Origin of the sequence: Paenibacillus xylanivorans, from assembly GCF_001280595.1 — a bacterium.
GTDB classification, from domain to species: domain Bacteria; phylum Bacillota; class Bacilli; order Paenibacillales; family Paenibacillaceae; genus Paenibacillus; species Paenibacillus xylanivorans.
Genome location: NZ_LITU01000059.1, coordinates 256167 through 313837, shown reverse-complemented (window position 1 = coordinate 313837; position 57671 = coordinate 256167). Strand labels below are relative to the sequence as shown.

Here is a 57671-nt window from a genome sequence, read left to right as displayed (position 1 = left end):
GTGTGTACCACATATAGGAATCTATAGGGGTACCTTTATAGATAAGACAGACGGCAGGCTATTGAAACAGCTTCCGTGCTGGATTGCACACCTAATGTGTTGAAAATCACTTTTTTATGATGATTTACAGTACATGAGTATGAAAGGGGAATATCATGGTCTGCGAATGGATGGAGTGGAAAGTTGATTTTGCAAAATAGATATGTTACGCTTACATTACAAAAGAAAAACAACAGAATAAACAATAACATCTTTTGATGGATTGTAACTGTGAAGACAGGCAAAACCTAAACTGATGGTGAAATGAAGGCTCTTTTTTTGCGAGCTATTTTACCTTGAGTTTAGGTTTTTCTTGTTTTTTGGCCTGAAATACAGCCACTTTATCCCGGAAAAACCCAAATAAAATTCGAAAAGAGGTTGTTCGTTATGACCACGGCAAAAAAAGGATTCCCCGAAAACTTCCTGTGGGGAGGCGCTACAGCTGCCAACCAATTGGAAGGTGCATTCGATCAGGACGGCAAAGGTCTCTCTACTGCAGATATGATTGCGCATGTTCCCAAAGAGAAGCGTACAGGTGGACACGCCATGGAAATCTCCTCTACACGAATTGAAGAGATTCTCTCCGGCAAAATTGAAGAACGTTTCCCTAAACGTTTTGGAATTGATTTCTACCATCATTATAAAGAAGATATCGCGTTGTTTGCCGAAATGGGCTTCAAGGTATTCCGTTTGTCCATTCACTGGGCACGTATTTTCCCGAACGGTTACGATCAAGAGCCGAACGAAGCTGGCTTGAAATTCTATGATGACGTCTTCGACGAATTGTTGAAGTATGGCATTGAACCGTTGGTAACCTTGTCTCACTACGAAACTCCGCTGGGTCTGACACAGAAATACAATGGTTGGGCAGGTCGTGAAGTGATTGGGCACTATGTGAGATATGCAGAAACCGTGTTCAACCGTTATAAAAATAAAGTGAAATACTGGCTGACGTTTAATGAAATTAACGTGATGTTGTTTAGCCCATACACTGGCGGCGGTATCCTGATCGATAAAGTGGACAACCAATTGCTAACGACGTATCAAGCTCTGCATCACCAATTTGTAGCAAGTGCACTGGTAACCAAGCTTGCACATGAGATTATTCCTGGTTCCCAAGTGGGCTGTATGCTCGCTCGTATGGAAACGTACCCGGCGACTTGTAACCCGGTAGATGTTCGACTGGCGCAACATGAGAATCAGATTAACCTCTTCTTCACGGATATGCATGCTCGTGGTCAATACCCGAACTACATGGCTCGTTATTTTGAAGAAAACAACATCGTGATTCAGAAAGAAGCAGGCGATGATGAGATCTTGCTGAACAATACCGTTGATTTCATTTCTTTCAGTTACTACATGTCCGTAACCAAATCTGCATCGGCAGACAAAGAAGAAACAACAGGTAACCTGACTGGTGGCGTCAAAAACCCTTATCTCGAAGCTTCAGATTGGGGTTGGGAGATCGATCCAATTGGTCTGCGCGTAACGTTGAATAACTTCTGGGATCGTTACCAAAAACCATTGTTTATTGTTGAGAATGGTCTGGGTGCATATGATCGCGTGGAAGAGGATGGTTCCATTCATGACTCCTACCGCGTGGATTATCTGAAAAAACACATCGAACAAATGAAAGAAGCAATCAAAGACGGTGTGAATCTGATTGGATTTACAGCATGGGGCCCGATTGACCTCGTGAGCATGTCCACGTCAGAAATGTCCAAACGTTATGGATTCATCTATGTCGATCTGGACGACGAAGGTAACGGAACACTTAAACGTTCGAAGAAAGATTCGTTTGACTGGTACAAAAACGTAATCGCCAGCAATGGTGAGCAGCTGTAATTTGGTCTGATTCCTGTATCTTGAAACCGGATCTCTTCAAATAACTGGGCTATTCGGGATTGTTACCGTATAAAGCGGGCAAAACCCAACATAAAGCTGGGCCATTCCGTGATCATCTGATCTAAAGCCCTTTATGTTGGCGAGTTGTCCGCTTTTTGATGTGCTCACGGGCATAGGGTCAACTGTTTTAACAAAGAATGAACATAACGTAATCAGAGAGGAATGACAGAGATGACAACACCATTTCCGAAGGATTTTCTATGGGGCGGCGCAGTTGCAGCCAATCAGCTCGAAGGAGCCTACAATACGGATGGCAAAGGCCTGTCTGTTCAGGATGTAATGCCGCATGGGATTACGACGCCAAGAACGGAAGGACCGACAGAGGATAACCTGAAATTGATTGGTATCGATTTCTACAACCGCTACAAAGAGGATGTTAAGCTGTTTGCTGAGATGGGCTTCAAAGTGTTCCGTACCTCCATCGCCTGGTCCCGTATTTTTCCTAAAGGTGATGAAATGGAGCCAAACGAAAAAGGTCTGCAGTTCTATGATGACCTGTTTGACGAGTGCCACAAATACGGGATTGAACCGCTCGTAACGATCTCTCATTATGAGACACCACTGCATTTGTCCAAAACGTATGACGGCTGGGTTAACCGTAAAATGATTGAGTTCTACGAGCGTTATGTAACCGTTTTGTTTAACCGTTTCAAAGGCAAAGTGAAGTACTGGCTGACATTCAACGAAATTAACTCCATTCTGGAAGAACCATTCATGAGCGGCGGCATCTTCACGCCAAAAGCGGAACTGTCCAAGCAGGAACTGTACCAGGCGATCCACCATGAGCTGGTGGCAAGTGCGCTGGCGGTCAAACTGGGTCATGAGATTATGCCTGAAGCCAAAATTGGCTGTATGGTACTCAGCATGCCAACCTATCCACTGACACCGAATCCGGATGATGTGGTTGCTGCAATGCATGCAGAACAGCGTAATGACATCTTTGCCGATATTCATGCACGTGGCTATTATCCGAAATACATCAATCGTTACTTCAAAGCGAATAATATCAACATCAAGTTTGAAGATGGCGATGCTGAAATCCTGAAACATACGGTGGACTTCATCTCGTTCAGTTACTATGTAAGTATTTGTGAGACAGGTGACCCACAGAAGCGTGTTGAAGGCAAAGGAAATCTGTTTGCAGGTGTACAGAACCCTTATCTCAAAGCAAGTGAATGGGGCTGGCAGATTGATCCGCAAGGCCTGCGCGTGACGCTGAATAAATACTGGGATCGTTATCAAAAACCGCTGTTTATTGTCGAAAATGGTTTGGGTGCAGCAGATGAGCTGATCACAGACGAAAATGGAAATAAAACGGTGAATGATGATTACCGGATTCAATATCTGAATGATCACTTGGTACAAGTGGGTGAAGCGATTGAAGACGGCGTTGAAGTTATGGGTTATACCTCATGGGGCTGCATCGATCTGGTGAGTGCATCAACAGCAGAGATGAAGAAACGTTACGGCTTCATATATGTGGATCGCAACAACGATGGATCGGGTACATTGAATCGTTACAAGAAAAAATCATTCCATTGGTACAAAGAAGTTATTGGTTCAAACGGCGCAAGTCTAAAATCCGATAACCATTAATTTCTGGTTCCAAAGACATATGTGGGAAGTATCTTCTTGTGTCATATTCAAGCATATTAACCGCTTTCACAAAAACATTGTCAGATGGATAATTATATGGTAAGATGGGCCTAGGGCTAATGAATACTGGATTGTTACTGTTCAATCAGGCAAAACCAGAAGCGGGGCATGTGTTTTATGACCTGTTTTGGTTTTGCCTTTTACTACTTTGACGGTGCAAGGTGATGTGAAGAAATGAAAATTGAGAAGGTGCTGAACAACAACGTAGTTACTGTGATTGATCCGGGAGGAAACGAACTGGTCGTCATGGGACGAGGCATAGCCTTCAAAAAGCATACTGGTGAAACGATAGACGACAGTCTGGTCGAAAAAATATTCTCATTGGAAAGCAAGGAAGTATCGCAGAAACTGAAAACGCTTCTGTCTGATATTCCAGTTGAATATGTTGAATGCTCGGATGAGATTATCCGTTACGCCGAGACCGTATTGGGTGAGAAGCTTCATGAGAGCATCTACATTTCACTTACGGATCATATTCATTTTGCCATTGACCGGCATCGTCAAGGCTTGCAGATTCGTAACGCATTATTCTGGGAGATCAAGCGCATGTACCGCAAGGAATATGCCATTGGGCTCAAGGCGCTTCAGATTATTGAAGAAACATTGGGTGTCCTGCTTCCTGAAGACGAATGCGCATTCATCGCTATGCATCTGGTTAATGCCCAGATGAACGGTGAGATGAGGGAAACCATCAGTATTACGAATATCGTTAAAGATATACTCAACATCGTACGACGCAGCTTTGTCATTGAGCTGGATGAGGATTCGCTGAGTTATTATCGATTCCTGACACATTTGAAGTTCTTTGCTCAGCGTGTACTACACGGTACAGCGATTGAAGATAAGGAAGCAGATAATCCGCTTCATGATCTGGTGAGCAAACAATATCCTGAGGCACATGCTTGTGCTTGTAAGATTAACGACTATACTCGCAAGATCTATAGCCGGGTCTTATCCAAGGAAGAAATCTTATATCTGACGATTCATATTGAACGAGTTGTCAGAACTGAACAAACAATCGAATAAATTGGGATTGTTACTGCAAAAAAGGCAAAACCTAAACGTTGAATAATGATAAGCTGAAACTGCTTTGTCATTATTCAGTGTTTAGGTTTTTTTTTAACCTTCATTACACATAAAAGGAGCAAAACACAATGGATAAACAGCAATTGTCCAAGGATATTCTGAAGCTTGTTGGTGGCGAAGAGAACATCGATCAAGTCACACACTGTATGACAAGACTCCGGTTTAACCTGAATGACAACAAAAAAGCGGACAAAGCGACGCTGAAAAATACACCTGGCGTTATGGGCGTTATGGAGAATGGCGGTCAGTTCCAGGTCATTATCGGGAACGATGTGCCTGTTGTGTATAATGCACTTGTAGGCAACATGTCCAAATCACCGAATGCAGACGCTGGATCAGCCGGTGCTTCGACTGGGGAGAAGAAAAAGAGAAATCCAGTAAGTGCATTGTTCGACTTTATTTCCGGAATATTTACGCCGATTCTGCCAGCGATTACGGGTGCCGGTATGATCAAAGGGATCGTGGCGATTCTGGTAGCTCTAAAGTGGTTGTCCGATACAAGCTCAACCTATATCATTTTGTCCGCTATTGGAGATGGTGCATTCTACTTCCTGCCGATCATTCTGGCGATCAGTGCCGCACGTAAGCTGGGTAGCAATATGTATATTGCTGCAGCGCTTGCAGCGGGGATTATGCACCCGACGATTACGGCGTTGCTGCTCAATGGTGACACTACATTTGTGGGCATTAAGGTTATAGCAGCAACCTATTCTTCTACGGTTATTCCGATTATTCTCGCAATCTGGATTGCATCCTATGTGGAGAGAGCGGTTGATCGTGTTACACATGCTTCGCTTAAGCTTTTAATTGTTCCAACAGTTACCCTGTTGATTATGGTTCCTCTGACTTTGATGACGGTTGGACCATTGGGTACGGTGCTTGGTAACGGCTTGTCAGGTGGTATTTCCTGGTTGTTCGACAACATGTCTATCTTCGCAAGTATCTTGATTGGTGGTACGATGTCACTGCTAATCATTACAGGAATGCACTATGCACTGTTGCCGATCATTGTTGGTTCGATGACTTCATTGGGTTACGATTTTATTATTCCTCTGATGTTTGCAGCTAACCTGGCACAAGGTGGTGCAGCATTTGGTGTTGGTCTTAGATCGAAAAATGGTAAAACTAAATCTCTCGCTTATTCCACAGGTCTTACGGCTATTATGGGGATTACGGAACCAGCAATGTACGGGATCAATATGAAGTTCAAAAAACCATTTATTGCAGCCCTGATCGGTGGAGCTGTTGCAGGTGGATTCATGGGGATCGTCAATGTTAAAGCTTATGTACTTACAGGTCTAGTGGGTCTGCCAAGTATCGCAGCATTTATCAGTCCAGCAATTAGCACGCTCATCTATGCTCTGGTTGGTGGTGTGATTGCAATCATCGCTGCAGCAGTACTGACGTACATCCTTGGTTTCCAAGAAGATAGTGCTCCACAATCGACTGAAATGGCACCATCTGCTGAGCCTGCAACACCAGCAGCAACGACTTCTGCTTCCGCAGTAACGGCTATTGAAGAAACCAAAGCATTGGATCAAGACGTATTTAGCCCAATTACTGGTGAAGTTAAATCGCTGAGCGAAGTTCCAGACCCTGCATTCTCGGAAGAGATTATGGGTAGAGGTTTTGCAATTCAGCCGTCCGAAGGTCGTGTGGTTTCTCCAATCAACGGAACGGTATTCTCGCTGTCGAAGAGTGGACACGCTATCGGTTTGGTCAGTGAGAATGGCGCTGAGATGCTGATTCACATTGGGATTGATACCGTGAAACTGAAAGGTCAATTCTTCTCCCCTAAAGTTCAAGCTGGAGCGAAGGTTGCCGTTGGTGATGTACTCATGGAATTCGATCGGGAAGAAATTGAAAAAGCTGGCTATACCACGATCACTCCGGTAATCGTTACGAACATGCATCAATACAATTCAATTGAGTCTGCCGGACGTACAGCGATTAAAGAACAAGAATTGTTGTTCACGGCAAAAGCTTAACGAATATCCAAAAGCAGCAGTCTATCCGGAAGGAATTCCGGTAAGGCTGCTGCTTTGTTATTGGTATAGGCGATATCTCCCATGGATAATATCTGCTATATCCTAAACCAAGCGGGAAGGCAGAAGCTCCTGAACCAATTGCACAAAGTGCTGCGCAGGTTTGGACAGATGACGATTGCGATGCCACACAAGCGCAGAATCTACGGTGGATTGCGCATCCTGGATACGATAAACATGGAACGGATGCTCATGATAGAGCTGCAATACCGTATGGGGTACGATAGAGCTTGCAAAACCGAGTCTTACCAGTTCCAGCAACATGTTAATATCCGAGCATTCGCCTGCAATGGAAGGATTTACGTGATGCTCACGAAATTTCTGCAGTATCAGTTCGAACATCCCGAGTCCTTCGGTACTGGGAAGCAGGAGAGGGATGTCAGCCAGCTTTTGAAAATAAATTCCGCTCTCATCCGCTGATTTCAGTGGTGTGGAGGAAATATAAAAGAGAGCTTCCTGCGGTAGATGCAGCACTTCATATTGCTCTGTGTGGACAGGCATTCGTACACAAGCGAGCTCAATTTTACCTTCGCCCAAGAGCTGGCAGAGCTGTGCAGATTCATTTTGCTGAATTTTATAGGTCACCTGGGGGTGTGTTGTCCGAAATTGCTGGAGCGCTTGCGGAATCAAACGATCTGAAATGGTATTAATGCCAAGTGATAGCTTACCGCGAATGCCATAGCGGAAGCTCTGCATCTCCATGACAGCTTCCTCCATGTATTTGGTCATCGTCACCGCATAATCATAGAAGCTTCGGCCGGCCTGCGTCAGCTCCATACTGCGCCCTTTGCGTTCAAACAAAGCCACGCCAAGCTCATCTTCCATCAGCTTGAGCTGCTGGCTTAGAGGAGGCTGGGCCATGTGTAATCTGCGCGCTGCCGCCGTGATCTGTCTCTCCTCGGCAATCGCGATGAAATAGCGACATTGTTTGATATCCACGTGTGTTCTCCTTATGTGCAGCGATATGTTTTTCGTATGGGAAACCAACAAAACATGTATTTTTATTATACTTCCATCCTATGTTACCATACATAAGATTTAAACACTTCAAATCACACATATGGATTATGTCATATCGAATATATGCCGTGAGGATGACGACGAATTGGGGGTCAAGGTGCGATGCTGAAAACAATACATGCAGCTGCTGAAGCTGGACATACAGATGATGTGCTGCGATTTATCGCACAAGGAGCCGGATTGAATGACCGGGATACGCGCGGACGGACGCCTCTGATGGCGGCGGTACATGGCAACAAACCAGTGGCCGCAAGGTTGCTTATTGAAGCTGGAGCAGATGTCAACATCCAGGATCAACGACTGGACAACATGTTACTATATGCCAGTGCGGAAGGTTTGCGTGAAATGGTCAAACTGGCTATAAAAGCAGGTGCAGATACCCGGCTTACGAATCGTTTTGGAGGTACGGCACTGATTCCTGCTGCAGATCGAGGCCATGTCGATATTGTGGGGATTCTCTTGACATGCACGGATGTGGATGTGAATCATATCAACAATCTGGGCTGGACAGCCTTGCTGGAAGCAGTCATTCTGGGGGATGGCGGCACTCGTCATCAGCAGATCGTAGCATTGCTTTTGCAATATGGTGCTGATCCTTTCATTGCTGACCGGGATGGAGTTACAGCCCTTGCGCATGCCCGCAGGAATCATTATAAAGAAATGGAGCGAATGTTAACCCAATCATGAACAGACATCAAGAGCAATCTTTGCTAAATCATATAAAGGGCGCGTCATCGCTTGCATTGGCAGGCATTCAGTGGTTCTTCTTCCTGTTTACCAACACGGTGGTGGTGCCGTTATCCATCGGACATAATTTTCAGCTCTCACCGGAGGCCATTGCTGCGTCGATGCAGCATTCCTTTTTGCTTACCGGGGCTGTGTGTATCTTACAAGCGTTCTTTGGACATCGTTATGCCGTGATGGATGGTCCTTCGGGGTTATGGTGGGGACTGACGCTAAGCTTAACGGTCTCGGCTTCATCGGCAGGTATGAGTTTGGAGCGTATTGGAGGAGGGCTGGCTGCTGGTTTTCTATTAGCTGGTTTGACGATGATGATCCTTGGCTGGCTTGGAGCGGCGCATGTGCTTCAGAAGCTGTTCACACCTATGGTCAAGAGTGCGATGTTATTCCTGATGACGATTCAATTGACCATGAATTTCTTCAAAGGCATGATTGGATATACTGAGTTTGGCACATTCAACCTGCCTGTAGCGGCGTTGTCCGTTGCGATTGCGTTTCTTGTAGCCTTGATTCAGCTTAAGGGAAGAGGCAAGCTCGGGAACTACTCTATCCTGATTGGTATCGTGACGGGGTGGATTGCCTACAGTCTTGTGTTCCCTGGGCAGCATACAGGCGTATCCGGACATCATGATGTAAGCCTGTTTTCCTGGTTTCCTTGGGGGACGCCAAAGTGGGAGCCGGGCATTGTCATCACGGCTTTTTTTGTCGGGCTGGTGAACATGACGAACTCCATCACCACATTAAGCTCCGTCGAAAAGATATATGGAGTGCAAACGACCAGCCAACAATATAAACGATCATACATGTTCACGGGATTGTTCACGATGTTATCTTCGTGTGTAGGTGTGCTGCCGTTCGGTCTATTCGCTTCTTCGATTGGTTTTCTGGAGAGCACCCGTATTCTGAAACGGGCTGCGTTTGTTGTTGGAGCAGGCATGTTATGTATGTTGGGACTGACACCTTCAGTGACGGCCTTTTTCGCACAAATTCCGCCCAGTGTAGGGAGTGCCGTGCTATTTGTAGCCTATTTGCAAATGTTCGGGACGGCCCTGAGAACACTTGAAGGCACCAAATTTAATTCCAAAACAATCTATCGTGTGGCGCTGCCGGTTCTTACAGGTGTTGCTGTAATGAATATCCCTGCTGAAGCCTTTCAGTCTTTGCCTATGTATCTCATTCCGATCATTAGTAACGGACTCGTTATCGGGGTAGTGGTGTCACTTTTGCTCGAAACCACGGTAGATTGGTCCAAGATGGACAATACAACTCCTGCTTCCAAAGCAGCCTGAATACCTGAAGTATTGAAACAGTCCGGTTCATCGGGCTGTTTTTTGTTTAGGTTGGTGCTTCCCCGGTTACTTCACCATAATTTTGCCTTGCCCCGCCAGCATTCTCATTTCTCTGGATAAACGCTCATGATTACCTTGCTGGATCTCCAGCTGTACACCGTAGTGCCATCGGTTATTCTCTTCATTGCCCCAACGCAGCGTTCCTTCCAAATACAAGGGGTCTTCAAAAAGCAGCAAATTCATACCGATTCGGATGGTATTGGACTCCACATGCAGATTTAACGGAAATGAAAGCTGACAGCCGGATCGGCTGATATCGCATAATTCAGCTTGAATGGGTTTGGGTGGTGCAGAGGCGCCATTAATGCTGAGAATGAAAATTTCAAACATTATCGGTTCCTTTAAAGTATAGCGAAAGGGTTCTCTTCTAAGGTTAATTGCCATGGTTTCCTCCACAAAATCACAAAAAGTCAGTTATGATTATATCGTCATTTTTGCTAAAAAAATGAAGAGATTAACCCTGTTGTTAACGTCTTAATTATCTACAAGTGCAGCAGGATCACACATAGCCCTGAAGTTCCTTTAACCCATGTGTATGGCTTGATATAATGGTTGGATATGGTTCTGATTTCTTGCCTGGATCAGAAGGGAAAGGGTGCGGCGTTTATTTTAAATAAGAAAGGGAGACGGAAAAATGAACGGAAGACTTCAGGTGTTCACGGATACGGCAGCATTATGCCTGTATGATCTGGCGGCACTAAAACATCGGGTTGAAGATACACCGGACTGGTGGTGTATTGCAGAGGATGAACTGGCGGAAGTAAATGCAGGCAACTGTTTGTTTCTGAACTTGGGTGAAGATGGGCAGTATGAGGTGCAATGGAGTTTGGATGATTCGGGTAAGGAAGTTGAGACGGCACTGGTATACCAGATACATGTTCCTTCCGGTACCGTTTATCTGGGGGCTGCTGATGATGTCACCGGTGGTGAGCTGGAGCCGGATGAGTCATGCGGGGGTGTGCTGCTCCAGTTGGAACCGGGAAATTATGCTTGCATAGTATTGAGGGAAAACAAACAAATATGGATTACCATCAAGCCCAGTCTGCAAAGCGAAAATAGTTTGAGTGGCTTGATCCGAATTTAGCGTTATAGATAAGCGAATGAAGGAGGCTTAGGGACATGTACAAGGCCCAGTTGGAACGCATACAGGAAAAGCTGGACAAGCTCCAAGCTCTGGACCCGGAAAAGAATCTGTTTGGGGCGGAAAATCATCAATATGAAATGGCTCCGATATGTACATTGGATGAGATTAAGGCGTTTGAACGAAAATGGAAGATAGAGCTGCCCGAAGAATATCAAGCTTTTCTGCTAGTGATTGGAAGTGGCGGTACAGGTCCTTATTATGGGCTGGAAAAGCCTGAGGACGGTATATATCTGGTGATAGATTATGGTGATGAGTTGAATGCCATTTCCGAGCCGTTCCCACATGTGGAATCCTGGAATTGGGATGTTGACTGGTACGACGACAGCAAAGAAGAGGAAGAGTGGGCAGCGCTTGAACATGAGTATTATGATCCGAAATGGTCGGCAGGGATGCTGCGAATCAGCGATTTTGGCTGCGGCGTGAAGGGATTGTCCTACGGAGAGATCTGGACCGATGATCGAGCGAACAGTAATGGAATTTATCCGGATCATTATATGGGCAACACGGAGCGGCTGGGTTTTCTGGATTGGTATGAATTGTGGCTGGACCGCTCGATCAATGAATTGAATGAGGTATTATGATGGGCTGGGAATATGGCATTAGAACAACAAATCCTGTCATTTTACCTCGGATTGTGAAGCGACTGGCGGATTCCTTAACCTTCTCCGACTTGTATAGGCTGGAGCATTATGAACATGGGTTTGCGTTGCTTCAGGAGGGGTCGTCCTGGCCTGAAGCTCTACAAGTCTCGATTGAAGTGGCATCGGGAATGGATGAGATTGTGGAGGGAGAGTTGTACATCTATTGTCTGTTTCATACGGGGGGTGACTTCGCAGCAGATTGGCTGAGACAGATGGGAGCAGCTATGAATCAGGATGACACTGAGCTGGAATGGTTTGAACTTTAAATAATGATGCGAAAAATCAATACAAGAGCTTCCTCCTCAGGATTAGGCGGGGCTTTTTTGCGATGGAAAATAAATAAAAAACGGTTTGGCTTGTTCGCCCGTCTTATACCACAGAAAGAGAGAGAAGGAGGGGATTGCGGGATGGAAACCAAAGCCGAGATGAAGAAGATACTGTTCATACAAAGCGAAGATGAGACGGCATTTGTCCAGTCCATCATGGAACATCAGGACACGCTGATTTCCATTGCCTACAGTTATCTTCGCAATCGTCATGATGCACTTGAAGCGGTGCAAGAGATGACATGCCGAGCCTGGATCAAGCGTCGCTCTCTGAAAAATGAGAAGGCGTTCAAATCGTGGATTATTCGTATTTTGATCTATGTGTGCATTGATGAACAAAGACGTCGCAAACGGGCCACACCACTGCCCAATGAAGGGTTGGAGGAGGCGATAGCCGAGTCTGCTATTGCAGGATTCAATGATAACAAACTTGCGATGTGGTCCATGCTTGAGAAAATTAAACCGAAATACCGCCATGTATTACTGCTGAAATACTATAACGACATGACGTTGATTGAGATTGCCTCCATTCTCGGCAAACCGGAGGGTACCATCAAGACCTGGCAGCATAAAGGGTTGGAACTGTTACGGAAGCAGATGAAGAACAGGGGGGATTGGCATGAGAACTAGTCCGGAGGAACAGGCACTTTTGGCAGATGCTTCCCAGACTAAGTTGGAGAGACAGCAATTGAATCCGGCGGACACGGCATTTGCCATTCAGCGAGGTCTGGCAAAGGCGAGAACCCGGCGAATGGCAGGTCATATGCAATTAAAGTGGATTACTGCGGTGCTCGTAACAGCTCTGGCAGCCGGTTGGCTGCTGATGGGTCCACTTGGCGGTTCTACACCACAACAGGCAATGTACAGCCCGCCCGCACAGAATTGGGGAGTTCTTGAACCTTTTCGGGATTTGGTTGAAACCGATATTGACGGCAACACGATTGCATCCGCAATTAACAATGGTTATGTGCAGCTCGTGGATCGTTCTGTGAAATCAGGAATATATCGGTTAACCGTCAATGCAGTGATGGCGGATGAAAACAAGATGATCGTATTGTATACAGCCCAGACGGATGCTTCCCAGGAAATCTATTCGGTGAACCGTTCCAGGGCAACTGACATGCTGACCAATCATAAATTTGATGATAGTAATGCGGGGGGAGTCCAAGTACCAAAAGGGAACCATATCATATATGGCCGAACTGCGATTAACCTAAAACGAACTGATGCATTTCCTGAAAAGTTAATGCTCGACTTTCAAATCGTCTCCCTTGATCCAGGGAAGCTTGCAGACCCAAAAACAGGGACAAAGCGACCTGAAATGCGATATTCAGAGCTGATGAAGATTTCTTTTGACTTAGACCCCAAATTTTCGGTTCCCAAGACGGAAATTACAAAAATTAATCAGTTATTTACGATTGACGGCCATGAGGTGATGTTATCTCAAGTAGAGATGTCTCCACTTATTATACGAGCCAAACTTGTCTATGAACCCAATAAAAAGATTGATTTCCAAACCAAACAATCTATAAGTGAATCATTACATCCTTACGAGATTGTTTCTATAACCCAAAATGGTAAGCAGACCAAGCTTCTAATGTATCGAGGTAGCGGAACAGAAGACGGGATGATTGTATACTACAGCAGCAATATGTTGGACGATCCTCAATCGCTTGTATTGAAAATACCAACTGAAACGGGCAAAGTTTACGATGATTTGCAGGAAGCTGAGAAACACAAGCTGGAACTGAAAATCAAATAGGATTCAGAGGAAGGGCGATACAAAGTCTTCAGATGACTTTGTGTCGTCTTTTCATTTTTCTTATACGGAGATTGCTGTTGCAGAAAAAGGTTGAATTTGCAATCTGAACGATCAGGATCCAACAAAACGTTGGTAGGCAAGCGGCCGGGTTTTTACTATGGTGAAGGACCAAATAAAATATCTGAAGTATAAGTACATATTATATTCCTTCATATATTAAAAATTTATAATAAAAATCCGATATACATTAAGTGTGTTTTCATGTTTATGAAGACCTAATGTACTATAACAAAGCCCTAGGATTTTGCGATTTATTCATAAGTAAGGACCATAGACTGATAAAAGATAGTACAGAAATTGTTTCACCATCGTATTTATTTGATAAAAAGGGCGGGAATTTCATGAATCGTTACGACGAAATTATCTGGAAAAGGAACAAGCTGATCTGTATCATCATGTGGGTTAATGTAGCTATAGGTTTTGGTATGTCCTTTTTGGTTCCAAAGTTGCTTGTCTCCAATGGTGTAGCTGTATTGTTCACTGTTTGGGTGACATACGCCAATGCCAAAAAGAAGCATATTCATTTAATCCCATGGCTGTGCACGATCCTGATTACTATATGTGGAGTCTATGCAGGCTGGGGAAGTGTTAACATCACTTTAAGTCTGGTCATCACTTCGGTGTTATTGCTCTATCCTGACAAGAAACTGTTCACAACCGGATTTCTTGTGCTGCTTGTCATTAGTATTCTTCAGGTTGTTCTGGTGGAGACAAAGAGCTCCGAGGAGTTTATTGGCCATATTGTTGATGTAGGATTGTTTGCACTTACCGGAGCCATTCTGATGATGGTTTCCCAGTTGAATCAAAGACTCTTTTGGGATAGCGAAGCACGTTGGCAAGAGGTGGAGCACTCCAAAATGAGAATGGAAACGATGCTTATAAGGGTCAAAGAATCCGTGGAGGGCCTATCTCGTTATACGGATCAATTAAAGCAAAAAGTAACCGATACCGGATCCATTACCCATGAAGTGACGCTTGGATTCAGCGAAGTGGCCAAAGGTGTTGAATTCCAGGCTACCAGTGTGGCTGATATCTCAGAGTCCTTGTCCATGTCGGATCAACATATCCGTGATGTTGCTAGCTACTCGCAGCAGATGAAAGAACTGTCTGCCAGCATGGCAGCGAGCACGGAAACAGGCAGCACACAGATGGATCATCTGAATGTTCAGATGCAGGAACTGTATGAAACGATTGATACCACAGCTAATGACATGAAAAAGTTTAACGAGGAAAGTGAGTCCATGTCGCTGATGCTGAACAGCATCTCGGATATTGCGAACCAGACAAATCTGCTTGCGCTCAATGCAGCTATTGAAGCAGCGCGCGCAGGTGAACATGGACGTGGTTTCGCGGTGGTGTCGGAGGAAGTTCGCAAACTGGCAGAACACTCGGGTCAATCGGCTAATGATATTGCAACCATTTTGTTCCGTTTGAAAGGACAGACACAGGCGTTGACGGATCGGTTCGAACGTATTCGCCTCGCTTTGCAAGCAGGGAAAGATAGTGTGCAAACGGCAGAAGAGGTCTTCCATACGATCAACAGCAATTCACAGCAAGTGTTGAATCAGGCAGCAGATATCGAGAGCAGTTCAGTTACCATGAGGGAATCTTCTACAAAAGTGGTTAATGAGGTTTCGGAGATTTCAAGTGTGACCCAGCAATCGAGTGCCGCTACGGAAGAGATTCTTGCCAGTATGGAAGAACAGCGCAATCTTACCCAGAAGATGGTGGACAGCTTCGGAGAACTGGAGCAATTGATTTTGGATCTGAATGAGTTGGTGTCGAGCGAAAACGAAGTACGTTCTACAACCGATACTCTGTAGAGTAAAGCAGGGCTAAGGCAGGCCTGCGACATCTGAGTCACCTGATTACCCTATTATTCATTCGAAGTTCATTCTACTAAGCCTGTCTCCAAGAATTATGCGGAGGCAGGCTTAGTTGTTTTGTGGATGGACTGATCTCTCTGGCCGTTTACAACGAAACAATTGTGTATGTGAATCCAGGCCCACTATAATGGAAAGAAGAATTTGTGGAAAATGATTACTGGCAGGAAGTTTGGGTAATTGGGGGAACAGAACGTGAAGAATGCAGTAATGGAACAAAGGCAGGCGAGCTGCGACCAGACAGATGAAGCGATGAATGAAAATGGCGATATTCGCGTTCGTTTCTATGATCGGAATTCGCTAGAAGACATGGACTGGCCCAACACGGAAGATGGCAGATATGCAAGAGCATATTTGGAACCCATGATGCTACAAGGGACGCGGGACTTCATTATCAATGTAAGCACAACCTTGCTTATTGCCCGGATTGACGATCTTGTTCTTCCGTTGACGGTAAATGATGCGGAGTACGATAATGCTTACGTTTGTTCGCCTTATACGCATTATGTGCGGTATGCCAAGCAGGAGTTGACGCTGCTTCGGAAACCGTTGTTGGAAAAAGGTTTATCAGCGCTGCTCACTGTGGTGGGGTGGGGAATGCAGCAATCACAGATAAATAAGGTTGTACATATAAACAATTGGCTGTTGTCAACGAACCTGTATCCGGCCATGTCCGGTGAGCAGGCGGTTTGTCTGCTTGCAGCGGTAAGGGAGCGCTATCCTGAGCATGCCGTCGTATTTCGCTCCTTGTGCCCAGGGCTTCACCCGGATCTGACGGGCAAGCTGAAGCAAGCAGGCTGTCAACTGATTCCAAGCCGGCAAATCTATCTGTACCGGGCAAATGATCCGAATTTCGGCAATGCGAAGTCGCGCTGGCTGCTGAAGCGGGATTACGAATTGTTGACCAAGCACGGCTATGAAATCGTTTCACAAGCGAATCTGAAGGATACGGATATTTTGCGAATCGCGGAACTGTACAAGCTGCTGTACCTTGAAAAATACTCTTATGATAATCCGCAATTCAGTGAACATTTCATTGCTACAGCAAAAGCTTCAGGAGCGCTGACCCTGTATGGTCTGCGGAAGGAAGGGCGTATCGATGCGGTTATGGGATACTTCTGCCGAAATGGGGTGATGACAACGCCGCTGTTCGGTTACGATACGGCGTTGCCCCAGTCCATCGGGCTGTACCGCATGCTGTCAGCTTGCCTGATTGGACAGGCTCGTGAGAACGGCCATCTGCTGCATGAGAGTGCTGGTGCTGCGCAGTTCAAGCGCAACCGTGGCGCTGTGTCGGATTTCGAATATTCCGCCGTGTATGAGCGCCATCTGCCATTGGGCAGACGCTGGTGCTGGCTACTGCTTGAACGGCTTTTGAATCGCGTGGGTGTGCCGCTGATGCGTCGAATGAAGCTATAAAAATGCATAATCAGTGCTCTGCACTCGCACCCCCCATACATGATCGAGCCTTAATTATGTATGTTCGGCCAGCTGCACTTCGAAGCCATCTGGGTCAGTAATGTAAATAAACCTCAGATGCGGATTGGGTTGGACGGGGCCACGTGCAATCGGGATGCCTAATGCGGCGAGCTGCTCCATGGCTTCGTCCAGTGACCTTACCTCATAGCCGATGGACACACCGGCCTCTGGCTTGAGGAGAGGCTCGCTGCCTTCGATTAGCTCCAGCTTTGTTTCATTTTCCGAACCTAGCATGGCAATCTGCCGTCCCCGGCTTTCGAATCTGCGCTGAATCGGCAGCCCGAGCATGCTGTGGTAGAAACGGAGCGATGCTTCCAGATCGCGTACCCGCAGTGTGATCCAGTTTAGTCTGATCAACATAGGTGAATCTCTCCTTTTTGTGTCATATTTATAAACGTACGCTTATTATACGATAAGCTTGTGTATGGGCCTAATAAAGCAATGATAGGTTTGAGAAGTGACAAGTACAGCTAGCTAATGTAGCTCTCTAAAGAATCAGAAATTCCCGAGAGAAGTTGCATTTCAAAAGTGAATTCGAAAAAAGCTGCCCAAGATTATTCTCGGGCAGCTTAACTGAGAGTGCCGTTCAATGACCGGCACTTTTTTTATTGAATCAGGTCAATCGCATCCTGTGGCACAAAGACTTCTACGCCATTGTAGACAATAACGCCATCCAGGGTAGTCTTTTTGCCATTAACGAGCGCGATATTTTTGTAGATTTGCAGTTCAAGCTTGGTGTTGCCCTTGGTTACGAGGATTTTCGGATTTTTGGCATCCGTCAGATCCAGCTTGTACGTTGCACCTTTGGCAGTAAAAGCCTGCTTCGCGGGCACAAACAATTGTTTGCTTACGCTGTCGAGGTCAAGGTCCAGCACACGTGCCATGTATTTGGCTACATCCGTGTTGTCGATGACACCGAAAGGTCGATCATTATTTGGAGCGTACGTATACAGCACAACATCTCCACCTGTGTGACCGCCAGTGGTCCAGCCAATTCCGGAACGTTTGCTGATCATCGGTCCAACCGTATAATTGAGACTGCCCGGGCTGGCCGCTTTAATGGCAGCGATTTCCTCGGAAGTCAGGTCGGTAATGCCGTAGTATTGCTTCATCACGGCTTTGATGTTGGTGCGTTTGGCATTCAGCTTGGATTCCACACCTTCGCCTGTCAGCTTAGCCTTTTTCAGAGGTCCGATAAATGTGGACAACGGTTCTTTATCATAGGTGCCTGTAGTTGAGGCGTTACCAATAGTCAATCCACCGTTTTGGTGGTCCGTGACAGCGACAACGACGGTTTCTTTATCTTTTTTGGCAAAATCCATGGCTACTTTAACAGCATCGTCAAATGCCAGCACATCACTGATAATGCCGATGGGATCGTTGGCATGCGCTGCCCAGTCCACTTTGCTGCCTTCAACCATGAGGAAGAAGCCGTCTTCGTCTTTGGAGAGGACTTCAATGGCTTTGGAAGTCATCTCGGCGAGGCTTGGTTGCTTCGCTGGATCGCGATCCATGTTATAGGCCATGCCTGCCGGGGCAAACATGCCCCACAGCTTGCCTGAAGTCGAAGCTTCCATCGCTGCCGGAGTCGTTACATAATCATACCCCAGTGCTTTGATGGATGAGACCAGATTTTCGCCATCTTTGCGTCCCGCAGGCTCTAAATAACTGCTTCCTCCACCAAGAACAACATCCATACCGTTATAAACCTGTTGTTTGCTCAGTGCATCATAGTTTTTGCGATCCGGATAGTGGGCGGAGAAGTCTGCTGGTGTAGCGTGCATAATTTCGGATGTCGCAATAATACCTGTTGCTTTGCCTGCCAGTCTGGATGCTTCCAGGATGGAAGCGACCGGCTTCTTGGCATCTCCTGGGGCGATAGCTTTTTGTCCAGGCATCGTCGCTTTATCCGGCAGCACTCCGACATATCCTGTATGTGACTTGTGACCTGTAGCAAAGGCTGTTCCCGCAGGGGCCGAGTCCGCAATCGGCGCATCCGCAGAGTGTGTACGAACCATGCCACTAGCCATGGAATCCAGTGTAAGAGAGGAACCCTTGTACCAGCGAGCCAAAGCTGTTGCGTCGTTCGCCATACCGTCCGGGATCAGGATGATGACATTTTTGATCGGTGAAGCAGATGAGGTGTTTTCTTCCACAGCCCATGCTGCACTACTGCCTCCCAGCGTAGCTGTAACAATGGTCGTAACCGCGAGCATCATTTTGGCGGCACGGGTATTGAATCGATTTAACATGAACACATCCTCCTAATGATATGTATAGTTTGGTATCCATGACCAGTGTATACAACGAATGCTAAACGAGCGTATGTATTGGATTAACTAAATGTAAATTTTACGATTAGAGAAGGGTAAAGGGGAAGCGAATATGTAGCGAGAAGCTTTCTCTCGTATGGGCGTGAAGCATGTTTGTGGAAGTATCGCGAAACAGGATAAGCAACCTATGATATAGAATTCGTAGTGTAAAGTTGTATGCATAATGATGAAATAGAGAGCTTGATGAGAGAGGAAAGTGACACATGATTGATATTATTGCGCTTCGACGAGACCTTCACGAACATCCCGAGCTGGGATTCACCGAATTCCGTACGGCTACCAAAGTCGTGCAGATGTTGACGGAACTGGGTTACCGTGTGACCTATGGAAAAGATGCCATTGATGACACATCCCGGCGAGGTCTGCCAAAGCCTGAAGTGTTGGAAGATGCTTATCAGCGTGCCATCCATGAAGGGGCAGATCCAGCGATTGTGCAGCAGATGCGAGGCGGGTTCACGGCGGTTGTCGCTGAGTTGCAAGGAGAACAGGAAGGACCAACAACGGCGTTCCGTTTCGATATGGATGCACTTCCAATCCGTGAGAGCAAGTCGGACAAGCATATACCACAAGCGGGACAATTTCGCTCCAGTCATGAAGGCATTATGCACGCTTGCGCACACGATGGACACACAGCCATTGGGCTTGCACTTGCAGAACGTTTGAGTGATCGAAAGTTCGGCGGTAAGATCCGTCTGTTGTTCCAGCCTGCTGAAGAAGGTGTGCGTGGTGCGTATGCCATGGTCAAAAACGGCATGCTGGAACAGGTAGACCGTCTGTTCTGCATACATCTCGGTACAGGTGTGCCATCCGGTCACGTCAGAGGGGCATCTGCTGGATTCCTGGCAACGACCAAGCTGGAAGCCCATTTTACAGGTGTGTCTTCTCATGCCGGAGCTACACCGGAGGAAGGACGGAACGCGTTGCTGGGAGCATCTACTGCACTCCTTAATATTCATGCGTTGCCTCGGTTTAGCACGGCGGATACACGCATTAATGTGGGCATTCTTGAAGGCGGAACGGGGGCCAATATTATTCCCGAGCACGCACGGATGGTGATTGAGACCCGTTCAACGAGTGAAGAAACGAATCGTGAGCTGGAGCGACGGGTACGTCAGATCATCGAGCATAGCGCGTCGATGCATGAGTTAAGCTCTACGGTTGAAGTCATCGGCGGTGCAGTTCCTATTCGCTGTGATATGGAGCTTGCAGAGCTTGCTGTGCAGCAAACGGAAGGCATCGCAGGATTTACCTGTGCGGAGGCTATTTCGGATGGTGCCTCACTCGGAAGTGAGGATGCCAGTTACATGATTCGGCGCGTACAGGAACAAGGCGGGAAAGCGACGTATATGATCATTGGCAGCGAGCTGCCTGCTCCGCATCACCATCCGGAATTCGATCTTGATGAGGCAGTGTTGGCTCCTGCTGTGGAACTGCTGGAGAGATTGGCACGAACGCTCTTGTAAGATATAAGGTTGCTGCAATTATTTAGAACAGTCAGATCCCGATCGAGAGATATACTGTTAAAGGTACTTGGATATGAAGCAGGTTAAGACTACAATCAAGGGGAAGTTTCTACTTACCCGCATCGGTTAAGGGGGTGAACGAGCTTCAAGGTAGCACGTGCAAACTTACCAATCGCCAGAGGGCTGAGGCGACTGCACAAGCGTTGCAGGCACAGCTCAAAAATGGCGGAGCGACCTTGGAGCAGAACTGGATGAAACATAAACAAGATCAGGGGTTCAAACCTCAAACATTGCAGCAGACGAAATATGGAGCCATTGACGGCAAAACCTATGAACAATACGGTACGCTCGGCTGGCTAGGCATTCCATATGCAGCGCCTCCGGTAGCTGAATTACGCTGGAAAGCGCCGGGTGAACCGGATGCATGGACAGGGATACGAACAGCCAAGGAATTTGCTGCGAGCAGCTTACAGTTATCCGGCGAAACTACAGCCGGAAGCGAAGACTCACTGTATCTCAATATTTGGCGTCCAAATACAACCAGTTCCAAGCTTCCGGTTATGGTGTTTCTGCACGGCGGCGGGAATATGACCGGATCGGGCAAGGATTTTCAGGGTGAACAGCTTGCCCGTAAAACGAACAGCATTATCATATCTGTAAACTATCGTTTGGGAGCTCTTGGGTTCTTCCAAAATGCTGCATTGAAAACCGGCAATGCTCTTGATGATTCGGGCAACTATGGCTTGCTCGATGCACTCCGTGCACTTCATTGGGTACAGGATAATGTCGAAGGCTTTGGCGGAGATACAGGTAATGTTACGTTGGCCGGGCAGTCGGCAGGAGCGCGTGATGTGCTGGCAGCATTAATCTCGCCACTGAGCAAAGGGTTATTTCAGAAGGTAGCTGCTTTCAGTGGTGGCCTGACGACGGCTGCACAGGAGGAAGGCAAGCAAAAATCCGAGGATGCACTTGTGAAATTGCTCGTGGAAGAGGGAAAAGCGACATCCATTGAAAATGCGAAAACATGGATCGGCAAGCAGTCTCAGGCGCAGCTGGCGAGCTATTTGCGTGAGATGCCTGCGGACAAACTTGTCACTGCATTTGGTTCAACAGCAATTCGCATGGAGTCATTCCCACATCTGTTCCGTGATGGGGCGGTCATTCCAAAAGAAGGTTTCGACTCCATCAACAGCGGTAATTATGCGCAAGTACCTGTTCTGCTGGGGAGTCTGGAAACCGAGTTCTCCAGCTTTGCATTCGGTGATGAGAACTTTGTACCCTCGATTCATGATGAAACTTTGTTCACAGATGAGACCAAGGCAGAGCAATATGCCGCAGCTCTGAAATATGGCAGTGAGGCTTATGCAGGCTACAATGCAGAGCGTGTAGCTGAACGCTTGACGAGTGAAGCGGGACAGCCGCCTGTATACGCTTATCGTTTTGCCTGGGGTACACAGGTTGGGGTCATTTCCGAAAGAGTGCAGACATTGCTTGGCGCGCCACATGGAGCGGATATGGATTTTTACACAGGACACGCAGACGGTGTTGCTGCCCTTTTTCCTGAAGGTTATTTTAGTGATAAGAACAAACCTGGCCGTGAGGCATTGTCTGCCGCGATGGCGGCTTATCTGAAGCAGTTCCTCTATACAGGCAACCCGGGAAATGGTGGATTATCGGAATTGGCCGAATGGACACCTTGGACGAAAGATGCCAAAGCACCGATCATGTGCCTTGACGCAACCAATACTACAGCCGAGATCGACATGTCCACACAGTATAATGAAGGCAAGGATGCCGTGATGGCGAAAATGAAAAAAAAATTGCCAGAGGAGACATACAGGTTGCTGACGGAGAAAGTATTTGCTGGACGCTTTTTCTGGGAGTAAGTCATACGAAAGGACGCGAGAGAATGAACTCTTGTGTCCTTTTTTAGTTATTGGCTTAACTCCTTATTCTTTAATGTGAAAATTCGTTTTCGGCAGCGGTTTCTGGATCGTTTTCAGCAGGAAGTGTAGTGATCTCATCATGGGGCTGGTCTAAAAGGAGAAATTGAGGTAGAATTATTGAGAATTATTCTCAATTAAACAAATCTCTTTCTGAGATTCATGATCAAGTTATAGATGAGGTGAGAACACATGGGTTTCGATTCGTTATCTGTCGTATACCAGCATTACTTAACGCAGGAACCGTTCAGCCAACAAGATAAAAATACGTATCTGCTCTCGGCTGAGGCGGGCAGTGGCAATATAAAAAGAGTAACGACGTATAGTGGTATTGAGATTGTGCATTCTCAGATTGAGTATCATGAGCCATATCCTACGTATTTTGCATCGGATATTCCCATTATCGAGCTACAGTTTGCATTATCAGGTGCACGGTATGTGGACATATCCGGTCAAGAATATACGCTGTCTACTGGTCAGGGAGCCTTAATTATGATGCGCGATTTTGAAGCCTGGTTCCACCCGCCTGCAAAGGAGAATTATACTTCTTTTGCTCTCGGGATTCCGATCTCGTTGTTCAATTATGCGGGTGCACATTTGGCAACAAGCCAATGCATTCGGTTTCAGGACATTTTGGGACATCGTATTTTCAAACCCATCGTATTTCAGTTGGACCACAGAATACGAACGATGATTGACAGTCTGATTGTGGAATTGAACAACCCCTATAGATCGTCTTTAATGATGGAAGCAACCGCATTGGAGATATTGAATCGGTTTATGATTCAGCTGTTTGATCTGGCGCCGATTCCAGTGGGATTCTCCAGAGAGGATATACGGAAGTTGCATACCGCTCGGGAAATTATGGAGAATTGCATGGTGGACCCGCCATCTCTGCTGGCATTATCCAAGCAGGTGGGGTTGAATGATTTCAAATTAAAAAAAGGCTTCAAGGCGCTGTTTGGTACCACCGTCTTTGAATATTTGCGCCAGATTCGTCTTGATAGCGCCATGAAATTGCTGCGCAATCAGGAAAACAACGTCACCGAGGCAGCGATAGCAGTTGGTTACAGTAATATCAGTGCCTTTTCCCAGCAATTCTATCGCAAATTCGGCGTTAAGCCATCGGAAATGAAAAAAATATTTTAATAATCCGTCTTACCGTCAATTGTTCCGTATGGAGGCAGTCGAGATGCACACAGCCTTGTATACTCCAGGTACAGTGGATACTGTACTGAAAAATAAAGGAGTGTATGAGCGTGAACAGAATTAGAGGAAGTATCTTTTTTAGCGTATTTGCAGCCATGTTGGGTCTTATGCTTATTGCTCCCATTATGCCGCCGCTTATTCGCGAGCTGGGGATGAAAGAAAGTCATTCCGGGCTTATTATTTCGCTCGGGTCGATTGCAATGGCAGTAATGGCTCCAGTGTGGGGCAGATTCAGTGATCTGAAAGGCAGAAAACCAATTATATTAATTGGATTCATAGGTATGTCCATAAGTTGTGCTTTGTTCGCTTTGGCCTTGTATGGTGGATTGAATGCTTGGATGGGAGGGGGACTCCTGCTAACCCTTCTGATTGTGACGCGTAGCTTGATCGGGGCATTCATTCCGGCGGTGCTGTCTTCTTCCCAGGCATATATGGGAGATGTGACAGAAGGGGAAGAGCGAGGAAGCGGCATGGCGATTATTAGTGCAGCGAATGGACTCGGGCTTGTATTTGGTCCTGCGATTGCAGGGGCTTTTACCATCATAGGTCTGCTGTGGCCGCTATATTTTGGCATCTTTATTGCAATTGCTGCCTTTATCATCGCGTTGTTGCTTATTCCAGCAGCCAAACCCGTCATTCAGGATAAACCGCCCAAGGTCAACCCGTTCCAACGTGGATTACGAATGTACCTTGCTGCAGGATTGGTGACGATGGTTGGCATTATGACGCTGCAGGTCATTGGCGGATTTTATTTTCAAGATCAACTCAATCTATCTCCAGCCGCAACAGCCAGAATGGTTTCGTTTGGGCTCATGTTCTCCGGGGCCGCGATGCTGATCATGCAGGTGATTCAGATGAAGTGGCTGAAATGGCAGCCGCGGCCTATGATTCTGCTCGGTTCTCTTTTTCTGATGGGAAGCATGGTTCTGTTTCTGGTCTCTACTCAGCTGTCCATCTATTATTTCTCGTTTTTCCTGTTCGGTATGGGCTCGGGTCTGATGATGCCAGGTTTCATGGCGGGAGCTTCTCTCTCTGTCAGCAAAGAACAGCAGGGCGGTGCAGCCGGATTGGTTGCAGCGATTCAGGGCATATCGGCCGTGATTACCCCATTGCTGACAACAACGCTGTATCAAGTAGATAAACATATTCCGTTTATGCTGGTAGCCATTCTGGTGGTTGTCATGGGTGCAGTCATGCTGGGAGTAAGGAAAAATCAAACCCATTCCGTAGCCGGGTAAGGTGACGTACCTAACTGAACAACAACATTGCGACAAAGAAATGTTGCAGCGAAACCGGATATTGCGTCCAGTTGCACGCCAATCTGTTCGTCCTCGTAAGCGAAACTGAGCTGCAAGCAGACATTGCTTTCCTCGGCGGGGGATATGTCCTTAAATTGGACGTCTTCAAAGTTAAAGTCGAGGGGCTGTTCCAACCCGTCTGTGGAAATGTGCGTAATCGTCAGGGACAGATTTTCAGGCCTATCGCCGTGATCCGCGTTTTCCAGCTTCACATTTGTTAGTTCATCGTAGTGAAACGGTGGGAAATACCCCAACGTATCGATCACGTCTTGGGCACCTTCGATGGAATTGAGTGGTGAGAAGATCATTTCAAACTGCCAGGTTTCCAACAATCGTGACTCATACTGGGGGCTTGTGTACAGCAGGATCGAATCAGGTCCGCATTCTATTGCGGTTCCAATAAATGCGGCCCACCCTGCTGTACCAACCTCACCAACCGTTATCATAATCTGATCTTGAGCACGCAGCTCGGCTCCGCGATTGGATTCGAAGTGCATTCGAAAACCCTGTGCTTGTACCTGCCAAGCCGTATGTGGGGCAAAATAAAATTCCTCCCGCTTCACAGACTTTATGCTAACGTTCCATGTCCGTTCCTCATTCATGCGATCCCCTCCGATAACCATAAGCATTGAAAAACTGGCAAGGCTTCACTTGGCCTTGATCATCTCTCAGCCGCAGCCTGCATCAGCTTGTAAATCTGGCGGGTCGTGTTCACGTTCCGGACTGTCATATATTTGTAGACCTTGGAGCCTATGAGCTTGCTCATACCACTTTTGGTGACAAGTTCTTTACTGACAGAATATAAAATGGCTCCGGGAACATATAGTAATGTGCCGATTTCCGGTTTGATGGGTAGCTTGTCCAGAACTGAGACGTCATTCACCTCATCCCAGAGGAACATGACATCACTTTTGGCCGTGGCATCATTAGTCCATTCCTCCGGCAGTGCCTGAACAACAGTCCGGACTTCATCTAGATTACGTACCATCACCTTGATCTGTAAGCCAAAATCGACAGCTATGGCTTGTTCAAGAATTTGGGCTAATTCCTCATTCGCACTGACGCGCTCCTGATGATCGGCAAAGATAATATTGCCAGAATTGATATACGTCACCACATCCAGCAAGCCGACTTGCTCAAACGTTTCTTTTAACTGCTTCATATTGATTTTGTTATTCCCACCCACATTAATACCTCGAAGCAGAGCAACATAGATCATGATTCAACCCTCCGTATCCTGTGTTATCCTTTACTTTTAACCAAGCGACAAATACTCGAATAAATGTGCAGTATGCTCTTCTCCCAGTAAATCATTCAATATAGGTTCGACATGCTCCAAATATTCGGGTTTGGTTTCATAAGTTTCCTCGTCCTTCAATTCCCCGGCATAGGCCCGTGCGGCTTCAATCAGGATGGCGAGTGCATTGAAAAAGTCAGTTAATGAATCGGCAATAAGCTGAGGTTCTTCTCCTGCAAAAGCAGCATATACCGGTGAGTCCGGTGCAGCTGTATCCACGATTAATGGATCATCGTTAAAATTTGCGATGACAACATGATTTTTTTGCCAAGAGGCTGACTCCTCATACGGTTCGTTCATTCCGATCCAGCGGTGCCCCAGTTGCTGACGATGCAGATGTTCTGGTGCAACAAAGGAGATTAGAGCTGCATCACCGATCTCGACAGCTGCATTTTTCATTTTGAGTGTGCCTTTTGCCTGTTCATCCATCATCTCGTAGTGGCTGTACAGATATTGCAGCTCTGGAGAGAGCGGGATTCGTTCGTCCACTTCCGGCTGGCGGTGCTGTTTACGAGGACGCAGATCATGATTTTTGAAAAGTCCATAAGTTTCATTATATAAATATTGCTGCTCCACAAAACGGATTAGGGCGGCATTCAGTTGTTCCATCGGTGTCTGGTCCCTCCTGTGTTAGGTTTATTTTCAAGCAGTTACACTCATTCATAGTCAAATTATATTATATCAAAATGAGAAAAGCTTAAAATAGAGCCCTTTCGTGATGAGAGGGCCTTTTGGCATACAAAGAGGGTTGTTTTTTTATGTATCCAAAGTAATGAAAATTAATATTTCTTATCCATATCCCAGCATTTTTCAATATAATGACCGGATAGAACAAAACAAAAGGATACTACCTCAGAGAGGTGATTGGTATGACAATTGATGTGCTTGTACGAAATAACGTGAAGGTGCTCGGTTCAGGAAGCCAAACGATTGTTTTTGCCCATGGTTTTGGATGTGACCAGGATATGTGGCGTTATATTGTTCCGAATTTCATGGATAACTATCGTGTCGTTTTATTTGATTATGTAGGTTCTGGCCAATCTCAAATTGACTATTATGATGCTTACAAATATAGCAGCCTGCAAGGTTACGCTCAGGATGTTCTGGAGATTATGAAAGCGCTCGATCTGAGAGACGCCATATTTGTCGGGCATTCTGTCAGCAGCATGATTGGCATGCTTGCATCCATTCAATCATCCAATTATTTTAGACATATTGTAATGCTTGGGCCTTCTCCGCGTTATGTGAATGATCTTCCAAGTTACTATGGCGGATTTGATCGGCGTGACATTGATGAGCTGCTGGAAATGATGCAGATGAACTTTATTGGGTGGTCCAGCTATCTCGCTCCTATCGTTATGCAGAATTCGGAACGGAAAGAGCTGACGGACGAGTTGGAAAAGAGCTTCTGTTCGAGAGATCCGCATATTGCCAGACAATTTGCCGAGGTGACGTTTCTCTCGGACTGTCGGGAGGAATTGGAACAGGCGTCAGTGCCAACGCTGATTCTTCAATGTTCGGATGATAGCATTGCTCCAGTTGAAGTCGGGGAATACTTGCACGCGCACCTGAAGAACAGCAGGCTCCAACAGATGACGGCGAAGGGACATTATCCACATCTGAGTCAGCCTGAAGAGACAAGCCGTTTCATTAAAGACTATTTGCAGAGCGTATAAAGTAAAATGAGAGGAAAGACAATTATTTCATGGATATTCAATTAGATGTGGCTCCTTGCGGCTACTTCTCAATCGCTGACTCGGGAATCATTCAATCCATTAATCAAACCTTGCTGACTCTGCTTGGATATGAACGCAACGAGCTGTTGGGACGGCATATTGAGGCCACCATGTCGGTTACCAACAAGCTCTTTTTTCATACGTATTTCTACCCTTACATTCAGTTATATGGACATGTGGATGAGATGTACTTCTCGTTTCGGACCAGCGATCAGCAGGATGTTCCGGTTCTTCTGAACGGAGTTCGGCAGACCCGTAACGGAGAAAGCGTAATCGACTGTGTTGTGGTTGTCATGCGCAAGCGAATTGAGCATGAGAAGGATATTTTGAATACCAAAACGAAGCTGCAGGAGTTGTATCAAGCTACACATGAAGCGAACAAGGAGAGAGATACCGTTCACAGGTGGCCTCTGCCGATTGGGGTGAGTATAACATTACAGTGAGTATAGGCGCGGCTACGGTTACGCAGGAGGATACTGAGCAGTCTTTGTTTCATAAAGCAGACCAGGCACTCTATGCTTCCAAAACGGGTGGACGAAATCGAGTGACACTTGCGGCTGAAGCAGCGAGTAGTGATATTAAACCTTCATAATTGATTGATAACTGTCGATATAATATTTAGCACTATTATCTATATTAGAGGAAGTGAATATAAATTATGAATCAGGTTGAGGCTGTTTTGGCTGCAATGCCATTTATCCGCGAAGCTACACGTCAGGATGTTTCCATCTCGGTCATGGACCGGGAAAAGTTCCTGTTTTTCGAATCCGGCAAAGCCTTGAAATATGATTACAAGGCAGGAGACCCAATTGCAGATATACACAGAGATTTTAAGATGTTACAAAATGAATCCAAGACAAGGGAACATTATCCGGCTGAGCTTTTTGGTATCGCTTCGGATTCGTATTTCCATCCGATTAAGAATGAACAGAACGAGATAGAAGCAGTCCTATGCATTACATACAGTATGGATACCCAGGATCAATTGAAAAAGCTGATGAATCAGGCAGGCGAAGTTACAGGCAAACTGATTGAGGGGATCCAGCATGTAGCTGCTCATTCGGAAGAATTGAGCGCAACCTCGGAAGAAATTTTGAGCAATACGAAACGTGCGGTCGAAGATTCCAGTAATGTGAATGAAGTGGTTAGCTACATAAAAGAAATTTCAGAGCAGACCAATCTGCTAGGCTTGAATGCCGCAATTGAAGCAGCACGGGTCGGCGAGGCGGGGGCAGGGTTTGGGGTTGTTGCCACGGAGATCCGTAAAATGTCCACAGGGACCAAAGAAGCCACGGGACGAATTGAGCAATCTCTTGACGCTGTCAAAAAATCCGTGTTGAACATGGAGCAGGAGATTGCCCAGATTTCAGTTTCTTCACAAGAGCAGGCCAAATTGGTCACAGAGTTTATGAATGTGATCGATCAATTGAACGAAACCAATCATGGCTTGCGGCAACTGGTCGAAAAAATAACCGACGACGCTGAATATTAAATTGCATCGTTAAGCCTTCAGACCAAAGCCTGAAGCTCAAAAAACGCTCAACCACAATTGTGGCTGAGCGTTTTTTTCGGCTTGCCTAGAGCTTTACCGAAATGAATCATATCAATAATTTTAAATCTTCTCTTAAGAGTACTGTTTATTTAGCAAAGCGGAATCGTAATATTCTTCAAACGATTTGATCTTGTTATGTTCAAATTTGAAGATTTGCACGTAAATGCCGTTATACTTGATTTTTTTATCGTTGCCCCATGGTCCGTTGGCTGTGATGTCGATGTTGCTCCGTGTTTTGGTAATAATGGTATTCGGATTTTCGCCGACCATAAACTCGTCAATCGTCCATTCGAAAGTACCTTTCATATCAGTGAAAATCGGATTGAAGAAGCTTTTTACAGCATCCCAGCCTTCTTGAACAGCATTGTGCAGAACAGCCACATCCTCTGTGGTGAATGGCGTGATAACTGCCGGATTGTCCTCAACCCACAGGGAATAAAATTGGTCTGTATCTCCCAGATATAACGAAAAGAATTCTATAATGACATCCATGTTTTTGCGGGCGTCTTCATTGGCGGTGTCCATGGAAGCATTAACGGTTACATTTTTGATTGTTTTGGAATCCATATATTCCACTCCCCTTTCACATCAAAGTATAAATTAAAGAATCCTAAATAATAATAGACTGTTTCGATAGAGTGTAAAAAAACTGTACAAATACGTCGATATGTAAAGAATACAGCCAAGCTCTTCGTGGCAGCGTTAGAACCTCAGGAGGAAGATACATATGCTTAGAAGAATCACGCCCAAAGAACTTCTGGCTGAATCCCTGATTGATTTGGCCAAGCGGAATCCGATTCAATCCATCACCGTTACGAACATCACGGATCACTGTCAGGTAAGCAGACAGATGTTTTATTATCATTTTTCGAGCAAGTACGACCTGATCGCCTGGATCTATAGTGACAAAGCCGATAAAATCATCAATCAATATATTGAGAAGGAGCCCTGGGGACGAGTAGCCGGAAGAATTGTAGCGTTTATTAAAGAGGACTATCTCTATTTCAAAAAAGTATTTGACGACGATACACATTTATCATTCTATAATATTATCTTTCAATATACGGTCGAGTGTCACACCAGGCATATTCAGAAGAAAATGGGTCTCGCCTCGTTGCCGCAGGATGTTGTTTTTGCGATCCAGTTCAATGCCTACGGTGGAGTCAATGTCACCAAAGACTGGCTTGAAAACGGCATGAGGGAGTCTCCCTCCGAATTGGGAGAATTAATTTTTTTCGCCATGCCTCAGCCTATTAGAACGTATTTTGACAACGAATCATAGAATCACTTTACCGGCATTGTCCGGTTAATAATGGCTCGTAAATCCATTTCCCTTGGCAGGTGAGTTGGCTTGGAGAGTGAAGTCTTCGTTGGCCTCATCCATAAAATTGGGGTTCACATACAATGAATGTGCGTCATTTCCTGATCCTTCGACGTAGGAGGTGAAGCCGGCATACTCCCTGTTTTTCCATATCCACAGCGCCTCTTCTTGTGGTGCGGGGGAGTAGTACACGTTATGATCAAATACATTCCCCGAATTACTGGTGTATTCATTGTAAATGAGCACGTCAGAGCTATTCGATACGAGAATGTTCCGCTTGAACGTATTGTTCTTCGTTTGGGCTTGTATGTACAACTGCCCATTGCCAGCATCCAGCAGGTCGTTACCAACTATTGTATTGTACATAATCGTACTGTCCTCGGTAGAACCGCGTTCCTCATCATAGCCGCCCATGGCGATGCCTGTCAGCCTGTTATGAAAAATCAGATTATCCTGCAACGTAATGTTGCTCGTTGAACGTCCAGCGTGCTCCGAAGCAATCTCGATCCCGATATCGTTGCGATATACCCGATTGTGGTCGATGATATGATTTTTGCCTCCATCTACATAGATTCCCCCGGCAGAATTACTGTCATTGGGGAGGTTAGTTCCATAGGACGGATTGAGATTGGAAGAAATATTATAGATTTCGTTTCCTCGTACAATGCCGTTTCGCGCTTGATCATAAGTGTCATCCTCGGATGTACCTTCATAACCGATCAGATCAATACCAATGTTGTCGCTGTCATGAATGGTGTTGTCCAAGATGGCAAACGTATCGACATTTCCGTTAACAGCTAGTGATTCGCTTGATCCGAGAACGAGGTCATACAACTCATTATCCTTGATCATAATGTCCCGTAATGCTTGGGGATGCTCCGTACCATAAATTGCAATTCCGTGGGCATCTCTACCCTGCAAATCCGGTCCTGAAGGCTTGGCATCATTTGCAATGGAATGAACGGTGTTGCTCAGGATTTGAATGTGTTCTCCTGCTCCGTGAATATATATGCCAGTAGGCACTTGACCCCGAAGAGAGGTTGTAAAGTTGCAGATTTCGAGATTTTGAATCGTGATAAAGCTGGCATTTTCGACTTCAATCAAACCCTCCAGGCCGCGTACAGACAGACCTTCACCATCAATGACGGCCTTCTCACGAGGATAGCTGGAGAAAAGGGTGGGATTGCCGGAGGAATTGCCGCTCCGAGTGATTTTAACCTTTTGATGATATGAACCTTCCCGTAAATAAACGGTGCTTCCCGGGGTGGCATGGTCGGCAGCGTGCTGCAACGTTTTCCAGGGATCCTGAATATTCCCTGTATTCTGGTCATTTCCATCGGGCGCTATGTAATAAATTTCTTTGGTGGCGGGTGTTTGGACAGAATCTGGTGAAGGCATGGAAGAGCCCTCATCTTGACAACCTGTTGCGAGCAGCATCAGAATCAGGGCCAGAATGCATTGTGAGACTGTACGAAGCAAAATGTTTCCTCCCCTTATAATTAGCGTTGAATTTCGATTATAGCAGATTTGAATGGGAGAATAGAGCATGATATGCTCTTAGAAAATCAGGGATGAGCGCGGGATTGGAGGATTACGATGTGGAATGATATTTTTGAACGGGAATGGGTAAAACGATCTGGGGCGAAACAGCATGAGCTGGATGTGTTTTTACCCCTCTTGACCCCTTAAGCTGGTTTTTTCCGAATCCGAAGCATGTACTACCGGAACGTTATATTCAGTTTCTTCGTTATTCCAACGGGGGAGAATTCCAGAATGGGGAGAGGTATTTTCAGTTTTTCGGGACGAATGACTTTAGAGAAATGAATCTGGCTTATGAGTTTGCGAAGTATATGCCGGGCTCAGTCTCTTTTGCAATGGATGGAAACGGAAATCACTACATATTTGATATGAGAGAGGCATGGGCAAAGGGAGAATACCCCATTATTGTCTCTCACTCGGGGAATCTGGGATATGAGGATTACAAACATGTGGCGGATTCATTGCTCGAACTATGCAGCGGAACTGAGGAAATCGAATTGTGAATGGGATTGGACTATTCTAAATAGGCAAAACACAGCAAAACAGGTGGAGAGTTCGCTACTCATCACCTGTTTTTTTATTGTGCATATTTCCTTGGTGGATATCATTTATTTTGATCCCAGAGTGCACTGTAACGGCAACATATAAAAATGATGACATTACATAAAGCCGCAATCCCGAAGACCGCCGCAGGATTGGACAGCTCGGAAATCCAGCCACTCCCCCAGATCGCCAGTGGCATGCCCAGCTTGAACAGGGAGCCTGTAATGCCGCTGATTCGACCAATCATATGATGTGGGGTTGTTTCCTGGCGGAATGTCCAGATGCAGATCGTGCTCACCGTTTGGAACATGCCAGACAGAAAGAGACCCACTGCGAGACCGTAAGCAGAGTGAAACCAAAAGAGCAAGAGGAAGGCGAAGCCTTCTAGCAGTGTGGTCACAACGATAAGCACTCCGGCAGAATACTTGCGGCGAAGTGAGTTTACTACCAGACTTCCAATCAGACCGCCAACGCCAGCAGCGGATAATACAAGTCCGAGTTCCAGATTGTGCAGTTGCAGTGTGTCTTTGGCATAAAAAATGACCGTGGCATCAACCATTCCGGTCGTTGCATTGATGAAGATAACCGTGATGCTAATGAGCAGCAGCATGTGATTGTGACGCAGCTCTACCCAGCCTTCTTTGAAGTCAAGCCAGAAGCTCTGAGCAGATGTTTGCCTTGCAGCAGGTGTGGAGCGCAGAGGTAGCAAAATGATACAGGATACTGCAAGCAGAATGGTCGTAATTAACAGACCCGTATACAGATTGGATAACATCAACAATAACCCGGACAGTGTTGCACCCATAATTGAAATTAACGTTGTGGTGAAGCCCAGAGCCGCGTTGGCGGACGTTAACATTGGGGTGGGTACAGATTGTTTGATCATACCAGCCGAAGCATTGCGAAAAGCATAGCTCAGTGTCATCAAAATAAACCCGCATCCATAGAGCAGATGAACGGAAGGTTGACCATATTGAAAAAATAGAAACAGCGTTAGCAGTAAGAAAACCTGTAACACGATGGAGCCAATAGACCACCATTTCTTATGAACCCGGTCCATCAGTACACCGATGAACATGGCGAGAAACAGGTTGGGCAGAAATTCAATGCCACGCATGGTGGACATCGTTACAGGAGACTTTGTGAGTTCATATAAGATCAGAGGTAGGGCCAATTCATAGATTTGGTTGCCCAGAGCGATGATGCCGCTGGCAGCAAACAGAATGATAAAGCTTGGGTTTCTCCATAACGATGGGACGGACGAGGTGACAGGTGTGGTGTGTACGTTGATTTCTGACATAAATAGCAATCTCCTCTTTACGTGTGGTAATGGTGTAAATTATACTTTTGCAAAAGAGGAAGAAAAAGCGAAGCATTTACGAATTTGACTTCGCCTTTTAGGAGGGTGAGATGGACGCAGAAGAGCATTATCTGATCTTGCGCACCCATTTTGAGGCCGTGCCTGAGCAGGAAATGATCGAAATCACGATGGAGCAGGTCACTGATCTGCTGGATTGTTCGCGGCGCAATGCACAGCTTGTACTGAACAAGTTGATGGAATCAGGTTATTTAAGATGGATACCCGGTCGTGGACGGGGGAATGTATCCCGCATGTCATTTCGGGTATCGGTATCGGATATGCTCGCTGCCAAAGCGAGGCAGCTTGTGGAGAAGGAACATCTGAATGAAGCATGGCGTCTAATTGAATCTTCCGGTACGCAGCGAATGAAGGATGACTTCGCCGATTGGCTGGAACGACAGCTGGGCTTCTTGCGCACCGATGGGGAGGAACAGGAGGTGCTGCGTTTCCCCTTTTACCGGCCAGTCCCTCATCTGGACCCGGCGTGGGTTCAGCGGCGCACTGAATCTCATTGGGTAAGGCAGATCTTTGATACGCTCCTGATATTCGACCCGGAGGAAAAACGTATTCTTCCCGGATTGGCCCATCATTGGGAATGGGACGAATCATTATCCCGCTGGCGATTTTATTTACGCAAGGGGGTGCGGTTCCACCACGGTCAGGAAATGACAGCACGGGATGTGAGATTTACATTTGCGCGTATGTCAGGAAGGACATCCTCGGAGTGGATGTTTTCTTTAATCACAGATGTACAGATGCATGGGAGATATTGTATTGATTTTTATTTTGCCCAGCCCAATGCGGTATTCCCTGCTTTTCTCTGTACAGATCGCTGTTCGATCGTGCCTGAAGATTTGGGAGGCCCCGAGAGAGCCGAATGTTTCTCAACACTGCCGATTGGCACAGGCCCTTTCCGAATGATCAAAAATAATGGATCCCTGCTTGTTCTGGAAGCGAATGGTCATTATTTTGAAGGCCGTCCTCATTTGGATCAGATTGAGATGTGGGTGTGGCCGGACTATGAAGGACAGCCTGGAGTAAATAGGCCAGGCACGGATATGCAGCTGTTATATACGGGTGCGAGTAGAGGATCAACGAGTGAACCATCTCTCAGCCAGTTGGAGAATGGCAGCACCTATCTGACGTTTAACCTGAACAAAGCAGGGATTCAGCAGGATATCCAATTTCGTCGGGCCATGGATCTGGGATTGGACCGAGAGCGAATGATTAAGGAACTAGGCTGTCTCAGGCAGTGTACATCGGAAGGATTTGTGCTCAGTGAAGCGAAGCAGGAATACAAACCGAGTTCTAATCTGGATGAAGCAAAAAGACTGATTCAGGCATCCGATTATGGCGGGGAGCCTCTAAATCTGTACACTTATGAATGGTTAGAGAATGAAAAAACGGCCGCATGGATTAGCAGGCAATGCAAGGAGATGGGGGTTCAGCTGAATGTAGTGAAGCTCCCGATTGAGCAGCTTGCTGACCCCCAAGTGCTTGCACAGGCCGATCTGCTCATGGCTGGAGAAGTGCTTGGCGAGCAGGCAGACCTGACCCTGTTGGAGCTGTATCAATCCCCTTTCAGTTTCCTGCGCAATCACCTCAGTCCGGAATTGACCGCATATGTGGATGGCAAGTTAACGGTATGCATGGGAGAACCAAGCTCAGATGAGCGAATGAAGCTGCTTTTGGATATTCAGGAAAAGCTCAGAAGTTCATCGAATGTAATCTTTCTGTATCATAGTCTCCAGAGAGCCCAACATCATCCGATGCTTGAAGGCATTGCCTTGAATGCATGGGGGAAAATCGATTACAAACATATCTGGGTGAAGCTTGAAACATAAAGGGAAGAGCGGGAAGGTATGGGGCAACTACGACGTTTGGATTTAAAGTAGATCGAGAGGAGCAGTAATCATGTCTAAATTATCCGCAAACGAATTAGTGGATCGGGAGAATCATGCTTGGGAGGAACTCAAGGAACTGTTGGACCATGGACAAAATAAATACACCTAGTATTCGCGTATTATCCACCGCTTTGGACGGAAGAGGGCGATGGCGAGAGCAGCACAAAAGCTCCTGTAGCGGTGGAGGAAGCCTGGAAGGCAGCATTGGCTGGGAAATAACGTGCTATGACAGGACTGTTTTTGGGGGAGCGTATGAGTAATATGCAGATCGAAAACATTCAGAAGTATTACGGTATCGTATTTCCGCACGAATATTTGGAGTTTCAACGGGAGGCTGGAGGTAAAGCATTTGATGTGATTGAGTATGGTGACGTAATTGATTGGGAAATTCGTTTCTCTATTCTCGATGATCAATTCATTGAGAATAACATCAATATGGTAGACGATGTGAATCCCGATCCACGTCGAATTATTCCATTTGCTTGGAGTGTCAGCAGCGGAAACAACTACTTTTTGGATTACCGAAAGAATTCGGAATCTCCTGCCGTACTGGTTATGGACCATGAAGAGGCAATGGTGCGCGAAGACGCCGAGAGTGAATCAGAGACGCCGGAGCAAGCTCAGCAACTGCTGGAGGAAAATGTACGAGAGATCGCTGCCAATTTCAATGCATTCATAGCTTGTTTAAAAGCCAGATCGAGTAATCCAGTAGAGTGATTCACCGCTTAGCAACGGGGGGGGGAACGACAAAAGGCTCGCGCTATGCGCGGGCCTTTACTTCAATCCATAGATATGTGCTTTATTTGAACGATGCAAACTTACATTGTAACTTGCAACCTATCCAGTCCCAGTCATCGTAACCGCAGAAGTCGATCGTGCAGCTTTGTTATGCCAGACAACGATTACAAGCGATACCAGACAGACTAAGAGCAGACATCCATATACAACATGATAGGCTTCCTCTACCGGAACACCCGGAATGCCGTGCAGCATCAGCCCGCAGACAGCCACGGATACCGAACCGCCAAAAAACTGGATCAGCTGTAACAAGCCCATACCGGAACCAATTTGCGCTTTGGGCAGCACCCGAGACGCTTCATTATTCAGCGAAGCTATCGAGGCTGAGAGTGCCGGGGAGAAGAAGAGATATCCTCCGGTGATAATTAGAGCAGACTGATTCAGCCCCAGCATAAATAGAGCAAGTACTGCGGCAAGCAAAATGTGTCCGATCATCAGAAAACGCATATTTCCGTAACGGTCGATCCAGCGACCTACGAAACGGGTACAGAATGCCGAGACGATGGCTCCAGGAGCAATCAGTAGACCAATAGTGAGTGACGAACGTCCGAACAGATCAGCGAGCACTAGCGGCATCAGGAACAGATTACCCAGATTTACGACCAGAACACAGAAGCCGATGATCAGTAGGCGGGAAAACCCAGGTGTTCGGAATACAAGCGGATTCACAAAAGGCAGGCTCACCCTGCGAATATACACGATGTGCACAACAAGTGAAAGGACACCGATGGCCAGCCATAACCATGACTGCTGGGTGATGGCAACCAGAAGGGTCGTTGCATTAATCACGGTTAATGCTGCACCGATCATATCAAAAGGATTCTCCGGCTTGGCCGTTTCACGCGGGAGAAAATAGAGCAGTACAGGCAGTGCAAGCAGGACAAGCACCGTAATAGCGAAAAGTCCATTCCAGCCCCAGTACTCACTAATGAGTCCACCCACAATGGGGCCAAGCCCAAATGCCATGGCACTACCTGATGAAATAAGTGCGATGGCAGCTCCGCGTCGCTCCAGCGGGATGTAACGGCTCGCGATAACGAGCCCAAGCCCAGCCATGACTCCTGCACCCGCAGATTGCAGAATGCGCGTCAACAGAAGGATCGCAAAGCTATGCGCAAATAATCCGAATAATGAAGATAAGCCCAGGATCAGCAAGCCCACCGTCAGCAGTTTGCGCACTGGTATACGGTCAGACAATCGGCTGTAAATCACCGTCGACAAGGCATAACCAATGGAGTAGCTTGAGATGACCCAGGATCCGAGGTCAGATGTAATCTGAAGATCATGGATAATAACAGGTAAAGAGACGTTAAACATGGTGGTATTCATCACAACGATGAACAGGCAGCAAGTCCATAGAGGCATAACAATTTTATCTTTCACGTGACCATTCCTGTCTATGAATTCAATGGAGCTAATGATAAATGTACCTGTTTTCTGATTCGAACAGGTAATGATCAGAATCAATAAATCATTTTACGCTCAATCTTCTTATATGGCAATAATGTCATAAATACAGTGGGTTGAAAAATTAGACTCCATTTTCCTTATCCAGGATCGTCAAGGTTGTATAGGATGCTATAAAAAATAGGCGCCCTAAATTTAAAGGACGCCAATTACTGTTAGGCTGCACTAGCTTGTTTGCCACGATTGCGAATCCACTTGATGATATCCATCAGAATGACCGCGGCGAGAGCGAGCCCTCCTGCGATGAGAAACTCATTCCAGCCAAAGGCTGCCGGGATGGCGAAGATGCTGCGAACCCCTGGAATCAGTGTAATTCCATACAGACAGAGACACACCAGAATGGAGCCAAGAACAAATTTATTACTGGTGAAGCCGACCTGGAAAATCGTCTGTGTGTTGGAGCGAGCTGCAAAAGTTTGCAGACTCCGTGCCAGAATCAGGGTTGTGAAGGCCATAGCCACACTCATTTCCTCTGAGATCCCAAGTCCAATATATTGGGACACGATGACAGCCACCCCGATCAGAACACCACGTGTAATGACAGCCTGCAACGTTCCGCCGGCAAAGATGCCTTCGTTGATATCCCGCGGTTTTCGCCGCATGACATCCGGTTCAGCTTTTTCCGTACCCAGTGCAATGGCAGGCAGAGAGTCATTCACCAGATTAATGAAGAGCAGCTGGAGGGCTGTGAAGGGGTTCACCCAACCGACCACTAATGCAAATAAGATGGCGATAATCGCCCCGAGGTTTCCTGCAAACAGGTACGCAATGGCTTTTTTGATATTATCGAACACCATACGCCCGACACTGACTGCATTCACGATGGACACAAAGTTATCATCCGTGAGAATCATGGCTGCCGCATCTTTTGCGACATCCGTCCCGCTGCCCATCGCTACGCCAATGTCGGCCTGTTTCAGTGCAGGTGCATCGTTGACACCGTCTCCGGTCATTGCTGCAATCTTGCCTTTGCGTTGCCACGCACGCACGATACGGATTTTATTTTCAGGAGATACGCGTGCATATACCGAGATATGTTCGAGCTGCTGGTCGAGTTCTTCATCCGACAGTTTATCCAGCTCCGCTCCGGTAAGGGCCAGGTCGTCCGGGCCTGCAAGTCCGATATCAATACCGATCGCCTGGGCTGTTGTTTTATGGTCGCCGGTGATCATGATGGTGCGAATGCCCGCCTTCTTGGACTCTTCGATGGAACCATATACCGCTTCACGCGGTGGATCGATCATGGCCGTCAGACCAACGAGCGTTAGATCATGTTCGTCCTCTATTGTGACCTGATTTTTGTCATCAAACTTTTTGTAGGCGTAAGCCAGCACACGGAAGGCCCGTTTGGAGAACGCTTCGTTCTTCTCTTCAAACTGCGTGCGAATCTCAGGCGTCAATGGCTGAACTTCTCCGTTCATAAACACATGACTACAGCGACTGAACAGCACATCCGGGCCACCCTTGGTCAGCAAAGCCGTCTGTCCTTCAAATGTGTGCACTGTACTCATCAATTTCCGATCCGAGTCAAAAGGAAGCTCGGCTTCACGCGGAAACTGGTCACGAATTTCATTGTAATCCTTGTTCACCCGATTACTGAAGGCGATGAGCGCCACCTCGGTTGGGTCACCGAGTTCCTTGCCTTCCTGGTTAATATTTGAATCATTGCAGAGTACTGCAATATGTAACAAACGGCGTTCCTCTGCAGACCACTGTTTGGGATCATCGGGGAATTGCTCTTTGGTGCCATGGGGAATGTAATAATCCACCACAGTCATCTTGTTTTGAGTAAGAGTTCCTGTTTTGTCGGTACAGATAATGCTGGCAGAACCCAAGGCTTCTACGGCAGGAAGACGTCTGATGATGGCGTGCTGCTTGGCCATTTTATTCGTTCCCAGAGACAATACAATCGTTACAATGGAGGAAAGGGCTTCAGGAATCGCGGCGACAGCTACGGCAACTGCGAACATGAGAGCATTCATAATGGATGGCCCGATATTTTCCGTTCCTTCAGTTAACCAGACACGTCCTGCTTCGATGGCGAAAATAAGAATCGACAAGCCCAGGATAAAGAAGCCCAGCTTCTTGCTAAACGATTCCAATTTCCGTTGTAACGGGGTTTCCTTCGCTTCTGCATTTTCAATCAATTCGGCAATCTTGCCGATTTCCGTTTTCAACGCTGTACCCGTAATGACGAGCGTACCCCGACCATACACCACCAGTGATCCACTGAATGCCATATTGCGACGGTCACCGATCGGAGCTTCTTCGGGGATGGCACCTACGTGTTTCTCCGCTGCTTCGGATTCTCCTGTCAGCATGCCTTCGTTGATTCGCAAGCTGCCTGATTCCAAAATGCGGCCGTCTGCCGGGACATAATCCCCTGCATCCAGCAAGACAATATCGCCGGGAACAAGTTCCCGCGCGGGAATCGTTTTTTTCTGCCCGTCACGAATGACTTTGGCTTCGGGAGCAGACATTTGCCGGAGTGCGTCCAGAGAACTTTCGGCCTTTTTAGTCTGCACAACGCTGATTACCGCATTTAACAGGATGACGAGAAAAATGATTAGCGATTCGATTAGGTGTCCAAGGACGATCTGAACAGCGGCTGCGATCAGCAGCACGATAACCATGGGATCTTTAAAATTTTCAATAAATAGCTTCCAGATGGGTGTTGCAGCTTTTCCTTTTAACTCATTATAGCCTTCTGTCTCCAGTCTCTTCGCAGCCTCAGAGGTTGTGAGCCCATCAATGGAACTCTGAACGTCCTGAAGCGTCTCCTCTGCACTGTGTCTGTAATATTGCAAATGACCAGCTCCTTGGATCATAGATTTCGGATATTAGATTTCTTTGTGTATATAACCTTGCAGGCGCCTAAGAATCAGTAAAACTTCATCAAATTTATGAACTCCATAGGTAGAATCTCCGCGTCTGGTGAATCTCATTCGTTTGCTATGATTGCGCATTGTATATTACAGCTACTTCGTTGCCGAATGACACGGTTATACTGATTACGTTGTGGGACAAATTCCGCTTTAGTGGGTATATGGTGTGTTGGATATGCTTTTGCTCTTTGCATTGATTAGGTCATTATACCTTGCGCAAAAATCATGAAATAAAAGGAGAATTAGTTTTTTTATCCTATTGAAGTTTTTTCGTGGAAATGTGTATATAGATAGGGGCACATCATAAAACTCGGGGTTACCGCAGCATAAGGAGAAGGTACATATGAATGACAGTCGCATCGAACAACTCTTGAATCTCGCAGGAGGACAGGAAAATATTCGTCTTGTGCAGCATGACGACGTGAATACCACTACGCTGACATTGCTGAACCGTAAAGGCTTAAATTTGTCCCTGCCTGTTGTATCGAATCTTGACGCAGATATTCGTATAACAGGTGATCAATGCTACATAACACTTGAGGACGAATTTTCACAACTATACCATATGCTACAGGTCATGGGAGTGAGGAAAGCAGAAGGGGACGCACTGCCAGAAACAAGGCGTACCCGTAAAAAATCATTGTTATATTTTATTTCCGATGTATTCAGGCCTCTGATGCCCGCCATCCTGGGAGTTGCAGTGCTCAAGATTGTGCTAGCCATCATTACGTTATTTAACGTTTACAGTTCTACAGATTCCTCCTCGTTGATGGACAGTCAGACATTCCTGATATTTAAATCCATTGGAGATAATGTGTATTATCTGTTGCCGATACTGGTAGCCGTCAGTACAGCCTATCGGTTAAAAAGCAATGTTTATGTTGCCGCAGCGATTGGCGGACTAATGTTCTACCCGCAAATGACCGCTTTATTGTCAGGTGAAGAAGATGTTCATTTTATGGGAGTACCCATTGTGTCACAAGCGCTCTTTTTTTCAGCTTCAATATGGGTGATTTTGACGATATATGCGGCGTCCTATCTGGAAAGAGTCGTTGAGAGAATAAGTCCAAGAGCCTTCAAAGGAATTCTTGCTCCATTGTTGACATTTCTGATTCTCGTTCCACTGGTTCTGATGATACTTGGTCCACTTGGTACTTGGATTGATCAGCAGTTACCGGATGTGGTGGATTCACTTCTGAATGATGTCCCCATTGTAGCAATTATGCTGCTGGGAGCAGTTTATTCTTTAATGATGATCGCTGGATTACATTACTGGCTCGTGCCTGTCATGATCAATGAATTGATGGTAAATGGGTTCTCCCTCATTATCCCTGTCATGTTAGTTGCCTTCGTTGCACAAGCAGGAGCTTCACTGGCTACTGGATTGAGAAGCAATCAGCGGGAATTCAGGAAGCTGGCTTTCTGGGCAACAGGAACTGCTTTATTAGGTACTCCAGAGCCTGCGATGTATGCGGTCAATATGAGAAAGAGGGCTTCATTTTATTCGGCATTGCTGGGCGGTGCTGCAGGAGGACTGTATTTCGGGTTGTTGTCCGTCAAAGCAGTTGCATTAGGTGGGTCCGGAAGTCTACTGGACATTCCGCTATTCATGGAAGCAGGGAGTCTGAATCTGCTACATGTCTGCGTTGGTTTGGTTATTTCCTTCTGTGTGTCAGGTGTCTTCACCTATTGGATGATAGGAAAGGAACGGAAACATGCATAAACTATGAAAAGCCCGTACCTGATGGTGCGGGTTTTCCGTGTATTGTAGAGTTAATAACACGACTTCAATATAATATATTTTGATGTAGTAACACTTAAAATTATGGATTCTTCAGCCACAGAAAGGGTAACAAAATCCCCAACAACATAGATTGGAAGCCTCAATGGAAGTCAACTAACCAATAGGTTACCCTTGTGGTTCCTGGAGTAACTCAAAATATGTCATAAGTTCCTTCACGCCTGCAAATTGCAGGGTCAGTTGACTGTTAAGCTTCTGCAGGGCCAGCTGGAAGGCTTTATTAATCTGTGTATAATCCTGCGTGCCGACGGTGTTCAGAAGCTCTTTGATATGTTCGATATAGTAGACGGATTTTCTTAAACTGCTAATGACCAAGATCTTTCTTAATTCAGCTCGGGTATACATTCGATAACCGTTGTTAGGATCTCTTTCTGAACAAATTAGGCCTTCGGTTTCCCAATGCCTGATGGCAGAAGTGTTGACCCCGGCTGCATCAGCGGCTTTTCCAATGGTGATCGACTCCGTCGTTCCAACCTTTCGGTCGTTAGCAAAATCCACCTGTTGTACCATCTTCCATATGTCTTCCATTCGTTGCTTCTCCAGTTGGCTGTTGTACAGCTGGTGGTTCATAAGCCAGAGGGCATCAATCGTATCGCCCCGTTTTACTTGTCTCATGACCTCATATACAACAGGAATCTCGTACCCTTTCAATAATGAACGAATAGCAACGAACGCCTGAAGATGAACAGGGGTATAGTACCTTTGATTGCTGGCGGTCCGTGGAACGTCGGGAATCAGGTTCTCCTTTTCATAGCGTCGAAGTGTAGTCGTACTTACATCCAGCCTTGTGGCAATCTGCCCAGGTGTATATGTTCGGTTCATGTTTCTTCTCCTCATGCTTCAAGTAAAACCTTCAAGTGCTACACTAACATACAACCCGCCAAAGTCTATATTTTATCCACATTTTATAATGAAAACCGAAAGATTGCATCCATGTTATACACTGAGGATATTAACCGTAAAGGACTGATTCAATTGAAGAAAATGATTACATTGTTAAATGGCTCGCAGCTTGAAGTGGGTTTGACGGGAGGACAAGATCGTAGCGTGATTATGTTACCCATTGCCAAAAAGTCCGTAACCGGACAAGAAGCGGAAACCCTAAAGTTGTGGGGTGTTGATCCTGAATTGGGTGCAAAGTTTATCTTTGGACTTTCGGATGAGTTTCAGGTCCTGCATTTTGATTATGAAGGCCACTACATGGCACATCCCCATCCGGAACATTTTACGCCCGAATATATAGCTCAGGATTTGTTACGAATTGCAGATCAGATGAATGTGAATCGATTTAGTTATTATGGATACTCCTGGCTGGCTCTCGTCGGGCTGCATCTCGCCCTTCGGACCGACCGCATGGAAAGTCTCATTATGGGAGGCTTCCCGCCTTACGAGGGGCCGTATGAGGAAATGCGAGTAGTTACCACAAGGACATATGAAGAAGCATGGAAGCAGCATGAGTCAACGGAGGAGAAAAACGGAGCAGAAGCCTTTATAAATGAACAGTTTAGCCCGGATGAAGTGGATTGGGACAACATGGAGTTAAAAATTGATCCCGCTCAAACAAAGCAATTTGCGACCTTGTATCAAGATTTAATTGATTTTGATGATCAACGCATTCAAACTCAGTTGAATATCCCCAGATTAGCTTTTGCAGGCGAGAGAGATATGATTGTATACGGTGAGAAATTTGGCGGTGTGACGGTGGATATTGCTGGACGGTTGCAAAAGAATAAACAAATTCTTGAAAACTTCGGCTGGACCGTCGAAATAATCAAGGGAGCGGATATGGATCACACCAAAGCGATGCAGCCCAGTATCGTTCTCCCTATTATCCATTCCTGGTTAAAAGCTCATTTAAGCTGAAGATCGACAGAAACAAAGTTGGTATTACTGTGTTACATCGTCTAAAGCTCTTTGTTTGCGCTGCTGATAATCCAGGATGGATTCATATAACAATTGTTCGTTGAAGTCCGGCCACATCACATCCGTAAACCAGAGCTCGGAATAGGCGGCTTGCCACAATAGGAAATTGCTTAGCCGCTTCTCTCCACTTGTTCGGATCAGAAGATCAGGGGCGGGATTTTGTCCTGTATACAGAAACTTTTCAAATTCTGCCTCGGAGATTTCCGAGGTGTCTGTGTTTTCTTCGATGCATAGTTTGATGGCTTGAACAATATCACTTTTACCTCCATAATTCATCGCAAAGTAAACGGCCATTCCACTATTCGCTTGAGTTAGTTCCACCACTTTGCGCATCGCTTCCTGTGTTTCTTCTGGAAATTTCGAAATATCACCAATAAAATCAACTCTGATATTATTCTGGTTCAGTTCCTGAACCGTTGTATCCTGTACAAATTCGACCACCAGACTAATGATGTAGTCGACCTCTTCCCGGGGCCTTTTCCAGTTTTCCGTAGAGAAGGCGTACAGCGTGAGAGAGGAGATTCCGTTTTTGTGGCACATGCTTATCGTTTCCCGCATCGTCTGCATTCCTGCATAGTGTCCGGCACTTCGAGGTAACCCTCTTCTTGTCGCCCATCTTCCGTTTCCATCCATCATAATTGCGATATGTTTCGGGATCAATCCGTTCCAGTCGATGGAATCTTTAACATTTGGTTTTTCTTTAAGTACACGGTGCCACTTCAATGAATGTTCCTCCTACTCCTCAATGAGAATCGGGTTAAACAAATAGGATAGATTTCAATCTATTCAGGTAAAACAACAACATGATGCGAATGAAGCATACAAATATGTGAATAAATGGTGAATTTCATACACTTTCAGTCCATGATGGTTCGTTCTCCATTATAATAAACCAAAACGGACGAGGAGATGAACTCCAGTTGAAAAAACAAATGTGGATCATTGCCGGCTTTGTAGTTGTAATTGTGTTGGGGGCCTATCTGATTGCAAGCAATGTGGGGACAGAAGAAGCAGGTAACGCCGAAGCGCCCAATATCAAGAAATTAGTAGAAAATATCAGTACAGGCAAGGAGACACCGGAATCGGCCTCTATTAATGCCACCCAGTTAATCGTCACGGATAAAGGTAACCAAACGAGAACCTACGACTTGCCTCAAAAGGAGTTTTTCCTTTCCATTGCACCCTATGTGGAACAGACTCATCCATGTGCAATTCATAGCCTGACCGGATGTCAGGGTGAAATGAAAAATAAGAAGTTCATTGTGACGATCCATGACTCCGAAGGGAATACGCTCATGAAGGATGCTGAGATGAAGGCCGGCTCCAACGGTTTTATGGATTTTTGGTTAGCCAGGGATAAATCATACCTCATTCGTGTGGTGCATGATGGAAAGGTGGCAGAGACACAGCTATCTACATATGACGAAGATAATACGTGCATCACAACGATGCAGTTGAGTTAAAACGTCGTATGGAGAAAGACGCTTTATCGTCGAAGCGACGGTTTGACAAACCGTATAAATTCATTTACGATCCAGATACATTTAAATGAATGTATATGGGGAGTTCATATGGCGAGAAACAAATATCCGGAAATTACAAGAAGGCGCATTATGGAATCGGCTGTGAGATTGTTTACCCTTAACGGATACAACAATGTATCCATTCAGGATATTGTGAATGATGTAGGAGACATAACTCGAGGTGCATTCTATCATCATTTCAAAACACTCGCAGATGTGATTCAGGCGGTCACCAAAGAAACGATGGCTGAGAAAAATGTATTTCACGAAGCCACGGATCTGGCCAGCTTAAATGCACTGGATCGTCTAAGACAGGGAATATCCTTTTCCATTTTGCAAAGCATCAAGGAAGGTGACCTGTCGAATGTTTCGTCCAAAATGCACTCAGCTGAATTTGTATTTAGCCGGATTACAGAAGGGGCAAGAGTAGTAGCTCCAGGCATCAAAAGAATCATTGAGGATGGAAACCGGGACGGTTCCATGCAAGTCGCCTACCCCAAGCAAGCGGCAGAGACCTTTACGATGCTGTTTGATATCTGGATGAATCCAGGCATATTCAAAGTCAGTCGAGAGGAATTTTTGCAGAAAATAGAACATATCCGTTTGCTGTTTGAGGGAGTTGGCATGGCTTTTGTTAATGAGGATTTGAAAGGCGTATTTATGCAGTTGTTTGATGCGGTGGAAAAATAGGCTACGTGTTGTAGCTTATTATTTTGCATATATACATTCATTTGAATGTATAACTATCTAAGGAGATTATGATATGAAATCAACCGAGATATTGTTTGTAGCTGTACTTATTCTATCGTGCCTTTTATTTACGTTTAGACAACGAGGTGTAACAAGAAACAATGTCATCATTCTGGGTGTAGACTACCTTGCTTTACTGACAACCCTGATTGCAGTTGGGGCCAACTGGCGCATGATTCCGACTTATATGATGCTGATTGCTGTTACATTGCTGGTGTTTATGAAGCCCAAAGCAATAGAGGTATCCCGCAAAAAAGCAGTGAAGCTGCTAAAGGGAACAGGCATTATCCTTGCCACCATCCTCATGTTTGCCTTACCGATGCTATTTCCGATTCTGACTTTCGCTGCGCCTACAGGACCGTATGCGGTAGGAACGCAGTCTTTTCATCTGACGGACACAAGTCGAAAAGAACTGGTTGTCCCCAACCACCAGGTGCACCGGGAATTAATGGTACAGGTCTATTATCCGGCGGAAAAAAATACAGGTGAACCGGCTCCATATCATGCAGATATAAAAGCGCTGAGTAAGCAATTATCGGTAACTCAAGGATTTCCCTATATTGCAACCACGCATCTTGGATTGACCCAAACCCATTCATTTACTCAAGCGCTGCCTGTACAAACGGACAGTACATTTCCATTACTTCTGTTCGCACAGGGAATGAGTCTCTATGGACAACAAAATACATTCCAGTTGGAGGAGCTGGCCAGTCATGGCTATGTGATCGTGGCGCTCAACTTTACAGGTGATGCGACAACGACCGTTTTCCCCGATGGGGATCAAGTCAATTTTACGCCCATTGAGAACACGATTACCTATTTAAATGAACGTCTCCATATTTGGGAACAGGATGTTTCCTTTGTTCTGGATGAGGTGATGCGCGGCGATTTTGACGAAGCGTTCAAGCCCATTGCAGCAATGATCAACCCGAATCAGATTGGCATGCTGGGTCACTCCTTTGGCGGTGCGACATCAGCCCAAATGCTGGTCAAGGATGAAAGGATAAAGGCAGCAATCGATATGGATGGCGGATTATACGGTGACCCCATGCCGAAAGACGGCCCAGGAAAGCCGTTTCTGCTCTTGAATGCCGAGGCTTCCGTCCGATTCATGGAAGAGGCCAAGGGAGAGCCTGGGAATAGGGATGAGCTGTTTGCCGAGGCTTATCTTCGCAATCAAACAATTCAGAAACCGGGTGCATATACGGCCACCATTCCCAAAACCAATCACGGGAGCTATACCGCGATCTGGCTGGTGTATCTCCAATCATTAATGAAGCAGGAGCCGATGTAACAGCCAATTTCCAGCTTATTAATGAACTGTCGCTGAGCTTCTTTGACCAGCATCTCAAAGGAATAACCGACCATACCCTGGATGACATTCGGACCGCTCATCCTGAAATTAACTTGATCAAGTATTAGATGAATAACCTTAAGAGAGCCCGCCTAAATGCGGTTTCTTTCAATTTTGAATTGACAAAATTGCATTCCTACGGGATAATCCATTAGTGATAATGATAATTGTTATCATGTAAATACATATAAATAGGGGAGAATTAGGATATGAAAAAAAGATTAAACGGATTTTTATTGCTGACGGTTTTGGCACTTGCTCTGACAGGTTGCGGTAAGGCCAACAGCACAACAGATACAAATGAAAATGCTTCTTCCGGCAGCACACCGACTGAAGAGACCGCAGGTCCTGTCACAGTTAAGCATAGTGGTGGTGAGCTCAAACTGGACAAACCAGCTAAGAGAGTTGTTACGCTGGAATGGACATATACGGAAGATGTAGTTGCACTGGGTGTTCAGCCAGTAGGTAGTGCAGACAACGCCAACTATAAAGTCTATGTGACTCCTGAAGCAGCTCTGGATGATACTGTAACGGATGTTGGAACGCGTGACGAGCCTAATCTGGAGGCGATTGCAGCCTTGAAACCGGATCTGATTATCGCCAATGCGAATTCGAATATCTATGATCAACTCAACGCGATTGCACCAACGATTGAATATGATCTGTATACGGGTGATGGCTATAATTATGACAAAATGACGGAAACGTTTAATAATATCGCGGTTGCTCTTGGGAAAGAAGACCAAGCGAAGAAGGTACTCGATGAACTCGATCAGCATTATGCAGAAGCCAAAGAAAAACTCGCTGCTGCCGACAAATCGGAATTCCATTATGTAATGACACAAGCATTTACGTATCAAAATGCAGCAAGTCTTCGTATGTTTACCGATAACGCTGTTGTCATTGGCACGTTGGCGAAGGTTGGACTGATTAACGACTGGCAGCCGGACAAGATTGAAGGATATGGCTTCTCATCGGTGGGTATTGAATCCTTGCCTGCTGTTCAAGACAGTAACTTCATCTACATCACACAGCCGGATGATGACGTTTTTGGCACAGCGATGAAAGACAATTCAGTATGGAAAGGTTTGAATTTTGTCAAAGATAAACGCACCTATCAACTGGATAGTACAACATGGACGTTCGGTGGACCTATCTCGTCCAAAGCTCTGGTTGACGGGGTTGTCGGGGCGATTACCCAATGAGTTCGGTCCAACATTCCCGACCAGTGTTTAACTGGCGCACAATAAGCATTTATGGGGGCGGTCTAACCGCTCTCATCGTGCTTTTTTTTGTAAGCCTGTGTTATGGAGAAGCTTCAATTCCACTCCATACGGTTGTAGACTCACTTATGGGCAGGCAGGATACACTGGAACATAATATGATCTGGGATCTGCGCATGCCGCGCACGGTAATCGGTATACTCGCCGGAGGGGCGCTTGCTGTTGCCGGTTCGTTGTTACAGACCATTACACGCAATCCGCTCGCGGCGTCGGACACACTCGGCATCAATGCGGGGGCCTATTTTGTCGTGGTGTTGGGAACGATTTTTTTCCCAGGCTTGATGCACCAATCGCCATTCCTTTTCGCCGTACTCGGTGGATTACTGGCAGCTGCCGCAGCGTACTTCATGGGCGGGGGAAGAACGTCAAGTCCGGTACGACTTGCGCTGTCCGGCATGATTGTATCAATGGTGCTTGGTTCTTTTACAAGCGCGCTGCATATTTTCTTCTCTCAGGAGACTCAGGCATTATTTCTATGGGGCTCTGGAACGCTCGTTCAGAATGACTGGAGCGGTGTGGTTTACGCATGGCCTTGGGTCATTGGAATTACGATCGTTGCCCTGGTGTTATCCCGGCAGTGGGATATGTTGGAACTGGATGAATCAACTGCTTCCTCACTTGGGCAAAAAGTAGGTATGGCCCGTGCCACTGGATTAATTATTGCTGTGTTACTGGCTGCGGTGATTGTCAGTGTAATTGGGCCAATTGGCTTCGTAGGGTTGGTGGCACCTCACCTGGTTCGATTGAGTGGAATTCGTTCCAACCGATTACTGCTGCCTGGTGTTTTCTTATGGGGTGCAGCACTGCTGGTCGGTGCAGACGTACTTGCCAAGATGGTTCATAACTCCAGTTTGGAGTTGCCGACAGGGGCCGTGATGGCGATCATTGGTGCACCATGGCTGATATGGCTTGTACTTACACGCATGAAGGCAGCCAATGGATCAGGCATGTCTACCTCGATGAGCACAGGAGCACGTTCACGTCGCTTGCCATTCGGCCCTATCGCTATTATCTTTTCTGTACTAACGTTAGCATTGGTTCTGCTCAGTACGATGTTTGGCGGGATGCGCATTCCAATGGCTGATCTTCTGCCAAGCCTGTTTCAATCGGATGGACTATTTTCGGCTATTATTCAGCTTCGCATTCCGCGTACTCTTGTTGCCGCTGGTGCAGGTGCTGCGCTGGCGATTAGCGGTGTGCTTATTCAGATGGCCGTTCGCAACCCGCTGGCTGATGCGTCCATCGTGGGCGTGTCGTCAGGTGCAGGACTGGGTGCAATGATGGTCATCATCCTGTGGCCGGGTCTTCCGGTGTTCTTGCTACCCATTGCAGCGATTGTTGGTGCAGGGATCGCTGCAGCAATCGTATTCTCCTTGTCCTGGAAGAAGGGGCTGAATCCTTCTGCAGTTGTATTACTGGGTATCGCCATGTCTGCGATTGCAGGCGCAGGTATTCAGGTTCTCATCGTTCGCGGCGCTGTATACGGCAGTAGCGGCTTTATCTGGCTAACAGGAAGTACTTACGCACGTACGTGGGATCAAGTGAAGATCATTGGGGTGTTCCTGTTGATTTTGATCCCGCTTGCGTGGTGGCTGGCGCGAAGATTCGAACTGTTGGTATTCGACGATAATAGTGCTTCAGGGCTTGGTTTGAGTGTTCGTCGGACGCGACTATTGGCTATGACCGTTGGTGTGCTGCTTGCCGCAGGTGCAGTGGCCTGTGTGGGAACGGTTGGTTTTATCGGGCTAATCGCCCCACATATGGTCCGTCTGTTGACGGGAAACAAGTTAAGACGGTCGATGTTTCTGTCGGCTTTGGTCGGTGCAGTGATGCTGGTGCTGGCGGATACGATCGGGAGGACGGTTATGGCACCAACCGAGATTCCATCCGGGTTGTTGATTGCGATCATTGGAACGCCGTATTTCCTCTATTTAATGTACCGCTCCAACTGGCGCAAATCGACCTAAATATTCGATCCTAAATAACAAAATCCCCTCTGGTTTTCAGTGTTGAGTTCATGTAGACATGTTCTCTTTTCTCACTGGTTACCTTGAGGGGATATTTTCTTATGAACGGTTATTTTCGTGTTATAAATTAGTTGTTTTTTCTTAGAATTCCACTGTCATCTACGGATATGATCGCTTGCTGCAACGTCTCTTTATCCTGAACCAAAGCGAGTCTCACATATCCTTCACCCGAAGGGCCGAAAGCACTCCCGGGCGTTACGATTACACCCGCTTTTATAACCAGATCCATGGCAAACTGTTCTGAAGTATCGTAGTGGTCTGGAATCCGGCTCCAGATGAACATAGTGGCTTCAGGTTTGGCGATAGGCCAACCGAGGTTGGTGAATCCTTCGCACAGAACGTCTCTACGCTCCTCATAAATATCTCTGACTCTCTCAACTTCGCTCTGATCCCCTGTAATTGCAGCAATGGCTGCCTTCTGAATCGGCAGAAACATGCCGTAATCCATGTTGGATTTCAACTTCTTAAGCATGGATACGATATCCGGGTTCCCTACACAAAAGCCGATCCGCGCCCCGGCCAATCCATAGGTTTTGGATAACGAGTTGAATTCAATGCCAACGTCCATGGCGCCGGGATAAGCAAGGAAACTTCCGCACGTTTTCTCATCGAACACCAGCTCGCTGTATGCATTGTCATGGAGAATGATAATGTCATATTTCTTGGCGAACTTAATCAAATCCAGATAGAACTGATCGGGTGCCATTGCTGTCGTGGGATTGTTGGGATAGGATACAAGCATGAATTTTGCTTTGCGCGCGATATGCTCCGGTATGTCCTGAAGTTGAATGACATATCCATGTTCTTCTTTTTGCGGCATGTAATATAGCTCGGCTCCTGCGAGAAGAGGTCCATCGGCAAAGACCGGATAACAAGGATCGGGTACCAGGACCAAATCTCCTTCATCCACGATGGCTAAAGAGATATGCGCAAGTCCTTCCTGTGATCCAAGCAAGGAGCATATTTGAGTTTTCGGGTTCAGTTCAACATGGTAACGGCGCTTGTACCATTCACTGACTGCTTGCAGCAATTCGCTCTGATCATTTACAGCATATGTATAGTTTGAAGCATCTGCTGCTGCCTCGCATAAAGCCGTCATGATATGTTGGGCCGGGGGAATATTGGGTGTGCCTACACTTAGATCGATGACAGGTTCTCCGTTCCCCAGTCGTTTCCTCTTAATTTCCAGCAAACGGGTAAATATCCCTTCACTGAAGTGTTCCATACGTTTAGCAAACTTCATGATGATTATCCTCCATCCTGATCTCCCCTCGGGGAATAACACTTGGAGGTATTATAGCAAAGTTTTCAGGTGATAAGTAACTACGAAATGAGCTTTCAAGCTTCTAACATGTGTTAGATGATTCCGATCGCAGCTAGACCAATCAGAATCAAACCGAAGCCTGCGACGCGATTCGCCCGTATGGCCGTTCTGCGTGCTTTATCTTCGTAGCCTGGTTTAAAGCCGTGTTTGTAAATGAAGCTGTTTTCTATCCGCTTTTCGTTTTTGGAAGTAGCAATCATCATTACGCCCGCAGCGATGGCAATAAGTCCTGTTCCAGGACCTATTAATGAATTGTTCATCAGATTTCACCTCTCTTTCAAATAGACCCCCCTTTATATCGGATAAATGTTCTTCAAATGTAACATTATGGATTGATAATGTTGGAAGAGCGTCCCTTTCCCATTTTCATGGCTACATCAGTTCTTCCTGATTACGGAATACAGTATTGCATTCGAATATCTAGCTTCTCAATGCGATCTTCTTCATTTACAATTAAAGGAAAGCTAGACGCTGATCAGTATGAGAGAATTGGAGGGTGACCAATAATGAACGAACCGTGGGCCGCTTCGATGAGTGGTGTTCCCTGGAACGAGGATAAAATGGACAAGGCTATCGTACAACTGCGGAATAGGGCTACGATTAGTTTTGTTGTCGGGCTGGACGAGATGCATGATCTGCGAAAACTGGATGAACATGTGTTTGCCAAACGACCCGATCTGATTTTAAATGTATCCAACATCGATGCGAAGGGGCGGTATTCCGAAGAGTTTCTGGAAGTACTGGCTGGTTTAAAGCATTTCACCGCTTTGCAGCTGGATATCAAGCAGCCACAGGATTTGAATGTTCTGAGTGCGTTACAAAAGATGGAGTTTCTGAACATTCGCTCACCCAAAAAGCAAAATCTGGACTTCATCCGGAATTACAAATACTTAAATTACCTCGCACTTAGCGGGAAATTTCCCGATCTCTCGTCGATTGAGGACTGCATTCGGTTGAGTACCCTCGTCCTGAACTGTGACATTGATCAGCTTGATTTTGTTGTAGACCTACCATTTATCGAGTATTTAGCTATCGATCATTGTACATTGGCTGGTTCACTCGAAGTACTGGCTGAATCAAATATCCGCATGCTGAGGTTGTCATCCGTAAAGAATCTGACCGAGATCGATGCAGTGGGGGCATTACATGATCTGGTCTTTCTGCACCTATCACTGTCCAAACTTGAACGGCTGTGCGACTTCTCACACATGAAGAATCTTCGGCAGCTTGAACTGGATTTCATGAAATCATTACAGGAGATAGACAACCTGTGGACAGCGGTTCAATTAGAGGTGCTGGAATTTAAAGAAGTAAATAAGAGGATAACGGCGGAAGCTTTTGAGCGTTTGACCAAAATGCAAAGTTTGCGACAGGTGGATTTTCGCTTTATCGATCACAGTAAAGGTCGGATTGCTGCTATGCGCAAACAAATGATTGAAGCGGGGAAAGGGCACCTGCTCTATGAGGAAATTCCTGAAGAACAGCGAATCCCTTCGATGGCTCTAGTGCACCTGTCCAAAATTCTAATGTAAACAATACACAAATGCCCGCCTTCGAAGCGGGCGTTTGTGTATTTAAAATCTTCGCTCCTTGCCCGCTCACGCCTGATTAGCCATGGCTGGAGGAGATGAATGGCTCATCACCCGCATGACGCTTGCGGTATTCTCCGGGGGTCAGTCCGTATCGGCGCTTGAACATGCGGATAAAAGAGTTTACATTTTGATAGCCGACCTGTGTCGCAATGTCCTGAATCCGCAGATCCACATTCACAAGCAGCTCCTTGGCACGCTCAACCCGCAGATTGTTCAGATATTCGCTGAAGTTGATGTTAGTCTTTTCCTTGAAAATACTGGAGAGGTAACCCGATGTTAAATTCAACTTGTCGGCGACAATATTCAAATTAATATCTTCCCCATAATGATGATCTAGGTAGTCCAGTACAAAGGTGATAACCGGATCACGCGTTTCCAGCTGGCTGCGTACTGCCTCAAGTACTGGCTGAGCCAACGCCTGAAGCCATTCCCTATATTGCTGCATGGAATGAAAACCAGCAAATGCCTCTCCTGGAGGAGAAGAGCGAAGCTCGGATTCGATGTGCGTCAGATTCAGCTTCATCACCGTCTTGCCAATTTGTTCTACTGCACCGATTGCAAATGTGCGGAAGTCTTCTGCGGCTGCATCCTTGTGTTGCAGTTGTTCCAGCTGGCGATCCAGCCAAGCAAATACGGCCTCTTCATTGCCGGATTGCAACAGGTTGTGCAGCTCCTCCCCATAGGTTACCTTCACATGGAAGGCATTTGACGAAGAAGCACGCGGCTCTACAATAACCTGTGTTTCCCCATTCAGTCTTCGCTCTTTTAAAAGCATGGATAGATTGCTGTACGCATCGGTAAACGGAATTTCCCCGGAATAAACCGGACTTACCGCGATCGTCAGATAGAGCGTTTCTTCGACAGCCAGCAATTCCTTCAGTGTATCCAGCGCCTGCAGAATACCGCTCTGCGGACCAGGATCGAACAGTAACAGAAGTAGCTGGTCCTGCTCAGGTTGAATGGCAACGCTATTGGTTTTGCTGCTGGTGAACAGGCTCTGAATCAGCTTCCACAATAACAGGGTATGCTGCCCGAATTCATCCGGCTGGAATTTGAAGCCCACCTTGAACAGAATGGAGACATAGGGCTGCTCGGATTGCTGGGCATCCTCAAGCTCCGCCAGATAGGAGCTGAGCGGGATGTTTTTTACTTTATGGATATAAGCGTACTGGCGTACGAGAGAGTTCTTCTGGGCAAGATCGCTTTGAATGTAACGATTATTCTCCAGAATGGAGATCAGACGGTCACCGATCATGGCGAATTCTTTTACACTGCTCCATTTGTCTGGTCCACTGTCCGAATTTCGGTCCAGAGCGGCAATCAGGCGCTGGAGCGGCTGGTTTAATCGCAAGCTGAAAAACAGAGAGGAAAGCAGGCTAATCAGTACCGCAGCGCCGAGCAGGACAGCCAGCAGCAGCTGCATGCCGCGCATTTCCGCGGCGATCACCGCGGCTTGGGTAACCCGGACATAGGTAAACCCGGTTTGCTTACCTTTTTCATAGAAGTAATACTGATCTCCGATACGTTCATGTTTGCTTCCGTCTGCGGGTAGCGGCGTATTCAGCATCTCCCCCTCCATCGTGGTGAACAGCAGGTGTCCCTCATTGTCCAAAATGTAGAACGGATTATTACCGGCATCGCCATATGTGTCCTGCATACGCTGTGGATTTAGCATAACAATGCCGTACACATCCTCGTAAGGAATGGCTTTCATCATGACAGGCATTAGTTGACCGAGGGAGCGGGATGAATGAAGGGTGTTTTCCGTAAAAGCTGCGGCAGGCATCACTTTCAGGAACTGGTTGTTCATCGTTTGAGTTTTCCAGTAATCCGGCGGATATTCTTTACTATAATAATATTTACCGAACATATCGCTGGCACTACTAAGACCTTCCTTCTCCAGTACGTAGTTTTCTTGCTTGAAATAGAGAATGAAATTGTCGATATGCAGAAAAGGATTGGCATACAGCGTGGAGAGGTCTGACTTGACCTCAGCGGGAATATCGTAACGGCGGTTTTCCTTAATGTGGCTCAAAATGCCCAGGTTGGCTGTCCAGGTATCCGATTGAGTAAGGGCCAGAATCATATTTTGGGTCAGTCGAAAGTGATTCTCATACCCTTCTACGGTCTGAGCAAGGCCCAGTTCATTTTGTCTGACCATCTCCTGATATACTTTGTTGCTTAAGTACAGATGGGAGAACAGGTTAAATGAAGCCAAAATCAGGATGACACTGAGGAAGCTCAGCATTAGCTTGACAAACAGTCCATTCAGCGCAAATTTGCTTGTAAGCAGTCCCTTCATTATGACAG

At 46.3% G+C, this 57671-nt stretch carries 49 protein-coding genes and 1 pseudogene; 33 read left to right on the top strand and 17 right to left on the bottom strand.

Features of this window, described 5'->3' with window-relative positions:
• Nucleotides 1–426 precede the first annotated feature (426 nt).
• The 4 genes from AMS66_RS14400 (at nt 427) to AMS66_RS14385 (ending at nt 6674) form a co-directional block, all read left to right on the top strand.
• Nucleotides 427–1884 carry a glycoside hydrolase family 1 protein gene (locus tag AMS66_RS14400; RefSeq protein WP_053781442.1) on the top strand — a complete coding sequence of 486 codons (1458 nt, stop codon included), beginning with the start codon at nt 427–429 and terminating at the stop codon, nt 1882–1884.
• Between the two features lie 231 nt (nt 1885–2115).
• Nucleotides 2116–3540 (top strand): glycoside hydrolase family 1 protein, encoded by a 1425-nt coding sequence (locus AMS66_RS14395; RefSeq protein WP_053781441.1) that lies wholly within the window; start codon nt 2116–2118, stop codon nt 3538–3540.
• Nucleotides 3541–3774: 234 nt separating this feature from the next.
• On the top strand, nt 3775–4626 hold the full coding sequence (licT, locus tag AMS66_RS14390) for a BglG family transcription antiterminator LicT (protein ID WP_053781440.1): 852 nt from the start codon (nt 3775–3777) through the stop codon (nt 4624–4626).
• Between the two features lie 128 nt (nt 4627–4754).
• Complete coding sequence (locus AMS66_RS14385; RefSeq protein WP_053781439.1) at nt 4755–6674, top strand: beta-glucoside-specific PTS transporter subunit IIABC; 1920 nt, start codon at nt 4755–4757, stop codon at nt 6672–6674.
• Nucleotides 6675–6776: 102 nt separating this feature from the next.
• Here the strand turns inward: AMS66_RS14385 and AMS66_RS14380 are convergent, their stop codons facing one another.
• A complete protein-coding gene (locus tag AMS66_RS14380) occupies nt 6777–7670 on the bottom strand; it encodes a LysR family transcriptional regulator (protein ID WP_053781438.1) in 894 nt (297 codons plus the stop codon).
• 183 nt (nt 7671–7853) lie between these two features.
• On the opposite strand from AMS66_RS14380, the gene AMS66_RS14375 reads away from it, so the two are divergent.
• Both AMS66_RS14375 and AMS66_RS14370 read left to right on the top strand, forming a co-directional pair.
• Nucleotides 7854–8438 carry an ankyrin repeat domain-containing protein gene (locus AMS66_RS14375; protein ID WP_053781437.1) on the top strand — a complete coding sequence of 195 codons (585 nt, stop codon included), beginning with the start codon at nt 7854–7856 and terminating at the stop codon, nt 8436–8438.
• Nucleotides 8435–9781: a uracil/xanthine transporter gene (locus AMS66_RS14370; RefSeq protein ID WP_053781436.1), complete on the top strand. Its 1347-nt coding sequence runs from the start codon at nt 8435–8437 to the stop codon at nt 9779–9781. The genes AMS66_RS14375 and AMS66_RS14370 overlap by 4 nt, the downstream gene beginning before the upstream one ends.
• Before the next feature lie 66 nt (nt 9782–9847).
• On the opposite strand, the gene AMS66_RS14365 is transcribed toward AMS66_RS14370, so the two are convergent.
• The gene (locus AMS66_RS14365; protein WP_236703399.1) at nt 9848–10171 is read right to left on the bottom strand and encodes a PilZ domain-containing protein; all 324 of its coding nucleotides are present in this window, start codon (nt 10169–10171) and stop codon (nt 9848–9850) included.
• A 304-nt stretch (nt 10172–10475) separates the two neighbouring features.
• On the opposite strand from AMS66_RS14365, the gene AMS66_RS14360 reads away from it, so the two are divergent.
• The 7 genes from AMS66_RS14360 to AMS66_RS14330 all read left to right on the top strand — a co-directional run bounded on the left by AMS66_RS14360 (nt 10476) and on the right by AMS66_RS14330 (nt 17076).
• Entirely contained in the window at nt 10476–10925 is a 450-nt protein-coding gene (locus AMS66_RS14360; protein WP_053781434.1) for a DUF6386 family protein, read from the top strand.
• Nucleotides 10926–10960: 35 nt separating this feature from the next.
• On the top strand, nt 10961–11566 hold the full coding sequence (locus AMS66_RS14355) for an SMI1/KNR4 family protein (protein WP_053781433.1): 606 nt from the start codon (nt 10961–10963) through the stop codon (nt 11564–11566).
• Complete coding sequence (locus AMS66_RS14350; protein ID WP_144424494.1) at nt 11563–11892, top strand: hypothetical protein; 330 nt, start codon at nt 11563–11565, stop codon at nt 11890–11892. Before AMS66_RS14355 ends, AMS66_RS14350 begins: the two co-directional genes overlap by 4 nt.
• Before the next feature lie 141 nt (nt 11893–12033).
• On the top strand, nt 12034–12582 hold the full coding sequence (locus tag AMS66_RS14345; RefSeq protein ID WP_082350694.1) for an RNA polymerase sigma factor: 549 nt from the start codon (nt 12034–12036) through the stop codon (nt 12580–12582).
• Nucleotides 12572–13714, top strand: coding sequence for a DUF4179 domain-containing protein (locus AMS66_RS14340; RefSeq protein ID WP_053781431.1), 1143 nt, complete (start codon nt 12572–12574; stop codon nt 13712–13714). The genes AMS66_RS14345 and AMS66_RS14340 overlap by 11 nt, the downstream gene beginning before the upstream one ends.
• Nucleotides 13715–14115: 401 nt before the next feature.
• On the top strand, nt 14116–15597 hold the full coding sequence (locus AMS66_RS14335) for a methyl-accepting chemotaxis protein (protein WP_053781430.1): 1482 nt from the start codon (nt 14116–14118) through the stop codon (nt 15595–15597).
• A 255-nt stretch (nt 15598–15852) separates the two neighbouring features.
• The gene (locus tag AMS66_RS14330; RefSeq protein ID WP_082350721.1) at nt 15853–17076 is read left to right on the top strand and encodes a GNAT family N-acetyltransferase; all 1224 of its coding nucleotides are present in this window, start codon (nt 15853–15855) and stop codon (nt 17074–17076) included.
• A 54-nt stretch (nt 17077–17130) separates the two neighbouring features.
• On the opposite strand, the gene AMS66_RS14325 is transcribed toward AMS66_RS14330, so the two are convergent.
• A complete protein-coding gene (locus AMS66_RS14325) occupies nt 17131–17496 on the bottom strand; it encodes a VOC family protein (RefSeq protein ID WP_053781429.1) in 366 nt (121 codons plus the stop codon).
• Between the two features lie 245 nt (nt 17497–17741).
• Nucleotides 17742–19355 (bottom strand): alkaline phosphatase, encoded by a 1614-nt coding sequence (locus AMS66_RS14320; RefSeq protein WP_144424502.1) that lies wholly within the window; start codon nt 19353–19355, stop codon nt 17742–17744.
• A gap of 317 nt (nt 19356–19672) precedes the next feature.
• Between AMS66_RS14320 and AMS66_RS14315 the strand changes: the two genes are divergently transcribed.
• The 4 genes from AMS66_RS14315 to AMS66_RS14300 all read left to right on the top strand — a co-directional run bounded on the left by AMS66_RS14315 (nt 19673) and on the right by AMS66_RS14300 (nt 25322).
• Nucleotides 19673–20932 (top strand): amidohydrolase, encoded by a 1260-nt coding sequence (locus AMS66_RS14315; RefSeq protein ID WP_053781427.1) that lies wholly within the window; start codon nt 19673–19675, stop codon nt 20930–20932.
• Between the two features lie 134 nt (nt 20933–21066).
• Entirely contained in the window at nt 21067–22818 is a 1752-nt protein-coding gene (locus AMS66_RS14310; RefSeq protein WP_236703397.1) for a carboxylesterase/lipase family protein, read from the top strand.
• 249 nt (nt 22819–23067) lie between these two features.
• Nucleotides 23068–24024 carry a helix-turn-helix transcriptional regulator gene (locus AMS66_RS14305; protein WP_053781426.1) on the top strand — a complete coding sequence of 319 codons (957 nt, stop codon included), beginning with the start codon at nt 23068–23070 and terminating at the stop codon, nt 24022–24024.
• 110 nt (nt 24025–24134) lie between these two features.
• Nucleotides 24135–25322 carry an MFS transporter gene (locus AMS66_RS14300; protein WP_053781425.1) on the top strand — a complete coding sequence of 396 codons (1188 nt, stop codon included), beginning with the start codon at nt 24135–24137 and terminating at the stop codon, nt 25320–25322.
• Here the strand turns inward: AMS66_RS14300 and AMS66_RS14295 are convergent.
• Genes AMS66_RS14295 through AMS66_RS14285 form a run of 3 tightly spaced genes read right to left on the bottom strand, consistent with a single transcriptional unit; the run spans nt 25298 to nt 27288 of the window.
• Nucleotides 25298–25984 (bottom strand): Imm50 family immunity protein, encoded by a 687-nt coding sequence (locus AMS66_RS14295; RefSeq protein WP_053781424.1) that lies wholly within the window; start codon nt 25982–25984, stop codon nt 25298–25300. The two genes, AMS66_RS14300 and AMS66_RS14295, sit on opposite strands and share 25 nt — an antisense overlap.
• Before the next feature lie 59 nt (nt 25985–26043).
• Entirely contained in the window at nt 26044–26601 is a 558-nt protein-coding gene (locus AMS66_RS14290) for a DUF1697 domain-containing protein (RefSeq protein ID WP_053781423.1), read from the bottom strand.
• A gap of 36 nt (nt 26602–26637) precedes the next feature.
• Entirely contained in the window at nt 26638–27288 is a 651-nt protein-coding gene (locus AMS66_RS14285) for a hypothetical protein (RefSeq protein WP_053781422.1), read from the bottom strand.
• Between the two features lie 260 nt (nt 27289–27548).
• Between AMS66_RS14285 and AMS66_RS14280 the strand changes: the two genes are divergently transcribed.
• The 4 genes from AMS66_RS14280 to AMS66_RS14270 all read left to right on the top strand — a co-directional run bounded on the left by AMS66_RS14280 (nt 27549) and on the right by AMS66_RS14270 (nt 29907).
• A complete protein-coding gene (locus AMS66_RS14280) occupies nt 27549–28355 on the top strand; it encodes an alpha/beta fold hydrolase (protein ID WP_053781421.1) in 807 nt (268 codons plus the stop codon).
• Between the two features lie 29 nt (nt 28356–28384).
• Nucleotides 28385–28858 carry a PAS domain S-box protein gene (locus AMS66_RS14275; protein ID WP_407944542.1) on the top strand — a complete coding sequence of 158 codons (474 nt, stop codon included), beginning with the start codon at nt 28385–28387 and terminating at the stop codon, nt 28856–28858.
• Nucleotides 28855–29007 (top strand): hypothetical protein, encoded by a 153-nt coding sequence (locus AMS66_RS34700; RefSeq protein ID WP_407944541.1) that lies wholly within the window; start codon nt 28855–28857, stop codon nt 29005–29007. Before AMS66_RS14275 ends, AMS66_RS34700 begins: the two co-directional genes overlap by 4 nt.
• Nucleotides 29008–29073: 66 nt before the next feature.
• On the top strand, nt 29074–29907 hold the full coding sequence (locus tag AMS66_RS14270; RefSeq protein WP_053781420.1) for a methyl-accepting chemotaxis protein: 834 nt from the start codon (nt 29074–29076) through the stop codon (nt 29905–29907).
• Nucleotides 29908–30039: 132 nt separating this feature from the next.
• On the opposite strand, the gene AMS66_RS14265 is transcribed toward AMS66_RS14270, so the two are convergent.
• Nucleotides 30040–30534 carry a nuclear transport factor 2 family protein gene (locus tag AMS66_RS14265; protein ID WP_053781419.1) on the bottom strand — a complete coding sequence of 165 codons (495 nt, stop codon included), beginning with the start codon at nt 30532–30534 and terminating at the stop codon, nt 30040–30042.
• 160 nt (nt 30535–30694) lie between these two features.
• On the opposite strand from AMS66_RS14265, the gene AMS66_RS14260 reads away from it, so the two are divergent.
• Nucleotides 30695–31249 (top strand): TetR/AcrR family transcriptional regulator C-terminal domain-containing protein, encoded by a 555-nt coding sequence (locus tag AMS66_RS14260; RefSeq protein WP_053781418.1) that lies wholly within the window; start codon nt 30695–30697, stop codon nt 31247–31249.
• Nucleotides 31250–31273: 24 nt separating this feature from the next.
• Here the strand turns inward: AMS66_RS14260 and AMS66_RS14255 are convergent, their stop codons facing one another.
• Nucleotides 31274–32767, bottom strand: coding sequence for a right-handed parallel beta-helix repeat-containing protein (locus AMS66_RS14255; protein WP_053781417.1), 1494 nt, complete (start codon nt 32765–32767; stop codon nt 31274–31276).
• A gap of 188 nt (nt 32768–32955) precedes the next feature.
• On the opposite strand from AMS66_RS14255, the pseudogene AMS66_RS14250 reads away from it, so the two are divergent.
• Nucleotides 32956–33330: pseudogene (locus tag AMS66_RS14250) on the top strand (SMI1/KNR4 family protein); the annotation flags it as partial.
• Between the two features lie 101 nt (nt 33331–33431).
• Here the strand turns inward: AMS66_RS14250 and AMS66_RS14245 are convergent.
• Complete coding sequence (locus tag AMS66_RS14245) at nt 33432–34670, bottom strand: MFS transporter (protein WP_053781415.1); 1239 nt, start codon at nt 34668–34670, stop codon at nt 33432–33434.
• 110 nt (nt 34671–34780) lie between these two features.
• Between AMS66_RS14245 and AMS66_RS14240 the strand changes: the two genes are divergently transcribed.
• Together AMS66_RS14240 and AMS66_RS14235 are read left to right on the top strand one after the other, a co-directional pair.
• Nucleotides 34781–36574 carry an SgrR family transcriptional regulator gene (locus AMS66_RS14240; protein WP_053781414.1) on the top strand — a complete coding sequence of 598 codons (1794 nt, stop codon included), beginning with the start codon at nt 34781–34783 and terminating at the stop codon, nt 36572–36574.
• Nucleotides 36575–36859: 285 nt separating this feature from the next.
• Nucleotides 36860–37351: an SMI1/KNR4 family protein gene (locus AMS66_RS14235; RefSeq protein ID WP_236703396.1), complete on the top strand. Its 492-nt coding sequence runs from the start codon at nt 36860–36862 to the stop codon at nt 37349–37351.
• Nucleotides 37352–37471: 120 nt separating this feature from the next.
• On the opposite strand, the gene AMS66_RS14230 is transcribed toward AMS66_RS14235, so the two are convergent.
• Both AMS66_RS14230 and AMS66_RS14225 read right to left on the bottom strand, forming a co-directional pair.
• Nucleotides 37472–38815 (bottom strand): MFS transporter, encoded by a 1344-nt coding sequence (locus AMS66_RS14230; protein ID WP_053781623.1) that lies wholly within the window; start codon nt 38813–38815, stop codon nt 37472–37474.
• Between the two features lie 239 nt (nt 38816–39054).
• Nucleotides 39055–41706 (bottom strand): cation-translocating P-type ATPase, encoded by a 2652-nt coding sequence (locus tag AMS66_RS14225; protein ID WP_053781413.1) that lies wholly within the window; start codon nt 41704–41706, stop codon nt 39055–39057.
• A 421-nt stretch (nt 41707–42127) separates the two neighbouring features.
• Between AMS66_RS14225 and AMS66_RS14220 the strand changes: the two genes are divergently transcribed.
• Complete coding sequence (locus AMS66_RS14220; protein ID WP_053781412.1) at nt 42128–43507, top strand: PTS transporter subunit EIIC; 1380 nt, start codon at nt 42128–42130, stop codon at nt 43505–43507.
• Between the two features lie 186 nt (nt 43508–43693).
• Here AMS66_RS14220 and AMS66_RS14215 read toward each other — a convergent pair whose 3' ends face one another.
• On the bottom strand, nt 43694–44407 hold the full coding sequence (locus AMS66_RS14215; protein ID WP_053781411.1) for a MerR family transcriptional regulator: 714 nt from the start codon (nt 44405–44407) through the stop codon (nt 43694–43696).
• 111 nt (nt 44408–44518) lie between these two features.
• Here AMS66_RS14215 and AMS66_RS14210 point away from each other — a divergent pair, with 111 nt between their 5' ends.
• Nucleotides 44519–45448: an alpha/beta fold hydrolase gene (locus tag AMS66_RS14210; protein ID WP_236703394.1), complete on the top strand. Its 930-nt coding sequence runs from the start codon at nt 44519–44521 to the stop codon at nt 45446–45448.
• Nucleotides 45449–45472: 24 nt separating this feature from the next.
• Here the strand turns inward: AMS66_RS14210 and AMS66_RS14205 are convergent, their stop codons facing one another.
• Nucleotides 45473–46231, bottom strand: a complete 759-nt coding sequence (locus AMS66_RS14205) for an isoprenyl transferase (RefSeq protein WP_053781410.1) — start codon at nt 46229–46231, stop codon at nt 45473–45475.
• Between the two features lie 197 nt (nt 46232–46428).
• Here AMS66_RS14205 and AMS66_RS14200 point away from each other — a divergent pair, with 197 nt between their 5' ends.
• The 5 genes from AMS66_RS14200 (at nt 46429) to AMS66_RS14180 (ending at nt 52385) form a co-directional block, all read left to right on the top strand.
• Nucleotides 46429–46971, top strand: a complete 543-nt coding sequence (locus tag AMS66_RS14200; protein WP_053781409.1) for a CueP family metal-binding protein — start codon at nt 46429–46431, stop codon at nt 46969–46971.
• Nucleotides 46972–47079: 108 nt separating this feature from the next.
• On the top strand, nt 47080–47721 hold the full coding sequence (locus AMS66_RS14195) for a TetR/AcrR family transcriptional regulator (RefSeq protein WP_053781408.1): 642 nt from the start codon (nt 47080–47082) through the stop codon (nt 47719–47721).
• Nucleotides 47722–47794: 73 nt separating this feature from the next.
• Nucleotides 47795–49075 carry an alpha/beta hydrolase family protein gene (locus tag AMS66_RS14190; RefSeq protein ID WP_407944540.1) on the top strand — a complete coding sequence of 427 codons (1281 nt, stop codon included), beginning with the start codon at nt 47795–47797 and terminating at the stop codon, nt 49073–49075.
• Between the two features lie 269 nt (nt 49076–49344).
• Nucleotides 49345–50340: an ABC transporter substrate-binding protein gene (locus AMS66_RS14185; RefSeq protein ID WP_053781407.1), complete on the top strand. Its 996-nt coding sequence runs from the start codon at nt 49345–49347 to the stop codon at nt 50338–50340.
• Nucleotides 50337–52385: an iron ABC transporter permease gene (locus AMS66_RS14180; protein ID WP_053781406.1), complete on the top strand. Its 2049-nt coding sequence runs from the start codon at nt 50337–50339 to the stop codon at nt 52383–52385. The genes AMS66_RS14185 and AMS66_RS14180 overlap by 4 nt, the downstream gene beginning before the upstream one ends.
• A gap of 127 nt (nt 52386–52512) precedes the next feature.
• Here the strand turns inward: AMS66_RS14180 and AMS66_RS14175 are convergent, their stop codons facing one another.
• Entirely contained in the window at nt 52513–53688 is a 1176-nt protein-coding gene (locus tag AMS66_RS14175; protein ID WP_053781405.1) for an aminotransferase class I/II-fold pyridoxal phosphate-dependent enzyme, read from the bottom strand.
• 113 nt (nt 53689–53801) lie between these two features.
• Nucleotides 53802–54029, bottom strand: a complete 228-nt coding sequence (locus tag AMS66_RS14170) for a hypothetical protein (protein ID WP_053781404.1) — start codon at nt 54027–54029, stop codon at nt 53802–53804.
• Nucleotides 54030–54275: 246 nt separating this feature from the next.
• On the opposite strand from AMS66_RS14170, the gene AMS66_RS14165 reads away from it, so the two are divergent.
• Nucleotides 54276–55301, top strand: a complete 1026-nt coding sequence (locus AMS66_RS14165) for a leucine-rich repeat domain-containing protein (protein WP_053781403.1) — start codon at nt 54276–54278, stop codon at nt 55299–55301.
• Between the two features lie 76 nt (nt 55302–55377).
• Here the strand turns inward: AMS66_RS14165 and AMS66_RS14160 are convergent.
• Nucleotides 55378–57671 (bottom strand): helix-turn-helix domain-containing protein (locus AMS66_RS14160; RefSeq protein ID WP_201782175.1); only part of this gene is annotated, 2294 nt, incomplete at its 5' end.

Bases quoted from the DNA above. Each gene is read 5' to 3' on its own strand.
- AMS66_RS14195 (WP_053781408.1), top strand. From the start codon at position 47,080: ATGGCGAGAAACAAATATCCGGAAATTACAAGAAGGCGCATTATGGAA.
- AMS66_RS14335 (WP_053781430.1), top strand. From the start codon at position 14,116: ATGAATCGTTACGACGAAATTATCTGGAAAAGGAACAAGCTGATCTGT.
- AMS66_RS14400 (WP_053781442.1), top strand. From the start codon at position 427: ATGACCACGGCAAAAAAAGGATTCCCCGAAAACTTCCTGTGGGGAGGC.
- AMS66_RS14270 (WP_053781420.1), top strand. From the start codon at position 29,074: ATGAATCAGGTTGAGGCTGTTTTGGCTGCAATGCCATTTATCCGCGAA.
- AMS66_RS14215 (WP_053781411.1), bottom strand. From the start codon at position 44,407: ATGAACCGAACATATACACCTGGGCAGATTGCCACAAGGCTGGATGTA.
- AMS66_RS14315 (WP_053781427.1), top strand. From the start codon at position 19,673: ATGATTGATATTATTGCGCTTCGACGAGACCTTCACGAACATCCCGAG.
- AMS66_RS14370 (WP_053781436.1), top strand. From the start codon at position 8,435: ATGAACAGACATCAAGAGCAATCTTTGCTAAATCATATAAAGGGCGCG.
- AMS66_RS14350 (WP_144424494.1), top strand. From the start codon at position 11,563: ATGATGGGCTGGGAATATGGCATTAGAACAACAAATCCTGTCATTTTA.
- AMS66_RS14355 (WP_053781433.1), top strand. From the start codon at position 10,961: ATGTACAAGGCCCAGTTGGAACGCATACAGGAAAAGCTGGACAAGCTC.
- AMS66_RS14280 (WP_053781421.1), top strand. From the start codon at position 27,549: ATGACAATTGATGTGCTTGTACGAAATAACGTGAAGGTGCTCGGTTCA.
- AMS66_RS14365 (WP_236703399.1), bottom strand. From the start codon at position 10,171: ATGTTTGAAATTTTCATTCTCAGCATTAATGGCGCCTCTGCACCACCC.
- AMS66_RS14190 (WP_407944540.1), top strand. From the start codon at position 47,795: ATGAAATCAACCGAGATATTGTTTGTAGCTGTACTTATTCTATCGTGC.
- AMS66_RS14210 (WP_236703394.1), top strand. From the start codon at position 44,519: ATGTTATACACTGAGGATATTAACCGTAAAGGACTGATTCAATTGAAG.
- licT (WP_053781440.1), top strand. From the start codon at position 3,775: ATGAAAATTGAGAAGGTGCTGAACAACAACGTAGTTACTGTGATTGAT.
- AMS66_RS14285 (WP_053781422.1), bottom strand. From the start codon at position 27,288: ATGGAACAACTGAATGCCGCCCTAATCCGTTTTGTGGAGCAGCAATAT.
- AMS66_RS14240 (WP_053781414.1), top strand. From the start codon at position 34,781: ATGGACGCAGAAGAGCATTATCTGATCTTGCGCACCCATTTTGAGGCC.
- AMS66_RS14325 (WP_053781429.1), bottom strand. From the start codon at position 17,496: ATGTTGATCAGACTAAACTGGATCACACTGCGGGTACGCGATCTGGAA.
- AMS66_RS14245 (WP_053781415.1), bottom strand. From the start codon at position 34,670: ATGTCAGAAATCAACGTACACACCACACCTGTCACCTCGTCCGTCCCA.
- AMS66_RS14180 (WP_053781406.1), top strand. From the start codon at position 50,337: ATGAGTTCGGTCCAACATTCCCGACCAGTGTTTAACTGGCGCACAATA.
- AMS66_RS14260 (WP_053781418.1), top strand. From the start codon at position 30,695: ATGCTTAGAAGAATCACGCCCAAAGAACTTCTGGCTGAATCCCTGATT.
- AMS66_RS14185 (WP_053781407.1), top strand. From the start codon at position 49,345: ATGAAAAAAAGATTAAACGGATTTTTATTGCTGACGGTTTTGGCACTT.
- AMS66_RS14290 (WP_053781423.1), bottom strand. From the start codon at position 26,601: ATGATCTATGTTGCTCTGCTTCGAGGTATTAATGTGGGTGGGAATAAC.
- AMS66_RS14305 (WP_053781426.1), top strand. From the start codon at position 23,068: ATGGGTTTCGATTCGTTATCTGTCGTATACCAGCATTACTTAACGCAG.
- AMS66_RS14340 (WP_053781431.1), top strand. From the start codon at position 12,572: ATGAGAACTAGTCCGGAGGAACAGGCACTTTTGGCAGATGCTTCCCAG.
- AMS66_RS14170 (WP_053781404.1), bottom strand. From the start codon at position 54,029: ATGAACAATTCATTAATAGGTCCTGGAACAGGACTTATTGCCATCGCT.
- AMS66_RS14165 (WP_053781403.1), top strand. From the start codon at position 54,276: ATGAACGAACCGTGGGCCGCTTCGATGAGTGGTGTTCCCTGGAACGAG.
- AMS66_RS14220 (WP_053781412.1), top strand. From the start codon at position 42,128: ATGAATGACAGTCGCATCGAACAACTCTTGAATCTCGCAGGAGGACAG.
- AMS66_RS14320 (WP_144424502.1), bottom strand. From the start codon at position 19,355: ATGATGCTCGCGGTTACGACCATTGTTACAGCTACGCTGGGAGGCAGT.
- AMS66_RS14345 (WP_082350694.1), top strand. From the start codon at position 12,034: ATGGAAACCAAAGCCGAGATGAAGAAGATACTGTTCATACAAAGCGAA.
- AMS66_RS14265 (WP_053781419.1), bottom strand. From the start codon at position 30,534: ATGGATTCCAAAACAATCAAAAATGTAACCGTTAATGCTTCCATGGAC.
- AMS66_RS14375 (WP_053781437.1), top strand. From the start codon at position 7,854: ATGCTGAAAACAATACATGCAGCTGCTGAAGCTGGACATACAGATGAT.
- AMS66_RS14175 (WP_053781405.1), bottom strand. From the start codon at position 53,688: ATGAAGTTTGCTAAACGTATGGAACACTTCAGTGAAGGGATATTTACC.
- AMS66_RS14395 (WP_053781441.1), top strand. From the start codon at position 2,116: ATGACAACACCATTTCCGAAGGATTTTCTATGGGGCGGCGCAGTTGCA.
- AMS66_RS14235 (WP_236703396.1), top strand. From the start codon at position 36,860: ATGACAGGACTGTTTTTGGGGGAGCGTATGAGTAATATGCAGATCGAA.
- AMS66_RS14385 (WP_053781439.1), top strand. From the start codon at position 4,755: ATGGATAAACAGCAATTGTCCAAGGATATTCTGAAGCTTGTTGGTGGC.
- AMS66_RS14295 (WP_053781424.1), bottom strand. From the start codon at position 25,984: ATGAATGAGGAACGGACATGGAACGTTAGCATAAAGTCTGTGAAGCGG.
- AMS66_RS14360 (WP_053781434.1), top strand. From the start codon at position 10,476: ATGAACGGAAGACTTCAGGTGTTCACGGATACGGCAGCATTATGCCTG.
- AMS66_RS14275 (WP_407944542.1), top strand. From the start codon at position 28,385: ATGGATATTCAATTAGATGTGGCTCCTTGCGGCTACTTCTCAATCGCT.